The following is a 42,639-nucleotide window of genomic DNA, read 5'->3' on the forward strand; positions in this document are numbered from 1 at the left end:
TGGCGGTGCGCTCGCCGAGCGCCGGGGTGATCCCGGACAGGTGCAGGCAGTCGGCGCCGTCGAGCAGCGCCGGCCAGTCGTAGTCGTCCGCCGCGGCCGTCGCGAACGCCGAACCGGCGCGGTCGTAGAGCACCTCGCTGGGGCGCAGGCCGGCGCCGGTGGACAGGAAGTACAGGCCCATGCGCCCGGGGGCGCGGCGCAACCGGTCGGTCTCGACGCCGTACCGGCGCAGCTCGCCCAGCGCCGCGTCGCCGAGGACGCCGTCGGAGACCGTGCCGGCGAGCGCGGCGGCGTGGCCCAGGCGCGCCAGCGACACCGCCACGTTGGCCTCGGCGCCGCCCACGTGCACCTGCAGGCTCGGCGATTGCAGCAGCCGCTCGCGGCCGGGGGCGCCGAGCCGCAGCAGCAGCTCGCCGAAGCAGAGGATCCGTCGTTGGGTCATGTCGTCTCCGAAGGCGGCGGAGCGGCCGCGGGAAGCGCCCGGAAACCCTTGCCGCAACGCAGCATGCTTCCCCGGCAGAGTTTTGCTACGGTTTTGACCAGCGGTGTCATTCCGGCCGCAGACCACACCATAGCAAGCGGGTTCACCCAGTCAAGAACCGCCACAGAGAGCGGAACGACGCCAGAGGAGGGGATGCAATGCGGTATCGACTCGAGACAAAAAAGACACCGGTTACCTTGCTGGCCGCAGCGATCGGTCTGGCGCTGCAGGTCGCCGCGGCAAGCGCCCTGGCGCAGCAGCCGCCGGAGCAGCCGCCGGCCACCGGTCCGACGACCGACGCCACCGAACTCGACACCATTCAGGTGGTCGGCTACCGCGCCAGCCTGGTCCGTGCCCTCGATCTCAAGCGCGACAGCGTCGGCTCGATCGATGCGATCGTCGCCGAGGACATCGCCGACTTCCCCGACCAGAACCTGGCCGAGTCGCTGCAGCGCATTCCCGGCATCACCATCACCCGCGACTCCGGCGAGGGCCGCAACATCTCCGTGCGCGGCCTGTCCGGCGAGTTCACCCGGGTACGCGTCAACGGCATGGAGGCGATCGCCGCCACCGGCGGCGAGGGCGGCCCCAACCGCGGCCGCGACTTCGACTACAACGTGTTCGCCTCCGAGCTGTTCAACTCGATCGTCGTGCACAAGACCGCCTCGGCCAGCCTCGACGAGGGTTCGCTGGGGGCGGTGGTCGACCTCAACACCGGCAACCCGTTCGGCTACGAGCATGGCCGCACCTTCGTGGTGTCCGGCGAGGGCCAGTACAACGACCTCACCGAGGATGCGGGCCCGCGCGTGGCGGCGCTGTTCGCCTACCGCGATCCGGGAGACGTGTGGGGCGTGTCGTTCTCGGCCGCCTACTCCGACAACACGACGAAGGAGCTGGGCCAGAACACCGTCCGCTGGCAGCAGGCCGGGTTCCGTTCGGTGGGGGGCGTGGTCTGCGCCGACAATCCCGACGACGCCGGCTGCTCCGAGGTCGCCGACGCCTTCCATGCACGCATTCCTCGCTACGGCGAGATCGAGGTCGAGCGCGAGCGGCTGGGTCTGACCGGCAGCTTCGAACTGCGGCCCACCGACTCCACGCGGCTGCGCGTCGATGTGCTGCATTCCAAGCTCGACGCGGCGCGCCGCGAGAAATGGCTCGAGGTGCTGTTCCGCGGCAACGAGGGCGGAATGGACGTCACCGACTACACCATCGATCCGGCGACCAACACGCTGACGCGGATGGAAGTCGACAACGCCTGGGTGCGCAGCGAGAACTTCGAGAAGGCCTGGACCACCGAGTTCACCCAGTGGAGCACGAGCCTGGAGCAGTCCTTCACCGACACGCTCTCGGGAAGTCTGTCGATGGGACGGTCGACCTCGACGCTGGAGTTTCCGCACGAGATCACCTACATGTACGACGACCGCGACTACAACGGATTCGTCTACGACTACACCGACGACCGCCGGCCGGTGATCGCGTACAACGGCGCCGACGTGACCGACCCGGCGAACTTCCAGATGGCGGAGTTCCGCGATCGGCCGAGCAGGACCGAGCACACCTTCGACACGATCTCGGCCGAGGTGGAATGGGCGTTCAGCCCGAACTACTGGCTGCAGGCCGGGGCGACCCACCGCAAATTCACCTTCGAGACCTGGGGCGGCATCCGCGATTCCGGCGTGTGCGCCGCCGGCTTGTACGACTGCGATCCGGACGGCGACGGCATCGCCGACTTCTACGGCATTCCGGCCACCGGCAACCTGTCGGAGATCCACGAGTTCGACGACGCCACCGGTTCCGGCTCGACCACGCGCTGGGTCGTGCCCAACCTGGCTGCCTGGAACGATTTCATCGACCTGTTCGGCCGGCCGATGCGCGAGGACCAGGGCAACGTGCGCCAGGTCCAGGAGGAAGACACGGCGTACTTCGTGCAGCTCAACGGCGCCACCGAACTGGCCGGTCGCGATTTCCGCTTCGATCTCGGCGTGCGCTACGTCGAGACCGACCAGTCCTCGAGCGGGTACAACTCCGGCGTCTACGTCTATGTCGACCGCCCGACCTATTCGGACACGCTGCCGTCGGCCAATTTCGCCTGGTCGCTCACGCCCGACCTGATCTGGCGCATGTCGGCGGCCAAGGTGATGACCCGGCCGAGCCTGGGCAACCTGACGCCGGGCGGCAGCGTGGACAGCTTCAACTACCGCGTGTCGTTCCAGAATCCGTTCCTCGACCCGACCCGTGCCACGGCTTTCGACACCGCCCTGGAATGGTATTTCGCGCCGGAGTCGATCCTGTCGCTGGCCTTGTTCTACAAGGACATCGACTCGCGGCCGATCCGCGCCGAGCGCACCGGCACCTACGCCTCCACCGGCCTGCCGCTGTCGCTGCTGGTGCCGACCTCGCCCGCCGAGCAGGATCCCGAAGGCCGGCCTTGGACCATCTCCACGATCGATAATGGCCCAGGCGGCAAGCTGAAGGGCTTCGAGGTCGGCTTCCAGATGCCGTTGTCGCTGTTCGCCGAGGGCGTGCCGGTGCTGCGCAACATGGGCATGATCGGCAACTACACCTGGGTCGACTCCGAAGTCGACTACACCTTCGGCAGCGAGATCGTCACCGAACGCCTGTTCGGCCTGTCGAAGAACTCGTACAACTTCACCCTGTTCTACGAGAACGACCGCTTCGACGCCCGCGTCTCCGCGGCCTACCGCAGCGACTACCTCGACGGCACCAGCGGCACCGGCAACCGCTTCGAGGGCTACGACGGTACGTTGAACGTCGATGCCTCGTTGGGCTACAAGATCAACGAGCGCTTCGAGGTGACCCTGGAAGGACTGAACCTGACCGATGACTACCAGGACCGCTGGACCGACATCGATGCGCGCCGGCGCTACGAATGGGACCACACCGGCCGGGTGTACAAGCTCGGGTTCCGCTACCGGTTCTGAGCGGCGAACGCCGCCGGGCTCGCGGGCCCCGCGGCGCACGAGGATCGCGACAGCGAGCGCGTTCCTGCTGGCGGTTGCGTCGGTGTCCGCAGCGGCGCCGATCGCGATGGGACGGATACCGGCACCGACGCCTGCGCAGGGGCAGGACGGATCGGAGCCCCGGGTGCTGGTGTTCACCGCCACCCGCGGCTGGCGGCACGACTCCATCCCGCAGGCGGTGGCGACGCTCCGCGCCCTGGCCGGCGAGGCCGGGCTGCGGTTCGCGCATACCGAGGATCCGGCGCTGTTCGCCGCGGCAGAACTGGCCCGCTACCGCGTGGTGGTGTTCGCCAACACCACGCGCGACGTCCTCGACGAAACGCAGCAGACCGCGCTGCAGGCATTCGTGCGCGCCGGGGGCGGCTTCATGGGCGTGCACTCGGCCGCCGACACCGAGCACGACTGGCCATGGTACGGCGAGCTGGTCGGCGCCTGGTTCGACAGCCACCCGCCGGGCCTGCAGACCGCGCGCGTGCGCTTCGTCGATCCGCCCGAAGCGGTGGACGGCGCCTGGCGGGTCACCGACGAGTTCTACAACTTCAAGCGCAACCCGCGCGATCGGGTCCACGTGATCGCCACGCTGGCGAGCGGCGACTACGCGGGCGGCACGATGGGTGCGGACCATCCGATCGCCTGGTGCCGGGAGTTCGACGGCGGCCGCAGCTGGTACACCGGCCTGGGGCACGACCCGGCGTTGTATGCCGACCCGATCTTTCGCGCCCATCTCGCGCGCGGCCTGCGCTACGCGGCCGGCGCCGCCGACGACTGCTGATCCGCCGCGGCGCAGCCCGCAGCCGCGTCGCGCCATGGCCGCCCGCCGATCCCGCGGCTTCGACGGCGAGCCGCGCTGGTGCCGGGTGGCCTAGGCGTTCAGGCGATCCCCGCCGCGCCGGCGCCGGCCGCGCTGCTGCGCCAGGCCTCCTGAAATCCCGCGCCGGCGCGCGAGGCGGGAGGCGACCATGGCGAACGCGCGCGTCGGCTCACATCGTGCCGCGCTGGATGAACGGAGCGCGCTGGTACAGCGCGCGCTCGGCGCCGCGCGGGTCGTGCTCCAGCCGTGGCGCGTCGCCGAAGACCATCGTCTCGCGGCGTTCGAGCGAGTAGGGCGCCCAGCCGATGGTGGCGCCGCTGCGTGGATCGCCGGCGCGCGCGAACGCCAGCAGCGCCCCGCTCATCGCCGCGGCGACCCGCTGCGCATCCGCGCCCGCACCGGTACGCGATCCCGGGCGCGCGACGTTGTCGAACACCAGCGGGATGTCGAGCGTGTGGAACGCGCGCAGGCGCCGGCCCTCGTCGGTGTCGGGATGCCAGTCGAGCTGGTAGGCCCAGGTATTGCGGCCCTGGCGCGCGCGCGCCTCGGTCTCTTCCACCGCGCCGCGCCAGGAGCGGCCGGCGGTCGTCGCGGCGAAGAACACCTCCGAAGGGGTGTAGCGTGGGTAGAGCCGCCGGTATTCCGCCACCACCACGCCCGGATCGAGGTCGACGTACTGCTGGGTGCGCAGCTTCGCCGGCAGCGATGCCCAGGTCAGGGCGAAATTGTCCGGGTCGTTGCCGAGGAAGGCGCGCGTCTCGTCGCGGGTATTGCCGATCACCATCGGCACGTCCGCCGACTGCGGCGGGGCGTCGGGCCAGAACGGGTGGCGCGGCAGCGACACGGTGTCGACCACCGGGCCGAAGTACAGGCTGCTGTCCTCCACCCGCGACGGGTCGCGGACCGACTGTGCGTCGAGCAGCGCCTGCAGCGGCAGGGTGCGCAGGCGGTCGAGATCGGCGGGCCCGACCGCGAGCGCATCGAGGAACAGCTCCGCCCGCTGCGTCGCCGCGCGCGGACCGGCCGCGGTGACCTGCTGGCCGCTCATGGTCCAGGCGCGATGGAACAGGCCGCGCGCGGCCGGCATCGCCATCAGCGTGGCGATCTTGGCGCCGCCGCCGGATTGTCCGAACAGCGTCACGTTGGCGGGGTCGCCGCCGAACTCGGCGGCGTGCTCGCGGACCCAGCGCAGCGCCTGCACCAGGTCGAGCTGGCCGACGTTGCCCGAGTGTGCCAGCGAGGCGTCGCCGAGGTCGCGCAGGTAGAGATAGCCGAAGGCGTTGAGCCGATGGTTCAGCGTCACCACCACGACGTCGCCGCGCCGGCACAGGTTGCCGCCGTCGTACAGCGGGTCGCTGCCCGAGCCGTTGTTGAAGCCGCCGCCGTGGATGTAGACCAGCACCGGCCGGCGCGCGCCGTCGCGCAGGCCCGGCGTCCAAACGTTGAGGAACAGGCAGTCCTCGCTGCCGGGGCCCTCGCCGCTGCGCTGCGGGGGCGGCGCGCCGTAGGCCAGCGCATCGCGCACGCCGCGCCACGGCGGCTCCGGCAGGGCCGGCCGGAAGCGGCGTGGGGCGGTGTCGGCGCCGTAGGGCACCCCGCGGAACACGTGCACGTCGTCCTCGACCGCGCCGCCGATGCGGCCGCCGCGCGTGCGCGCGGTGATGGCCCGGGCCGGCGTGGCGAACGCAGCCGGCATCGGCAGGGCCGCGGCCGTCGCCAGCGACAGTGCCGTACCAAGCAGCCGTCGGCGCTCCGGGTCGTGGAGAAGACGACGGTTGGATGCGGGCATGTCGCTCATGGCGTGGTCTGCTCCTGGATCCAGTCGATCGCCAGCCGCGGCCAGGCCGCGAGTGCGCCATGCGCCTGGCGCGTGCCGAAGCCGTGGCCTCCGCGGGGGAAGACGTGCAGCGACGCCGGCACGCCCGCGCGCAGCGCGGCGGCATGCAGCGCCAGGCTGTTGGCGACCGGGACCGCGGCATCGTCCTGCGCGTGCAGCAGGAACAGCGGTGGCGTCTCCGGCCCGACGTGCCGGTCGGGCGAGTAGCGGCGCTCGCGCGCGGGGACGTCGCCATCCCCGGCGGATGCATCGACGATCTCCTGCCGCGAACCGGCATGCGCGAGGTCCGGCGCCATCGAGATCACCGGGTAGACCAGCAGGGCGAAATCCGGGCGCATGGGTCCGCTGTCGGCGGCGTCGACCGCGGCGTACGCCGCCATCGGCTCGGTCGCCAGCCGGGCGGCGACGTGGCCGCCCGCGGAGAACCCCATCACGCCGATACGACCCGGATCCAGGCCGAATTCGGCGGCGCGGGCGCGGATGATGCGCATCGCCCGCTGGGCGTCGGCCAGCGGGGCGTCGGCGCCCTCGGCATGGCCGCCGCCGGGCAGGCGGTAGCGCAGCACGAACAGGGTGATGCCGGCGGCCTCGACGAAGTCCGGCACCAGCGCGGTGCCCTCCTTGTCGAGCACCACCCGCACGTAGCCGCCACCAGGCACCACCAGGCACCACCAGGAGCGCGGCGCCGCTGGGACACGGGCGGCTGTCGCGACTGCCGTCGCTGCCACAGGCGGGTGCGTACACCGCCAGGTACGGATCCCGGACGTGTTCGATGAAGCGGTCGGGCACCCGGGGATCGGAGCTGCGTTCGACGATGCGCTGCGCCGGATGGCCGGCCGCGGTCGCGGGGGCCCTGGCGGATGCCGGTTGCGCCGGCCACAGGTCGATCCGCGATGCCCGCTCCTGCGCGGTCTCCGCGCCAGGCGTACGCGCCGGCGCGCCGGTGGCCGCCAGCAGCAGGCACAGCGCCAAGGCGAACATGCCGCAGGGGCGCGGCGCGAACCAGGCGCATGCCCTCCGCCGCGATGACCGCGTTCCGCTCGTCATTCCCGGCTCCGTGCGCCTACCGCAGCGGTTCGCCGCGCGGCAGCGGGCGCAGCGGTTCCATCGTTTCCAGGTCCCAGTCGGCCTCGACGAAGGCCTGCCGCGTCTCGGCGTGGTCGGGATAGCCGCCGACCTCCTGCTCGCTGTCGATGATCGCGCCGCGCGCCTCGATGACGTCGGCGACGATGCGCCGGTCGATCTGGTCGCGGTCCCAGGGGCGCGCGCCGGCGTCGGCGATCACCGCGTCCTGCACCTGCGCCGCCGGCAGCGGCTCGACGCCGAACGGCAGTTCCGGCGCGCGCCGCAGCCGGATCAGCTCGGCCGGCGCCGTGGTGTAGCTGCCGGTCTGCGGCAGCGGCTCGCCGATGCGGTCGACCACCAGGTTGTCCTCGGCATAGAGCTCCATGTCGCCGGAACCGCCGAGCATGAAGAATGCCAGTTCGCCGGTGTCCGGGCCGGCGCGCATCACGTTGCCGCGCAGCACCATCTGCCCGGGCTGGTAGGGCTGGCGGTCGATCCACTCCTCGGCGATCAGGTTGTAGTGCACCGCCTTCTGGCCGGGGTTGTAGATCAGGTTGTTGATCACCTGCCCGCGCGCGCCGCCCTTGAACAGCGGATTGCGCTCCATGTTGTGGGCGTACAGGTTGCCGACGATCAGCACGTCGTTGACGTGGTCGTGGATCAGGGTGCCCTTGGAGTGCTCGCCCTTGGGATGCACCGAATCGGCCAGGCCCTCGGCGAGGATGTTGTTGCTGAAGGTGATCCGCCGCGACGCGTTCTGCAGCCATTCCTCCGGCGTCTCGCCGGCGAAGCGGGTGCTCGAGGCCGAGAGGTTTTCGTCGGTGGCCCAGGTCAGCGAACAGTGGTCGACGATCACGTCGCGGGCGCCGCGCATCGTGGTGATGGCGTCGAAGTCGGGGCCTTCGCGCTTGGCCCGCCCGGCCTCGCCGGGACGCACGCGGATGTGGCGCACCACCACGTCGTGGGCGGCGATCACCAGCCCGCCGCGGATCAGGGTGATGCCCGGCTGCGGTGCGGTCTGCCCGGCGATGGTGAGGAAGGGTTCGTCGATGCGCACCGTTTCGACGCCGAGATCGATGACCCCGCCGACCTCGAACACCACGATGCGCGGGCCCTTCGCCTCGACCGCCTCGGTGAACGAACCGGGGCCTTTCGCGTCGAGCGTGGTGACGCGGATGATCCGCCCGCCGCGCCCGCCGGGCGTGTGCGCGGCCCAGCCCTGCGCCCCGGGGAATGCCAGCGCGCCCTCGTTGGCCGCGGCAGCCGGCGCGAGCGCCAGTAGCGCGGCCGCGAACAGCATGGCGAGGATGCGCGGCAGCGGCGCCAGCGCTGGTGTGATCGACTGCATGGTCTCCCTCCGGATCGTGGAACCGTGGCCCGCGACGGCAGCTTATGCCGCACTGCACATTGAAAATGACACCGGTTTACCATATACGAATGTCCGAGGGCGGCGCCATGTGCACCGCAACATCGGCAGGCAGGGAGAACACGGACTTGAGCAACGGCAACGACAGCGCGGCGGACGCTCCGCGCCAGGGAGAGGAGGCGGAGGCGATCGCCGGCGCGTTCGTGCGGGCGCGGCTGGCGGGAGCGGCGCTGCCGGCGTTTCCCGGAAACATTCCCGCCGACCTGGTGGCGGCGTACGCGGTGCAGGACCTGGCGATCGCGCAGTGGCCCGACGAGGTGGTCGGCTGGAAGGTCGGCTACATCCAGCCGCCGCGCCGCGACGGCTCCGGCGACGAGCGCCTGCTCGGGCCGATCTTCCGCCGCAACCTGTGGCCGGCCGCCGGACAGGTGGAGCTTCCGGTGTTCGCCGGCGGTTTCGCCGCGGTCGAGGCGGAGTACGTGCTGCGGCTGCAGCAGGACGCGCCGGCGGGCAAGACCGAGTGGACGCCGCAGGAGGCCGCCGCGCTGCCGGCCACCTTGCACACCGGCATCGAGATCGCCAGCAGCCCGCTGGCCACCATCAACGCGCTCGGCCCGCGCGTGGTGGTGTCCGATTTCGGCAACAACAACGGCCTGGTGATGGGCGCCGAGATCCCGGACTGGCGCGCCATTCCCGAGCCGCAGCTGGTCGCCGCCACCTGGATCGGCGGCGAGTGCGTCGGCCGCGGCGGCGCCACCACCCTGCCCGGCGGGCTGCTCGCCGCCTATGCGTTCGCGCTGGCGCGATCGGCCCGCCGCGGCCGCCCGCTGCGCCGCGGCGAGCTGATCGCGACCGGCAATGCCACCGGTATCCACGACGTCGCGATCGGGCAGGGCGTGCGGGTGGAGTTCGACGGACACGGTGCGATCGAGGGACGCGCAGTGGCGGCGCGGGGCCGGCCGTGATCGCAAGGCGCCGTTTCCTCGCCGCCGGCATCGGCGCGGCCTGCGCGCCGCTGCTGCCGCTGTCGGCGCTGTCGGCGCAGGCGCGCGCCCCGGGCCAGCTGACCGCCACGGACGTGCACGTCGACGGCTATCCCACGGTCGAGGCGGTGAAGTGGATCGGCGAGACGCTCGAGCGCGAGACCGGCGGCCGGCTGCGCATCCGCCTGTACCACTCCGGGCAGCTCGGGCGCGAGTCCGAGGCCATCGACATGGCGCGCTTCGGCGCCATCGACATCACCCGCGTCTACAGCGGCGCGCTCAACAACGCCTTCCCGCTGACCGAGGCGCTGTGCCTGCCGTACGTGTTCGACTCGGTGGCGCACCTGCGCCGCGCCCTCGACGGCGGCGTCGGCCGGGCGGTGCTGGACGGTTTCGCCGCGCGCGATCTGGTAGGGCTGGCGGTCTACGACTCCGGCGCGCGCTGCTTCTACAACACCCGGCGCGCGCTGCGCAGCCCGGACGACATGCGCGGCCTGAAATTCCGGGTGCCGCCGTCGGACATCTTCATCCGCCTGCTGCGCCTGTTCGGCGCCAACCCCACGCCGCTGGCGTTCGGCGCGGTGTTCTCGGCGCTGGAGACGCGGCTGATCGACGGCGCGGAGAACAACATGCGCAGCTTCCATTCCAGCCGCCACTTCGAGGCCGCCGGCTACTGGTCGCAGAGCGAGCACTCCTACGCCCCCGACATCCTGCTGATCTCGCGGCGCAGTCTCGAGGCGCTGGCGCCGGGCGACCACGAGCTGCTGGTCGAGACCGCGCGCGAGTCGGTGCAGGTGATGCGCGAACTCTGGGACGCCTCCGAGAGCGCCGCGCGCGAGGCGGTCGTCGCCCACGGCGTGCGCTTCAACGAAGTCGACCACGACGCATTCCGCGCTGCGGCCGCGCCGCTGCTCGACGAATACCTCGCCAAGCCCGACATCGCGCCGCTGTACCGCCAAATCCGCGCACTCGCCTGAGGAGCACGATGAACCACGCCGACTCCGAGCAAGCCGTCACCCCTTCTCCGCTGCAGCGCATGTTGGACCGCCTGTCGTCCGCTGCCGTGGCCATCGCCGGTGTGGCGATGCTCGGCCTGGTGGCGGTGCAGGGCTGGCAGGTGTTCGCGCGCTACGTGCTCAACGACTCGCCCAGCTGGACCGAGCCGGTGACTCTCCTGCTGCTGAGCACGGCGATGAGCTTCGGCGCCGCCGCCGGGGTGCATGAGCAGCGCCACTTCCGCTTCCACCTGCTGGCCGCGGCGCTGCCCGCACCGCTGCGGCGCGCCAGCGATGCGATCGCCGCGCTGGTGATCCTTGCCATCGGCGCCACCCTGGCGTGGTGGGGCGCGCGGCTGCTGCTGGACGGGTTCGACATCCGCATGGCCGGCGCGCCCCTGCCGCAGAGCATCGGGTTCCTGCCGTTGGCGCTCGGCGGACTGCTGATGGCCGGCTTCGCGCTGCCGCGGCTGGCCGCGGCGTTCGCCCACGACGAAGGCGGGCGCTGACATGGCGATCGCACTGCTGTTCCTCGGCTTCATCGTGCTGCTGCTGATCGGCGTACCGGTGGCCTACGCCCTGGCGGCGGCCTCGCTGCTGGTGCTGCTGGTCCTGGACCTGCCGTCGATCGTGCTGGTCCAGCAGGTCGGGGCCGGCATCGGCACCGCTTCGCTGATCGCGATCCCGCTGTTCATCTTCGCCGGCGAGCTGATGATGCGCGGTGGGATCTCCGAGCGCCTGATCGCGCTGGCGGCGGCGCTGGTGGGGCGCATCCGCGGCGGCCTGGGCCAGGTGAGCATCCTGTCGTCGTTGTTCTTCGGCGGCGTGTCCGGTTCGGCGATCGCCGACGTGTCCGCGGTCGGCGGCACCATGATCCCGCAGATGGTCAAGCGCGGCTACGACCGCGACTTCGCCGTCAACGTCAGCATCACCGGCGCGCTGGTGGCGCTGCTGGTGCCGCCCTCGCACAACCTGATCCTGTACTCGGCCGCGGTGGGTGGCGGTATCTCCATCGCCGACCTGTTCGCCGCCGGCATCTTTCCGGCACTGCTGATGACGGTGACGCTGATGTTCACCGGCTACCTGGTGGCACGCCGGCGCGGGTACGGGGTGGAGACGTTCCCGGGGATGCGCGCGGTGCTGCTGCGGCTGGTCTCGGCGCTGCCGGGGCTGGGGCTGGTGGCGCTGATCTTCATCGGCATCCGCGCGGGCGTGTTCACCGCGGTGGAGAGCGCGGCGGTGGCGGTGGTCTACGCGCTGCTGGTGACCGTTGCGATCTACCGGATGCTCGACTGGTCGGCGTTCCGGCAGGCGGTGGCGCACGCGGCGCGCACCACCGGGGTGATCCTGTTCGTGATCGCCACCGCGGCGCTGTTCGGCTGGCTGCTGGCCTACCTGGAGGTGCCGGCTGCGGCGGTGGAGCTGATCGGCGCGCTCGCCGACAACCGCTACACGGTGCTGCTGGTGATCGCGGCGATCCTGCTGCTGCTGGGCACCTTCATGGACCTGGCGCCGATGATCCTGATCTGCACGCCGATCTTCCTGCCGGTGGCCAAGGCCTTCGGCGTGGACCCGCTGCATTTCGGCGTGGTGCTGGTGCTGGCCGGCGGCATCGGCCTGGTCACCCCGCCGGTCGGCTCGGTGCTGTTCGTCGGCGCCGCGATCGGCAAGATCGGCATCGGCGAGTCGCTGAAGTCGATCTGGCCGTTCTGGCTGGCCGCGCTCGCCGTGCTGCTGGTGGTCACCACGTTCCCTCAGCTGTCGCTGTGGCTGCCGGCGCTGTTCCGGGCCTGAGATCCGCACCTCGCAGGAGCCCCATGCGCTTGCAGGAGCGTCCCGCGCGCTCGTAGGAGCGCCCCATGGACGCGAAGGCCCGCGCGGCCCGATAGCGGCGGAGAAGCCGCAAGGCTTCGCCGCCGGCTTTCGCGGTCATGGTCCGCGCCTACGTCCAGGGTGGCCCGCTCCGGCGAAGGCCGGCTGCCCTTCGGGCTCGTGGTTGCCGATGCTGCAATGCACGATGGCGGCCCCGGCAGGGCTTTGCTAGGGTCGGTTGACTAGCGGTGTCATCGTGTTGAAACCGCGGTATACCGCCACCGTTAGCGCTACCATCGAGGAGAGGAACGCATGCCCCCGAGGATGTCCCGCACCATCGTCCTGCTGGCCTGCCTGGGTCTGCCCGGCCTCGTGGCCGTGCTTGCCCCGGCCGGGGCAGCGGTACCAGGCCCCGCCGCGGGCGCCGCACTGGAGCGGGCGCGCGGCATCGAGGGCCAGCGCCAGGCCGACCTCGGCGACGGCACCTTCCTCAACCCGATCCTCGCCGGCGACCACCCCGATCCCTCGGTGCTGCGCGACGGCGACGACTACTACCTCACCCTGTCCTCGTTCGACGCCTATCCGGGCCTGCCGCTGTGGCATTCGCGCGACCTGGTGAACTGGCAGCCGGTCGGCCACGCCATTACCACCAGCGTCGGCTCGATCTGGGCGCCGGATCTGGTGCGCCACGAGGGCCGCTACTACATCTACTTTCCCGGCCGCACCGACGCGGGCCGCAGCAACTACGTGGTCTGGGCAGACGACATCCGCGGCCCCTGGAGCGAACCGGTCGACCTGCACCTGCCGGATCACATCGACCCCGGCCACGCCGTGGGCGAGGATGGCGAGCGCTACCTGTTCCTGAGCGGCGGCGACTACGTGCAGCTGGCCGACGACGGCCTGGCCACGGCCGGCGAGGTGAAGCACGTCTACGACGGCTGGCGCTACCCGGAGGAATGGGTGGTCGAGAGCTACTCGCAGGAGGGCCCCAAGATCACCCGCCACGACGGCTGGTACTACATGATCACCGCGGTCGGCGGCACCGCCGGGCCGCCGACCGGGCACATGGTGATCGTGGCGCGCTCGCGCTCCATCCACGGCCCGTGGGAGAACGACCCGAACAATCCGGTCGTGCGCACCGAGTCGGTGGACGAACAGTGGTGGTCGCGCGGCCACGCCACTCTGGTCGAGGATGCCGCCGGGCAGTGGTGGATGATGTACCACGGCTACGAGCGCGGCTTCTGGACCCTGGGCCGCCAGGCGCTGCTCGAGCCGGTGGAGTGGACCGACGACGGCTGGTTCGTCGCCCGGGGCGGCGACCTCGGCCACCCCCTGCCGAAGCCCGCCGGCGACGCGATCGGCCGGCACGGCATGGCGCTGTCGGACGACTTCGACGCCGACCGCCTCGGCCACCAGTGGGCGTTCTATTCTCCGGGTGCGGACGAGATGGCCCGGATCTCCTTCGAGGAAGGCGCGCTGGTGCTGCAGGGCAAGGGCGAGACGCCCCGCGACGCCTCGCCGCTGACCGCGATCGCCGGCGACCAGGCCTACCAGGTCGAGGTGGAGATGGAGATCGAACCGGGCGCGGTGGGCGGCGCCCTGCTGTTCTACAGCGACCGGCTGTACGCCGGACTGGGCTCCAACGGCAAGGATTTCATCATGCACCGCTATGGCGAGGAGCGCCCGGCGCGGCTGGCGCCGGGCCCTGGCGGGCGGCTATGGCTGCGCCTGACCCACGACCGTCACGTGCTGACCATCCACCACAGCCGCGACGGTCGCAACTGGGAAAAGTACGGCGTGCAGATGGAAGTTTCCGGCTACCACCACAACACCGTGGGCCGGTTTCTGTCGCTGCGGCCCGGCATCTACGCCGCTGGCGACGGCCGGGTGCGTTTCCACGCGTACCGCTATCGCGCGCTCGACTGAGGCGAAGGGCTAGAATCGAGCGCTTGCACTCCCACCGGCACGGAACCCGCCGAATGCCCGTATCCAAGACATCGAAGCAGGGCGCCACGCCATCCGGGCCGGCACGGGCGGCGACGATCAACGACATCGCGCGCCTGGCCGGAGTGTCGAAGAAGACGGTGTCGCGGATCATCAACCACTCGCCGCTGGTGCGCAAGGACACCCGCGAGAAGGTCGAGGCACTGATGCGCGAGGTCGGCTATTCGCCCGACCCGATGGCGCGCGGGCTGGCCTTCCGGCGCTCGTTCCTGATCGGCATGGTCTACGACAACCCCACCGCGCAGTTCATCGTCAACATGCAGTACGGCGCGCTCGACGCGCTGCGCGGCTCCGGCTTCGAGCTGGTGGTGCACCCCTGCGACAGCCGCAGCCCGGGCTACATCGACGGCGTGCGCCGCTTCGTGCAGCAGCAGAAGCTGCACGGGGTGATGCTGGTGCCGCGCGTGTCCGAGGACCAGGCGCTGGCCGACATGCTCGACGAGATCGGCTGCCGCTACACCCGCATCGCCGCGGTGGCGATGGACGACCATTCGCGCATGGTCATCACCCACGACCGCGACGGCGCCGCCGAGGCGGCTGACTATCTGCAGACGCTCGGCCACCGCGACATCGCCCTGATCACCGGGCCCGCCAGCTACCGTTCGGCGATCGAGCGCACCGGGGGGTTCGTCGAGGCGTTGGCCAAGCGCGGCATCGAGCTGCCGAAGGCGCGCATCGTCGAGGCCGGCTACACGTTCGAATCCGGCGTGGCGGCGGCGGAAAAGCTGCTGTCCGGCAAGCGTCGGCCGACCGCGATCTTCTGCGGCAACGACGAGATGGCCGCTGGCGTGTACCGGGTGGCGCTGCGCGCCGGCATCGGCATCCCGCGGCAGCTGTCGGTGGTCGGCTACGACGACAGCCCGCTGGCCTCGCGGCTGTGGCCGCCGCTGACCTCGGTGCGCCGCGACACCCGCGACACGGGCCGGGTCGCCGCGGCGATGCTGATCCAGGCCGAGGAGGGCGCCGCCGCGCGCCCGGTGGCCAGCGTGCGCCCGCACCTGATCGTCCGCGACTCCTGCCAGCCGCCGGACTGAGCGGTCGCCCCGTCGCGGGATAGCTCCGCAGGGGCGGGCCTTGCCCGCGAAGTCCGGCGCCGTGCCCACCGCCGGGAATCGCCGCATGCCACCCGAGCCTGCGGCGTCGCCAGCGCGACCACGCGATGTAGGCCTTCGCGTCCATGGAACGCTCCTACGGATCGCCGGGCGGCGTCCGTCCCTTAGGAGCGGGCCATGCCCGCGAAATCCGGCGCGGCGACCGGTGCCGGGATCCGCCGCCGTGGCGTCGAGCCTATGCGGCATCACCAGTGCGACCACCCCCCACGCGGGCCTTCGCGTCCATGGGACCCTCCTGCGGATCAACGGCCCCCCGCGCGATGATGCACCGCCATATGACACCGGTTACCAAGGTGCGTAGAATCGGCCCATCCACCCACGGAAGTGGCCCGCGTGGCGGGCCCATCGGCCACGGGAGACTCCCCGATGTACCAGAAGACCTACCACGCCACCCACCCGGGCGTGATGCACGACATCAGCAACGACGAGCTGCGCGACCTGTACCTGCTCGACGGCCTGTTCGCCGCCGACGAGGTGCGCTTGAGCTACACCCACTACGAGCGCTTCGTGATCGGCGGCGCCGCCCCGGTCGGCAGGACCGTCTCGCTGCCCCGGCAGACCGAGCCCGAGTCGGCCAAGGGCCATGCGTTCCTGGAGCGGCGCGAACTGGGCATCGTCAACGTCGGCAGCGGCCCCGGCACCGTCACCGTCGACGGCACCGCCCACGCGCTGGGGCCGAAGGATGGCCTGTACGTGCCGATGGGCAGCGAGCAGGTCGATTTCGCCTCCGACGACGCCGGCAGCCCGGCACGCTTCTACCTGGCCTCTACCCCGGCGCATGCGCGCTACGAGGTCAAGCACATCTCCATCGACCAGGCGGTGCCGCTGGAGCGCGGTGCGCTGAAAACAAGCAACGAGCGCACCATCTACCAGTACATCGTGCCGGCCACCTGCAAGTCCTCGCAGCTGCTGCTGGGCCTGACCGTCCTCAAGCCGGGCAGCGTGTGGAACACCATGCCGCCGCACCTGCACGACCGCCGCTCCGAGGTGTACTTCTACTTCGACCTTGGCGAGAACGACCGCGTCTACCACTTCATGGGCCGGCCCGAGGCGCAGCGCCACATCGTGGTCGCCGACGGCGAGGCGGTGGTATCGCCGCCGTGGTCGATCCACATGGGGTCGGGCACCAGCAACTACTGCTTCATCTGGGCGATGGGCGGCGAGAACCTGGACTACACCGACATGCACGTGCTCGACATCTGCCAGCTGAAATAGCCCGACATCCCTCCCGCCCCGCGGGGCGGCGCGGGACCGGCTGCTCCAGTCCCTCCCTCCAACGGCGCGAGCCGCGACGGACCGGGCGGTCGCTTCGCGACGTCTCCGCGGGGATTTCTCCACCAGCGGCCGCGTGGCCGCCATGCAGGAATCGACGCCATGACCAATCCCTTCGACCTCGGCGGACGTGTGGCGCTCGTCACCGGCGCCAACACCGGGCTGGGCCAGGGCATCGCGGTGGCGCTGGCCGAAGCGGGCGCCGACGTGGCCGCGGTCGGCCGCAGCGCCCCGACCGAAACCGAAGCGCGGGTGACCGCGCTCGGCCGCCGCTTCGCCTGGATCGAGGCTTCGCTCGATACCCACGCGCCGGTGCAGGGCGTGGTGGACGCGGCGCGCGAGCGCCTCGGCGGCATCGACATCCTGGTCAACAACGCCGGCACCATCCGCCGCAACGACGCCCTCGACTTCACCGAGGACGATTGGGATGCGGTGATGGGCGTGAACCTGAAGACGTTGTTCTTCTTGTCGCAGGCGGTGGCGCGCAGTTGGGTAGCGTCCAAGCGCGGCGGCAAGATCGTCAACATCGCTTCGATGCTGTCCTTCCAGGGCGGCATCCGCGTGGCCTCCTACACCGCCAGCAAGTCCGCGGTGCTCGGCGTGACCCGGCTGTTGGCCAACGAATGGGCGGGCAAGGGCATCAACGTCAACGCCATCGCGCCGGGCTATTTCGCCACCAACAACACCGAGGCGCTGCGCAACGACCAGACCCGCAACGCGGCGATCCTGGACCGCATCCCGGCCGGCCGCTGGGGCGATCCCGCGGATCTGGGCGGTGCGGCGGTGTTCCTGTCCTCGGCGGCGTCCGACTACGTCCATGGCGCGGTGCTGCCAGTGGACGGCGGCTGGCTGGCGCGCTGAGCGGTCGTGGTCCGGATGGACGCGCTCCAGATCCCCCTCCGTCTCGTAGAGCGGAGCTTGCTCCGCTTCGCGGGCGCCGGCGCCCGCGAAGCGCTCGAGGCCGGGCCGGCCGGGCCGTGCGGGACAGGAGGAGGCCGGGTGGGTCGCGGGCTCCGGAGCCGGGAGCAGCGGAGCAAGCTCCGCTCTACGGGGGAAGGGCAGCGCCTGGGGGGAGGGCAGCATCCGGCGGGGGGGCAGCACCCAGTCAGCGCGGGCGAGCGGATGCGGCGGTGGCTGCCGGGGCTGCTGCTGGCGGCGTGCGTGGCGGTCGGCGCGCCCGCCGATGCCGCGCCGCGGCGGGTGTTCATCGCCGGCGATTCCACGGCCGCCGAGTACGGCCCCGAGCGGGCGCCGCAGGCCGGCTGGGGCCAGGTCCTGCAGGGGTATCTCGATCCGGACGCGTACGAAGTCCACAACCATGCGCGCGGCGGCCGCAGCGCCCGCAGCTTCATCGAGCAGGGCTGGTTGGATCCCGTCGCCGAGGCGTTGCGCGAAGGTGACGTGCTGCTGGTCCAGTTCGGCCACAACGACGCCAAGTTCGAGGATCCCACCCGCTACAACGAGCCGGAGCGCGCCTACCCGGAATGGCTGATGCGCTACGTGGCGCTGGCCCGCGAGCGCGGGGCCACGCCCATCCTCATTACCCCGGTGGCGCGGCGGCTGTTCGACTTCGGTGCGCTGCTGGACACGCACGTGCGCTACAGCGAATCGGTACGGGCGCTGGCCGGCCGCGAGTCGGTCGCGTTGATCGACCTGGATACCGTCAGCCGCGACTGGCTGCGCGCCCTGGGCGACGAGGCGTCGAAGCCGTACTTCATGCACGTGCCCGCGCAGGGCAAGGCCGATGACACCCATTTCAGCTTCGCCGGCGCCACCCAGGTGGCGTGCCTGGTGGTGCGCGAATGGAAGCGGCTGGAGCCCGGGCTGGAGGCGGATCTGGCCCGCGATGCCGACTGCGGCGCGCCGCCGGATGCGTTGGCACTGCGCGCCTCCCAGCCGCGGCCTTCCCGGGTGCAGCGCGCCGCCGATGTCGCCACCGTGTCCCAGCCGGGCCCCCACGGCGGTCCCGGCCCGACCACCGCGTGGCCGTACTTCGCCGATGCCGAAGGACTGCCGTTCGCATTCCGCAAGCGCGTGCTGCACCCCGGCGCCGGCATCGGCCTGCATCCGCACCACAAGGACGAGGTGTACTACGTGCTGTCCGGGCGTGGCCGGTTCGTGCTCGACGGCGAGGTGCACGAGGTCGGCCCCGGCGACGCCATGCTCACCCGCCCGGGCAGCAGCCACGCCCTGCAGCAGGACGGCGACGCCGACCTCGAGATCCTGATCGTCTATCCCACAAGGCCGTAGCCCGCGCTCCGCACGAGTGGCCGACCCCGCCACGATCGGCAGGCAGCTCCCGGAAGAGCGGCCCATGGCCGCGAAAGCCCCGAGCATCCGCCGGGCCGGACGGTGATTCCAGGCATGGCGGCGTTGCCGGGCATTGCCGGCCGCGCCGGTCTTCGCGTGCATGGCACGCTCCTACAGGGGCGGGCGCTAAGGGGAGTCGGCCTCGCGCCGCCGCTCCGCCTCGGCCTCGCGCACGGTGTCCTCCACCGCGCGGGCGCGGTCCTGCGGGGCCTGGATGGCGTCGCGCAGCTGCGTGGCCTGGGGCTCCGGCCTCTTGTCGGGAAGCGGCTCCTCCGGCGGCGTGCAGGCGCCGCAGGCGAGCGCCAGGCCGGCAATGGCGAGTGCGGTCGGGATGCGACGGACACCGTTCGACTCGGCGAGCGTTTCGGTCATGGCCGTTCCTCACGGGAGCACCGGCGCTATCCTACTCCCAGCCCACACACAGGCCCGGCCATGGATCCGCACCGCTGGCGTCTCGACGGACAACTCGCCCTGGTCACCGGCGGCAGCGCCGGCATCGGCCGCGCCATCGCCCGCGAGCTGCTGGGCTTCGGCGCGCGCGTGGTGATCGTCGCCCGCGACGGCGACGCGCTGGAGGCGGCGCGCGACGAACTGCTGGAAGAGTGCCCGGACGGCGAGGTGCGCGCGCTGGTCGGCGACGTGGCCGACGAGGAGCAGCGTCGCGAAGTGCTCGACTGGGTGGAGGACCAGGGCGAGGGCCTCAACATCCTGGTCAACAACGCCGGCGGCAACCTCACCCGCGCCGCCAACGACTACACCGACGAGGAATGGCGCGAGATCTTCGAGGTGAACCTGTTCAGCGCCTTCGAGCTGTCGCGCTACGCGTTCCCGCTGCTCACCCAGCATCCCGGCTCTTGCATCGTCAACGTCGGCAGCGTGTCGGGCATGACCCATGTGCGCTCCGGCGCGCCCTACGGCATGAGCAAGGCGGCGATGCACCAGATGACCCGCAATCTCGCGGTCGAATGGGCCGAGGACGGCGTGCGGGTGAACTCGGTGGCGCCGTGGTACATCCGCACCCGCCGCACCTCGGCCAAGCTCGCCGACCCCGACTACCTCGACGAGGTGCTGCTGCGCACGCCGATGGGCAGGGTGGGGGAGCCTGAGGAGGTGGCCGCCGCGGTGGCGTTTTTATGCCTGCCTGCCGCCGCCTACATCACCGGCGAATGCATCGCCGTCGACGGCGGTTTCCTGCGCTACGGGTTCTGATCGGGAGGGAACCACGATGAAAAGCCCGCAACGCCGGCCGGCGCCGCGACGGGCGGCCGGGCTGCGGTTTCGCGCGGTGGTCCGGATCCTCGGCATCAATCCGTACGTTCCGGTCTCGGCCGCGCAGGCGGCGGAGCTCAAACAGCATTGGCGCGGGCCGATGCCGGTGCGCTACCGCATCGACGGCCGGCCGCGCACCCCATGGCGGATCAACATGATGCCGGCCGGCGAAGGCTCCTTCTATCTCTACCTGCACGCCGCCGCCCGCGCTGCGGCGGAGACGCAGGTGGGAGACGAGGTCGACGTGGAGCTGGTTTTCGACGACGCCTACCACGCTGGCCCGGTGGACCCGATGCCGCCATGGTTCGCGGAAGCGCTGGCGGTCGACCGGGCGGCGGGCGAGGCCTGGGAGGCGCTGGTGCCGAGCCTGCAGAAGGAGGTCCTGCGGTATTTCGCGCGGCTGAAATCGCCGCAGGCGCAGGCGCGGAACCTGGAGAAGGCATTGCACGTGTTGGGCGGTGGCGAGGGCCGGTTCCTCGCCAGGGGCTGGCGCGCGGGTCGCGTCGTCTAGGCGCGAGACCGGCCACGGCCCGCCTGTCGTTTTCCTCGGGCGTGCGGATGCGTGTCGCGAGGTGGGCCGGCGCTCGCGCGGGTCCGCGCGTGGTCAGCGGCCGGGAAGCGGGCGGATGAATGCGGCTATGGGCGCACCGAGGGACGCCCGCCCGGCGCTGGTCGGGACGAAACGGTCGGCATGCGTGCGTTTCCAACGGTATTCGTACGCCCACTACAACGCCGGCGCCAACGGCCCGCTGCCAGGGTGGGCGGCTCCGGCGTACCCGCCTTTTCCCCCGAGTTCTGCCATGCAATCGACCCATCACTCCCATGCTTCGACCGGTGCGCCTTCCGGCGCCGCCCGGAGCCCCGTTCCCACGGAATTCGACGAGGACCGCCTGCACGCCTTCATCGGCCAGGTCCTCAACGATCTCGGCGGCGCCTACAGCGCCTCGCTGGTCACCCTCGGCGACCGCCTCGGCCTGTACCGCGCGCTGCGCGACCAGGGGCCCGCGACCCCGGCCGAACTGGCGGCCCGCACCGGCTGCGCCGAGCGCTACCTGCGCGAATGGCTGTCGCACCAGGCCGCCTCCAACTATCTGGCCTACGACGCCGCCAGCGGCCGCTTCACCCTGCCGCCCGAGCAGGCGATGGTGTTCGCCAACGAGGACAGCCCGGTCTACTTGATGGGCGGCTTCGAGATGGTCGGCAGCCAGGTCGAGAACCAGCCCAAGGTGGCCGAGGCGTTCCGCAGCGGCAACGGCGTCGCCTGGGGCGACCAGGGCGCCTGCATGTTCTGCGCGGTGGCGCGCTTCTTCCGCCCCGGCTACGAGCACAACCTGGTGCAGAGCTGGCTGCCGGCGCTCGACGGAATCGTCGAGAAGCTGCACAGCGGCGGCAGCGTCGCCGATGTCGGATGCGGCCACGGCCACTCCACCCTGGTGATGGCGCGCGCGTTTCCGGAGTCCAGCTTCGTCGGCTTCGACTTCCACCCCGAATCGATCGCCGCCGCCAACGCCCACCGCGACGCCGAGGGGATATCGCCCGAACGCGTACGCTTCGAGGTGGCCACGGCCAAGGACTTTCCCGGCCGCTACGACCTGGTGACGTGCTTCGACTGCCTGCACGACATGGGCGATCCGGCCGGCGCGGCCGCGCACGTGCGCTCGGCGCTGGCCGACGGCGGCAGCTGGATGATCGTCGAGCCGATCGCCGGCGACAGCCTGGCCGAGAATCTCAACCCGGTCGGCCGCCTGTATTACGCCGCCTCGACGATGATCTGCGTGCCGACCTCGCTGGCGCAGGAAACCGGTGCCGCGCTGGGCGCGCAGGCCGGCGAGAAACGCCTGGCCGAGGTGATCCGCTCCGGCGGCTTCGGCAGCGTGCGCCGCGCCGCCGAGACGCCGTTCAACATGGTGCTCGAAGCGCGCGCCTGACCTCGCCAGGCGCGCGCCGCGCGCATGCGCGGCCAGTGCCCAAACGCTCCGCGCTCAATGCGCGGCCAGGAACCGGTGGATGCACGCGAGCATGTGGGCATGCGCCGGTTCCCGGTCCAGCGGCAAGTGGCTGTCGCAGTCCAGGGTGACCAGCTCCGCCTCGCGGATGCCCGAGGCCAGCGCCGCCCCCTGCTCGATCGGTACGCGCTGGTCGCCGCGGGCGTGGATCACCAGGGTGGGGGCGTGCACGTCCGCCAGGCGGTGGCGCACGTCGATGGTGGAGAACGCCTCCAGGAATCGCACCGCGTTCTCCGCCGAGGCGGTGCGCCGCTGGAACTCGTTGAACCAGTCCAGTTCCTCCGGGGTGCCCTTCGGAAAGAAGCTGTGCGAGAAGATCTGCCGGTAGGCGGGGTTGTCCTTGCCCCAGCCATGCCGCACCAGGGTGATGGTGGCCTCGCGCTCGGCGATGACCCGGGCATCGCCGGCGATGCGCCAACCGTTGGCATAGCCGCCGATCAGGACCAGCGCGCTCACCCGTTCGGGATGCCGCGCCGCGTACTCCACCGACACCGCGCATCCCTGCGAGACGCCCAGCAGCGGGAAGCGCTCCAGCCCCAGCCCGTCCACCACCACCTCCAGATCGCTGACGAAGGCGTCGAAGCCGATCTCGTCCACGTCCCACTGCGACAGGCCGTTGCCGCGCTCGTCGTAGCGCACCAGCTGGTGGTGTTCCGACAGCGCATGGATCATCCGTCCCCAGAGTGGACTGTCCCAGTCCAGTTCGAGGTGGTTGAGCCAGTTGGCGGTCTTGACCAGCGGCGGACCCTCGCCGGTGCAGGCATAGGCGATGCGCGCCCCGTCGGGGGCGATGCGGTAGCGCACGGTCTGCGGCAGCGCCGCCAGCCGTGCGTCGGCGGCGCGGCGCGTCTGCGGCACGGCCGCGGCCGCGGGCGAAGGCGCCAGCGGCTGGGCCAGTGCGGGCGCAGCCTGCGGTAGCAGCGCTCCGGCGCTGCCCGGCAGCGCCAGCTCCGCGGCGCGCTGGAACAGCAACGCCTGCGCCGCATCCACGCCAGGGATCCGCGCCGCGCGCAACAGCAGCGCGGCGCGGATGCGGTCGGCGGCCAGCCGCTCGCTGGCCAGCCACAGGTCGAACTCCGGGCTGCGCGGCAGGTCCAGTCCCAGCAGCGGCGGTTCCAGCGCCTCGGTGGCCAGCGCCAACAGCCGCTCCTCGTCGACCTCGCCCGCGGCGGCGGCGGCCATCCGCTCCAGGTCGCTCTCGGTGTCGGCGGCGATGCAGGCCACGTGCTCGCGGCCCGCATTGATCCAGTGCGCCTGCTCCCCCAGCGCCTGGCGCAGCTTCGACAGCGACCAGCGCAGCGCAGCGCGCGGATCGTTGGGCACGTTCCAGAACATCCCGCACAGCTGCTCGCGCCGCCACGGCCGCGCCGAGCGCAGCAGCAGGAAGAGCAGGGCACGGGTCTTGCGCGAGGCCGGCAGCGGCACGGCAACGCCGTCGCGCAGCAGCGCGGGCTCGCCACAGTAACGGATGCGTACAGGGGGCATGGGCGCCGCTCCGGAGGTCGCGACCGGCCGGCCACCCCCCGTTCCAACGCGGCAGGCGCTCGCGTCCGGTCATTTTCCACGCAGGACCGGGGGCTTTTCAACGGCGGCTACCACGTCCGCGCCAACGCCCGGCGCCCAGCATGCCGGGTTCCCCCCGATCCGCACGAGCACGACCATGCAGGCACGCCCCCTGATCCGCTCCCCCCACACCGACACCGCCGCCGGCATGCGTGCCGGCCCCGCCGCCAACCAGCCGCTAGGCGGTACGCTCGCCGTCCATCATGCCGGGACCCGTCTGCCGCAGCTGGGCGGAGGCATGTACCTGACCGACGGGGGCCTGGAAACCACCGCCGTGTTCCACCACGGCACCGACCTTCCGCACGGCGCCGCCTTCCTGCTGCTGCGCAACGCCGACGGCCGCGAGTGGCTGCGCGGCTACTACCGCCGCTACCTGCGCATCGCCCAGGCCAGCGGCAGCGGCTTCATCCTCGAGACCCCCACCTGGCGCGCCAGCAGCGACTGGGCCTGGCAGCTCAACGTCGCCTACCTCGAGCTGGACGCGCTGAATGCCCGCGCCGTCGCGCTGACGCGCGAACTTGCGGCCGAGTACGACGCGGCGAGCGCCCGCATCGTGGTGAGCGGTTGCGTCGGCCCGCGCCGCGATGGCGACGCGCCGGACCTGGCGATGACCGCGGCGCAGGCCGAGACCTACCACCTGCGCCAGCTCGCCGTATTCGCGCGTGCCGGTGCCGACCTCGCCACCGCCATGACCATGACCAACAGCGCCGAGGCGATCGGCATCGCCCGCGCCGCGCGCGCGCTCGCCCTGCCGGTGGTGGTGTCGTTCACCGTCGAGACCGACGGCCGCCTGCCCACCGGGCAGCCGCTGAGCGAGGCGATCGCCGAGGTCGACGCCGCCACCGCTGCCGCCCCGGTGTACTACATGATCGACTGTGCGCATCCGGACCACTTCGCCGCCACGCTCGAAGCCGGCGGAGGCTGGGTGCGGCGGATCCGCGGGCTGCGCGCCGACGCCTCGTGCAGGCGCCACGCCGAACTGGACGCGGCCCCGGCACTGGACAGCGGCAACCCCGAGCAGCTGGGACGGCAGTACCGCGACCTGCTGCGCCGCCATCCGCACATCAACGTGCTCGGCGGCTGCTGCGGCACCGACCATCGCCACGTCGAGCGGATCGCCAGCGCCTGCATCCCTCCACCCCTGCGCCGGATGGGGGAAACACCCTCGTAGGAGCGGCCCGCGGCCGCGAAGGCCGCGGGTCTGCCCGCCGAACCGGTGTGCGGTCCCGGGCCTAGCGGTTCATCGGCATCACCACCTACGCGGGCCTTCGCGCGCATGGCGCGCCGCTGCGTACGCGACGCAATCCCCAACGACCCACTTCATCCACGGACTCACAACATGATCGCCTATCTCGAAATCATCGCCCTCTCCCTTCTCCCGGCCTTCCTGCTGCTCGACCTGGCGTACGGCCACCGCCGCGCCCCCCGCAGCCGCTGGTGGCGCCTGCGCGGCCTGCTGGTCAGCGTCGTCACCATCGCCCTGTCCATGGCCATCGCCCTGGGCTGGGGCCATCTGCTGGCCGGTCGCGGCCTGTTCGACCTGTCCGGCGTGGGCCTGTGGGGCGGCGCCGCCGTCGGCGTGCTGGCCTACGAGTTCGGCCACTACTGGTATCACCGCACCGCGCACCGCAGCCCGCGGCTATGGCGCGCCAGCCACCAGATGCACCATAGCGCCGAGACCCTGGACGCCTTCGGCGCCTACTACCTGCACCCCATCGACACGCTGATGTTCACCACCCTCCAGAGCGTGGTGTTCTTCCCGCTGCTTGGGGTGGCGCCGGAAGCCGGAGCGGTGGCCGCCGCCTTCCTCGCCTTCAACGCCACCTTCCAGCACGCCGACCTGCGCACCCCGCGCTGGCTCGGCTGGTTCATCCAGCGCCCGGAAAGCCATCTGCTGCACCACCAGCGCGGCGTGCACGCCTACAACTACGCCGACCTGCCGCTGTGGGACATCGTGTTCGGCACCTTCCGCAATCCGCCCGCCGGCTACGACGCCCCCGCCGGTCTCGGCGACAATGCCTCCGCCCGCCTGGCCGAGCTGCTGCTCGGTCGCGACGTAGAGCTCGCCGACGCCGACGCCGACGCCGAAACCGGGGCCCTGGCCGAACCCCGCACCTGACCAACGCCCCGGCGTGGCCGCTCTCCTGCCGGAGCGGCCCGAGGCCGCGAAACCCGCGGCACTCGCCGCCCTGGTCGATGCCGATCCCTGCGAACGACCCGAACGACCCGCCCCGCCGCGCATCGGTCGCCTCCACTCAGCCGACCAGATTTCCCCGCAACGCCCGCACTTCCCCCTGCCAATCCTCCAGCCCCCCGGACTCCTCCCACAACTCGCGCAGCTCCGAATCCGCCCCGAGGATCCGATCGATCGCCTGCACCGCCTGCGCCACCAGTGCGTCGTCCACCACCGGCTCCACGCGTGCCAGCCAGTCCATCAACGCGTCCTCGTCCTGGGCGGCTGCCGTCGGTCGCCCGCGCGCCGCGGCGAGCACCTCGCACGCGGCCAGCGCCTCGGCGGCGTCGGGCGCTTCCAGGTATCCCTCGGCGGTCAACACCCGCGCCACCGTCTCGCGCACCAGGCCCAGGTCGTTGCGGTCGGTCAGCTCGTCCAGCCAGTCGGCGGCATCGTCGTTGCCGAAGGAATCGTTCGCCCACGTCCCCATTGCGGTAGCTCCATCAGCCGGCGCCTGTGGCCGGACTCGGGACAAGAAAACCGATGCCCGCCGCGGCGGCGGGAAAAAGTGCCGGGCAGGGCGAGCTGCTGCCGCGAGTGTAGGGCACACGCGCCGCCACGGGGCAAACTGGCACCCGGGGCCCGGTCGGCGTATTTTGGCCGCAGAGCAAAGTGATCCCAGGGGGGAACATGGCCCGCAAAGGGCGCGGCTTCGACCTGTTCGCGCGGCTGCCGTGGCCGCTCGCCGGGGTGCTCGGCGTGCTGGCCTACGCCGCGATCCGCCACGGCCTGCCCGCACTCGCCACCGGCGACGGCCCGCTGCTGGCCGGCCTGCGCACCGCCGTCGACGGCGGTGTGCTGGTCCCGCTGGCGTGGATCGCGCTGGCGGTCCTGTGGCTTGCGGCGCTGGGGAACTTCCTGGTGGCGCGCAGTCGTCAGCGCGAAGCCCAGGCCGCGGGCGACGCAGGTTCGAGCGCCCCGGCCCCGGCAGGCCAGGCGGATGCCGTACCGCGCGAGATCGCCCCGACGTGCCCGGTCTGCGGCACAGCCATGGTGAAGCACGGCGAACGGGGTACGGAGCCGACCTGGGCGTGCCCGGAGCACCCGGAATGCCGCCGGACGCGGGCCGCGTAGATGCGCATCCGGCTGCCGACGATTCGTTCGATCCGACGCCGCTGTGCGGCGCGGCTCAATGCTGGCGTCGGGCGCCCGTGACGGGGATCGGAATGCGGCCGGCGCTCGTTCTCGGAGCAGCGGTACTCGCGGGAAACGCAGGTCGCGGCGCATGGGTCCATCGAGAATCCTGGGAGTAGGCCATGTCACGAAACTCCGTTCTCGTCCTGCTGGCGCTGCTGGCTGCGTTCGGTGCCTGGCGCCATTTCAGCGGCAACGCGGCAGCGCACGTCGACGGCGCGCCGACGGCGCGCCGACGGCGGCGAGTTTCGAGGTGCCGTCCGGCGACACCGTGGTGGTCTACGGACGCGACAACTGCGGCTATACCCGACGGACCCTGGCGTCCCTGCGCGCCAGCAACGTGCCCGTCACCTACGTCGACATCGACTATCCCGACGCGAGCGGCTTCTTCCACGACAAGTTCGACGGCACGTCGCTGGCGGGCGAGCGGGGCTATGCCTTGCCTGTCGTCGAGGTAGCCGGGCGCGCCAGCATGCGGCCGGATCCGGAGATCGTGGCGCGGCAGTTCCGAAGGCGGCGGTAGCCGTCGGGCGACTTTTGAAGTTCAGGCAGCGAGGGGGGTGTATGCGGAGATTGGTGTTCGGTTTTCTTTGGTTCGCGGCATTCGCTTTTGTTGCGCTCGCAGGATCCGGGATCGTCGTTTCGTTCAACGCCGAGTGTCCGGACAGCGAGACGTTCTCGGCCGGCTACGACTGCGGGAAGGCGGTTGCGGAGCAGTTCGCCGCCAGGTATCGGCCGCTCATCCTCGTCGTGGCCCTGGTGTTGGCGGTGGTGGGCACCGTCACGGGGCGCCTGCCCGGCACCAGGAAGCGATGAACTGAAGCACGAGCCGAAGGCGATGGGGCTGCGCGCGGCCCCTGCGCCCAGCGTGGACCGGTATCCACTGACGACTCCGGTGGCGGTGCCGCCTGGGGGCAGACCCCTTGGGCGGATGCAGTCGCAGGGGTTTGCGCCGGCTACCTCGGCACCATGCGCTCCACCGGCCGCATCGCCACGCTGCCGCGGTCGCCCATCAGCTGCAGTTCGCGGTCCTGGATCAGCGCGTTCAGGCGCATGCCGCGCTCGCCGATTTCCGGCAGCGCCTCGATGGCATCCTCGGGCAGGGCGAGCACGGTGAGGTTCTTCAGGCGGGTGAGGGCGCTGCCGATCTTCTCCCACCAGATGTCCGAGGCGCGGCCGCCGTAGTTGATCACCACGACCTGGCCGGCGCGGGCGCTGGCCTTCTTGATGCGGGTCTCGTCGGGCTGGCCGATGTCGATCCACAGTTCGGTCTCGCCGGTGTAGGCGCGGCGGTACAGGGCGGGCTCGTCCTCGTCGCCGAGGCCGCGGCCGAACTCCAGTCTGTCGTCGGCGTACAGGGCGAAGGCCACCAGTCGCACCATCAGCCGCAGGTCGGTTTCCGACGGGTGCTGGGCCAGGGTGAGGTTGTGGGTGGCGTAGTAGTGCCGGTCCATGTCGCTGACCTGGAGTTCGGCTTTGACGACGGTGGCGTTGGCGGCCATGGCGGCGTGCCCGGGTGGGGTGGCGGGCCATTGTAGGGGTCCGCGGTTCCAGGCCGGGTTGGGGGCGCGTGTCGGCGGTGCCGGGTGCGCTACGGGTGGGGGAATCGCCGTGCCGCTGCCGGGACATCCCGGTCTTGCTGGAGGGGCGTAGCCGGGGGGCGCCCCGGCCGGCGTCAGCGGTCTCCGACGCCGGCGCAGGTGCTGGCGTCGAGAGTCCGCTCGAGCGCCGCGTATTCATCGCGGCGAGCGCGGGTGTCGTAGTGGCCCCGTGCGAATTTCAAGCGGAACTCGGCCTCGTCAAGCCGCGCGCGCCACGCCTCGCACAGCGCCTGTTCCGGCACCGGCGCGCAGGTGTCGACGACGCGGATGCAGGCAGCGCCGGCGCCCAGCCCCTGCAGGCCGCCGATGCCTACGGTCTGCATCGGCTGGCAGCGCGACTGCGGCTCGGCGTCGGCGGTGAAGTAGCGGTTCTGGTCGTAGGTGACGCACTGGTACAGCGGCGGCGGCGGCAGCGAGCGCAGGTCGATGGCCCGGGCGGCCACTGCCGCCGGGTCGTCGGGCGGGCGCTCGCCGGCGGTCAGCGGCGCGAGCGGGACCAGCGTGGAGGCAGCCGGCTCCGGCGGCGGCGCCATCGGCACGTAGGCGGGCAGCGGCGGCGGCGGATCGATCTCGCGAGTGCGCTGGGTGGTACCCGCCGGGCACGGGGCGTCGTTCTGCACCGTGACCGCGCCGCCGGCGTCGGTGCAGTGGTAGATGACGATGGTCTGCTGGGCGGCGGCCGGCACCGCCAGCAGCAGCGCGGCGGCCGTGATCAGGTGGCGCCTCATCGGATCCCGCAGTCCTCGGCCAGGCGTGCGCTGATCATTCGCTCTTCCTCGCGCAGCCGCAGGCGTTCGGTCTGCTGGGCGTTGAAAACCTGACGGCGGATGGTCTGACGGCGGTCGGTCAGCCGGTCGCACACCTCGCGCTGCGGCAGCCGCACGCATTCGTCGCGGATCCAGGTGCCGCCGCCCTGCCCATAGCCGTAGCCGTAGTCGTAGCCGTGGCCGGGGCGCGGCGGCACCGGCCGCCCGGGGCCGGGCCGCGTGTCGGGGGAAGGCCGCGGCCGGTCGTGCGCAGGCGGGATGCTGATGTTGGCCGGCGGCGGCATGCGGGTGCGGTTGTCGACGAAAGTGACGCCGCGCCGCGCGGTGGGCGGCGGCGAACCGGAGGGCGGACGATGGTAGCTGCCTCCTGGGTAGCCCAGGGTCCACAGCGGCACCCAGCGCGGATTGCCCTCGCCGTCGTCGCTGGTGTAGTGGTCGCCCTCGGGGGTGATGCATTCGTACATCGGCCGGGGCTCGCGCACGGTGCTCACGTGGCGCTCGATCACCTGCACCGGCGCGGGCTCGGAAAGGGTGGACGGGGCGGACGGCGGGCGCGGCGGCGCGTCCTGCGGGCGCAGCATGGTGCGCACCTGCTGGGTGGCGTCGTCGTCGTCGCAGGGGGTATTGCCGATGGTCAGGCTGCCGTCGCTGGAGACGCAGCGGTAGATCGTGACGTCGTCGTCCTGCGCCGGCGCGGCGGACGGCAGGGCGAGGACCAGCAGCGAGAGCAGCGGCGGTAGCCAGGGACGCATGCCGCCATCATGCCGCGAGCCACGGCGCGTGCCCAGCGGTGCGACCGGAGCGGGGGCCTGCGTTCAGGCCGCGTCCAGCGCCGAATGGCCGTTGTCGACCGCCAACAGGCGGGCGATCGCCGCGGCGGCGTCGCGGCCTTCCTGGACCGCGGTCACCACGAGGTCGGCGCCGCGCACCACGTCGCCGCCGGCGAACAGCTTCGGATGGCTGGTCTGGTAGGGCAGGCGGCCGGGGCCGCCGACGGCGATGCGGCCGTTGGCCGCCGCCTCCACGCCGTGCCCGGACAGCCATGTCGGCGGTTCCGGCGAGAAACCGAAGGCGATGATCACCACCTCGGCGGCGATCGTCGCTTCGCTGCCCGGCACCGGCTCGGCCCGGCGCCGCCCGCGCGCGTCGGGCTCGCCCAGGCGCGTGGCCACCGCGCGCACGCCGGCGACGTTGCCGTCGCCATCGCTTTCCACCGCCAGCGGCTGACGGTTGAACAGGAACTCCACACCTTCCTCGCGCGCATTGGCCACCTCGCGCGCGGAGCCGGGCATGTTGGCTTCGTCGCGGCGGTACACGCAGCTCACGCCGGCCGCGCCCAGGCGTACCGCCGTGCGCACGCAGTCCATGCCGGTGTCGCCGCCGCCCAGCACGGCGACGCGCTTGCCGTGCAGGTCGGGGATCTGGACCTGGTCCTCCCACCCGGCGATGGGCCGGCCTTCGGGGTCGAGACCGGTGACGATGCGGCCGTTCTGCACCAGGAACGGTAGCGCCGGCAGCACCGCGCGCAGGTCCTGGCCGGGCAGGCCGCCGTCGGTGTACCGGTAGGCGCCGAGGCCGAGGAACACCGCGTCGAACTGTTCCAGCAATTCGTCCAGCGACACGTCGGTGCCGATCTCGGTGCCCAAGCGGAACCGCACGCCCATGCCCTCGAGCACCTCGCGGCGGGTGGCGATCACCGCCTTGTCGAGCTTGAAGCTGGGGATGCCGAACTGCAGCAGGCCGCCGATCTGCTCGTAGCGGTCGAACACCGTGGGTGCGATGCCGCGGCGCGCCAGCCGGTCGGCGCAGGCCAGCCCCGCCGGCCCGGCGCCGATCACCGCGACGCGCTTGCCGCTGGGTACCACCTTGGACAGGTCCGGGCGCCAGCCCTGGGCGAAGGCGGTGTCGACGATGTACTTCTCCACCGCGCCGATGGTGACCGCGCCGAAGCCGTCCTCAAGCGTGCACACGCCCTCGCACAAGCGGTCCTGCGGGCAGACCCGGCCGCACATCTCCGGCAGCGGATTGGTCTCGTGGCACAGCGCGGCGGCCTCGAGGATCCGCCCTTCCTCCACCAGCCGCAGCCAATTGGGAATGTAGTTGTGCACCGGACATCCGGTCTGGCAGTAGGGATTGCCGCAGTCCAGGCAGCGGCCGGCCTGGTGCGCGGCCTCCTCGTGCGCGAACTTGCCGTACAGCTCGCCCCAGTCGCCGCCGGTGCGCAGCGCCAGCGGGATCCGCCGCGGCATCTCGCGCGGCAGGTCGAGGAACTGGAATGCTTGTTTCTTGCTCATGGACGGGAATCGGGAATGGGAAATCGGGAATGGGTGGGCGATCGGGGTCGTGCGGCCCACGCGGGTGGCGGCGATCCGCCTCGCGCGCAGGGGCCTTTGCGATTCCCGATTCCCGATTCCCGTTTTCCGGCTCTCATGCCGCCCTCCGCAGATCTTCCGACAGCGCCTCCAGGCTCGCGGCCTTGGGCTTGACCAGCCAGAACTTGCCGACGTAGTCGCGGAACTCCTCCAGCAGGCAGGCGCTCCAGCGGCTGCCGGTCAGGCGCGCGTGGGTGGCGATCAGGCCGGTGAGGTGCTGGCGATAGTTCTCGAAGCCCTCGGGCGAGACCCGCAGGATGTCGATCAATTCGTGGTTGTAGCGGTCGACGAAGTCGCGGTCCAGGTCCAGCACGTAGGCCAGGCCGCCGGTGAAGCCGGCGCCGAAGTTCAGCCCGGTGCGCCCCAACACCACCGCCACGCCGCCGGTCATGTATTCGCAGCAGTGGTCGCCGGCGCCTTCGATCACCGCCACCGCGCCGGAGTTGCGCACCGCGAAGCGCTCGCCGGCCCGGCCGGCGGCGTACAGCTCCCCGCCCGTGGCGCCGTACAGGCAGGTATTGCCGAGGATCGGCGTGTCCTGCGAGGCGTATCCAGCGGCAGCCGGCGGGCGCAGCACCAGGCAGCCACCGGCCATGCCCTTGCCGACGTAGTCGTTGGCGTCGCCTTCCAGGGTCATGTGCAGGCCGCCGGCGTTGAAGGCGCCGAAGCTTTGCCCGGCGGTTCCGGTCAGGTGCAGGGCGATCGGCGCGGCGGCCATGCCGGTGTTGCCGTGGTGGCGGGCGATGGCGCCGGAGAGGCGCGCGCCGATGGCGCGGTCGGTGTTGCGGATCGGGTAGGCGTGTTCGCCACCGGTGGCCTGCTCGATCGCGTGAGCGAGATCGGCATCCAGGCGCAGCGCCAGGCCGTCGACCGGCGCGCGCAGCGCCACCCCGCAGCCGGCCCCGGCGCCGTAGCTGGCGTAGCCAGGGTAGAGCGCGTCCTGCTCGGCCGCGGCTCTCGCCCTGGCGTTGCGTTCGGCGTCGCCGCTCGCCGGTCGCTCGCCTGGATCTGCCCCGTTCCGGCCAATCGGCGCATCCGGCTCCGGGTCGGGCTCCGGATTGCCGGCCGCCGCGTCCGGCGCGGTGCGCGCCGCGGTTTCTTCAGGGTCGAAGCGCCGCGCGTGGGCGGGATTGCGCTGCAGCAGCCGGGACAGATCGATGCGCACGTGCTCGCGCGGCCTGTCGATGGCCTGCTCCAGCAGTTCGGTGCGGCCGACGATCTCGTCCAGCGAGCGAGCGCCGAGCAGCGCGAGCTGCTCACGCACGTCCTCGGCGACGTTGCGGAAGAAGCACTCCACCCGCTCCGGTAACCCCTTGAAGTGGTTCGCGCGCAGGCGCTCGTCCTGGGTGGCCACGCCGGTGGCGCAGTTGTTGAGGTGGCAGATCCGCAGGTACTTGCAGCCCAGCGCGATCATCGGTGCGGTGCCGAAACCGAAGGTGTCGGCGCCGAGCAGGGCGGCCTTGACCACGTCCAGCCCGGTCTTCAGGCCGCCGTCGGTCTGCAGCAGCACCCGGCCGCGCAGGCCGTTGTACTGCAGCGCCTGGCGCGCCTCCGACAGGCCCAGCTCCCAGGGCACCCCGGCGTAGCGGATCGAGCCGAGCGGGCTGGCGCCGGTGCCGCCGTCGTGGCCGGACACGGTGATCAGGTCGGCACCGGCCTTGACCACCCCGGCGGCGATGGTACCGACGCCGGCGTGCGCGACCAGCTTCACCGAGATCAGCGCGCGCGGATTCACCTGGCGCAGGTCGAAGATCAGCTGCGCCAGATCCTCGATCGAATAGATGTCGTGGTGCGGCGGCGGCGAGATCAGCCCGATGCCGGGCTTGGCGTAGCGCAGCCGCGCGATCAGCGCGTCGACCTTGCTGCCGGGCAACTGCCCGCCCTCGCCGGGTTTCGCGCCCTGCGCGATCTTGATCTGCAGCACCTCGGCGTTGATCAGGTACTCGGGGGTCACGCCGAAGCGGCCGGAAGCGATCTGCTTGATCTTGCTGCGGCGCTCGTCGAAGTAGCGCGCCGGATCCTCGCCGCCTTCGCCGGAGTTGCTGCGCCCGCCCAGCCGGTTCATCGCGATCGCCAGTGCCTCGTGCGCCTCGGGCGACAGCGCGCCCAGGCTCATCGCCGCCGAGTCGAAGCGCTTGACGATCGCCGAGACCGGCTCGACTTGGTCCAGCGGCAGCGGCTGCGCCGCCGCGCGCGGGCGCAGCAGGTCGCGCAGCGAGGCCGGCGCACGGCCGTCGACGAAGCCGGCGTAGGTCTTCCAGTCGTCGCGCTCGCCGGTCAGCACCGCGCGCTGCAGCGACTGCACCACGTCGGGATTGAACTGGTGGTATTCGCCGCCGTGCACGTAGTGCAGCAGGCCGCCGGGCTCGGGCAGGGCGTTGTCGTCCCAGCCGAGCTCGGCCAGATGGCGGGCGTCGGCCTCCAGCCGCGCGAAGCCGGCGCCGCCGATGCGCGAGGGCGTGCCCTCGAAGCACAGTGCCACCACGTCGTCGTCGAGGCCGACGATCTCGAACAGCTGCGCACCGCGGTAGCTGGCGATGCTGGCGATGCCCATCTTCGACAGGATCTTCAGCAGCCCCTTCTTCACCCCGCGGCGGTAGCTGCGGCCGATCTGCGGCGGCTCGTTGCTGGTCTTGCCGCCGAGGATGCCGCGCCGGCCGAGCGCGTGCAGGGTCTGGTAGGCCAGGTACGGGTACACCGCGGTGGCGCCGTAGCCGATCAGGCAGGCGAAGTGGTGCGGGTCGCGCGCGGTGCCGGTCTCGATGATCAGATTGACGTCGCAGCGCAGCCCGGTGCGCACCAGGTGCTGGTGGATCGCGCCGGTGGCCAGCAGCGCGTGCACCGCGGCGGCGCCGCGGCGCGGGCGCCGGTCGCTCAGGATCAGCAGCTCGACGCCCTCGCGCGCGGCGGCCTCGGCCTGCGCGCGCAGCCGCAGCAGCGCGTCCTGCAGGGGCACGCCGGCGTCGAAATACAGATCCAGGTAGCGATAGTGTTCGGCGAAGCGCGGCAGCGCGATCAGCTGGTTGAGCTTGCGCTGCGAGAGTACCGGCGAGTTGAGCAGCACGTGGTCGACGAGCTCCGGGCCGTCCTCGAACAGGTTGCCCTCGCGGCCGATCTGCGTGGCCAGCGTCATCACGCAGTCCTCGCGCAGCGGGTCGATCGGCGGATTGGTGACCTGCGCGAACGCCTGACGAAAATGGTCGTACAGCGGCCGCACGCGCTGGCTCAGCGCCGCCATGGGCACGTCGTCGCCCATCGAGCCGGTGGCCTCCTGCTCGGTCTCGGCCAGTGGCCGCAGCACCGATTCCTGCTCCTCGCGGCTGAGCTGGAACAGCTTCTGGAAGCCGAGCAGGGTGTCCGCGGTGAACGGCGCGTCGGTCAGGGCCGGGTCGATCAGCTCGGTCTGCAGGTAGGTCATGCCCTGCTTGAGCCACTGCTTGTACGGCGCGCGCGCGCGGTTGACCGCGTCGATGGCGTCGTTGTCGAGCAGCGCGCCCTGCTGCAGGTCCACCGCGATCATCTCGCCGGGTCCCAGCTTGCCCTTGGCCAGCACCTGCTCGGCCGGCAGGTCCCAGACGCCGGCCTCCGAGGCGATCAGGAACAGCCCGTCGCGCGAGCGCGTCCAGCGCGCCGGGCGCAGGCCGTTGCGGTCCAGGGTGCAGGCGGCGTAGCGGCCGTCGCACATCACCACGCCGGCGGGGCCGTCCCAGGGCTCGGAGTTGATCGAGTAGTACTCGTAGAACGCGGCCAGGTCGGCGTCCTTGTACTCAAGCGACTGGGTGGCCGGCGGCATCAGGATGCGGATCGCCTGCAGCAGGTCCATGCCGCCGAGCAGCAGCCACTCGAGCATGTTGTCGAGGCTCTGCGAGTCGGAGCCGTGCATGGTCACCGGCGCGGGGAACTCGGAGATGTCCAGCAGCTTCGAGCGCCATACGTTGCGGCGGGTCAGCGCCCAGCGGCGGTTGCCCTCGATGCTGTTGATCTCGCCGTTGTGCGCCAGGCGCCGGAACGGGTGCGCCAGCGCCCAGCGCGGCAGGGTGTTGGTGGAGAAGCGCTGGTGGAACACCACCGCGCTGGCGGCCAGTTCGGCGCGTGCCAGGTCCGGGTACAGCTGCGGCAGATGGTCCGGCAGCACCATGCCCTTGTACCCGAGCAGCTTGGCCGACAGGTTGACGATGTAGAAGTCGGGATGGTCGGGGGCCAGCGCCTGTTCGCAGCGGCGCCGTGCCAGGTACAGCGCGCGCTCGAAGTCGTCGTCGTCCGGGCCATCGCGCTCGATGAAGACCTGCTCGATGCGCGGCATCGCCTCGCGCGCCTGCCGTCCGCAGGCGTCGGGGTCCACCGGCACCTCGCGCCAGCCGACCAGGCGCGCACCGATCCGTACCACTTCCTCTTCCAGCCGCGCGCGGCAGGCTGCGGACTGGTCGCCGTCGTGGGGCAGGAACACCAGGCCCGAGGCGCAGGTCCCGGCGTGCACCGCGATGCCCGCCTCCTCCGCCAGCAGGCGCACGAACGCGCCGGCGCCGCACAGCAGCACGCCGCAGCCGTCGCCGCTCATGCCGTCGGCGTTCACGCCGCCGCGATGGCGCATCCGCGCCAGCGCCTGGAGCGCCGTCTCGACCAGCGCGCGGTCGCCCGCGCCGCCGATCCGGGCGATCATGCCGAAGCCGCAGTTGTCGCGTTCGCTGTCGGGGTCGTACAGGCCCCGATCCGGGAATGCCCGCATCGTGTCTCGCCGTGACGGTGGGTGGAAGCCGCGGGGATCGTGGCGGGGCGCGGCATACCCAGCCCTTCGGCTGTGGCCACCGGCGCCTGCGACGCATCCGCGGACCTTCGAATAGATCACAGTTTGTGCAGTGCGGCAACGGATGACTGCACGGAAAATCCGTTGCAGCGGCAACCGTTCGCCAATGGAAACGCCCGCGCCCCGCGAGGTTGCGCGGGGATCGTCCGCCTGTGCGCAACGGGGAGCCCACTGCCCGCATGCCTGCAGGAGCGGCTTATGGCCGCGAAGGCCGCGGCAGGCTCCGTCTGGGCCGGCGGCGATTCAGGGTGCTGCGTGCCGCGTCGCTCAGCGCAGGATGGCGCCGCTCAGGGCGTCGCGGATGGCGGTGGGGCGTTCCAGGCCGGAGGTCTGGCCTTCCAGCACCATGTCGACGCCATCGCGCAGGCCGGGATCGAGCCCGGACAGCGTGCGCGGCGGCGGCGCGCCGGCGCGGTTGGCGCTGGTGGAGACGATCGCGCCGCCGAACGCCCGGCACAGTGCGGCGACCTGCGGATGCGCGCTCACCCGCAGTGCGATGCCGGCGTGGTTGCCGCGGATCCACCCGGGCGTCCGCACGCGCGCCGGGACGATCCAGGTATGCGGGCCGGGCCAGCTCGCCAGCACCGCGGTGCGGCGCGCTTCGGGCAGCTCCGACCAGTCGGCGTAGGGCGCGAACTGCTCCACCGCGGCCGCGACCAGGATCAGCCCCTTGTCGACCGGGCGCTGCTTGAGCGCGAGCAGGCGCAGGGTGGCGTCCTCGTCCATCGGGTCGCACCCCAGGCCCCAGACCGCCTCGGTGGGGTAGGCGACCACGGCGCCCCTGTGCAGGGCCGCCGCGGTCTCGTCGGTGTCGTTGGTGGCGTGCGCGCTCATCGCTCAAGCTTACGACGGCCGCCCATCGCGGGAGCGACGGCAGTCGCGACGCCCGCACCAGGCGGCGGTGCCGCGACTGCCCTCGCTCCCACGTCGATGAAAGCGAGCGAATCGCGGGCCGCTGCGGTCAGAACGGCGCGTCGTCGGCGCCTGGAGCTTCCGTGGCGCGCGAACGCGGCGCGTCCTTTGCCACGGCCTTCTTCGCGGCGGTCTTCTTCGCAGCCTTGCCGGCGGTCTTCTTCGCCGTCTTCTTCGCGGTTTTCTTCGTGCCCTTTTTCGCGGCCTTCTTCGCCGTCTTTTTCGCGGGCGCAGCCTGGGCGGCGGCCTTCTTCGCCGGCGCGGCCTTCTTCGCCGCCTTCTTGCCGAAGCGCCCGCGCGCAGGCTTGCCGGTCTCTTCCAGCAGCTTCTGCACTTCCTCCAGGGTCAGCGAGGCCGGCTCGCGATCCTTCGGGATCTTGCCGTTGAGCTTGCCGTCGCTGATGTACGGCCCGTAGCGGCCGTTGAGTACCTGGATGTCGCTGCCCTCGAACTCCTTGATGATCCGGTTGCGGGCGATCTCCTCCTTCTCCTCGACCAGGAACACCGCCCGCGCCAGCTCGATGGTGTAGGGATCGTCCTCCTTCTTCAGCGAGGCGTACACGCTGCCGCGCTTGGCGAACGGCCCGAACCGGCCGATGCCGACGCTGACGTCCTCGCCCTTGTCCTGGCCCAGCTGGCGCGGCATCAGGAACAGCTCCAGCGCGTCCTCCAGGGTGATGGTGTGCATGCTCTGGCCGGGGCGCAGCGAGGCGAACTTGGGCTTGTCCTCGGCGTCCTCCGCGGTGCTGCCGATCGCGGCATAGGGCCCGTAGCGTCCGAGGCGCACGCTGACCGGCTTGCCGGTCTTCGGGTCGGTGCCGAGTTCGCGCGCGCCGGTGGCCTCGCTGCGGTCGACCGACTCGGTCTTGTCGTCCACCAGCTCCTTGAACGGCCCCCAGAACTTCTCCATCAGCGGCACCCATTCCTCCTCGCCGCGCGATACCGCGTCCAGCTCGTCCTCGAGCCTGGCGGTGAAGTCGTAGTCGACGTAGCGGGTGAAATGGCTGCTGAGAAAATTGGAGACGGCGCGACCGACGTCGGTGGGCCGGAAGCGGCGACTCTCCAGTTCCACGTACTTGCGAAACTGCAGGGTCTGGATGATCGAGGCGTACGTGGAGGGACGGCCGATGCCGTATTCCTCCAGCGCCTTGACCAGCGAGGCCTCGGAGAAGCGCGGCGGCGGCTCGGTGAAGTGCTGGTTGGCGTTGATGCGCTCGAGCGGCACGCGCTCGCCCGGCTTCATCAGCGGCAGCTTGCGGCCCTCGTCCTCGTCCTCGGCGGCCTTCTGGTCCTTGCCCTCCTCGTACACCGCCAGGAAGCCCGGGAACACCACGGTCGTGCCGCTGGCGCGAAAGCTGTGCTCGCTGCCGGCGGCAAGGTCGACCGAGACGGTGTTGAGGATCGCCGGCACCATCTGGCAGGCGATGGCGCGTTTCCAGATCAGCTCGTAGAGGCGGCGGCCGTCGTCGTCGAGATGACGCGCCACCTGCGAGGGCGTACGCAGTGCCGAGGACGGTCGGATCGCCTCGTGCGCCTCCTGCGCGTTCTTCGACTTGGTCTGGTAGAAGTTCGGCTTGTCCGGCACCGAGCGGGTGCCGAAGTCGCGGGCGATCACGTCGCGGATCTCGGTCAGCGCGTCGGCCGACAGGTTCACCGAGTCGGTACGCATGTAGGTGATCAGACCGACCGTGCCCTCGTCGCCGATCGCCACGCCCTCGTAGAGCTTCTGCGCCACGCGCATGGTGCGGCTGGTGGTGAAGCCGAGCTTGCGTGCGGCTTCCTGCTGCAGGGTGGAGGTGGTGAACGGCGGCGCCGGGCGCCGCTTCCGCTCCTTGCTGACCACGTCGGTGACGTGCAGGACGCCATTGGCGGCGGCGACGATGCGCGCGCGCGCGTCCTCGGCGGTCTCGCCGTCGGTGATGGTGAACTGCTCGAATTTCTTGCCGTCGAACTTGTTGAGCTTGGCGGTGAAGCCCTGCGAGGGATGCGCGCAGTCGGCCTCGATGCTCCAGTACTCGCGGGCGACGAAGGCTTCGATCTCCTCCTCGCGCTCGACGATCATCCGCAGCGCCGGCGACTGCACCCGCCCGGCCGACAGCCCGCGCTGCACCTTGCGCCACAGCACCGGCGAGAGGTTGAAGCCGACCAGGTAGTCGAGGGCGCGGCGCGCCTGCTGCGCGTCGACCAGCGCCCCGGCGATCTGCCGTGGATTGGCCATCGCCTCCTTGATGGCGCGCGGGGTGATCTCGGTGAACACCACCCGGTGCAGGTCCTTGTCCTTGAGCAGGCCGCGTTCCTTGAGGATCTCGACGATATGCCAGCTGATCGCCTCGCCCTCGCGGTCCGGGTCGGTCGCCAGGTAGATGCCTTCCGCCCCCTTGGCGGCCTTGGCGATGGCCTCGACGTGCCGCTGGTTCTTTTCGATCAGGTCGTAGCGCATGCGGAAACCGTGCGCGGGGTCGACGGCGCCCTCTTTCGGCACCAGGTCGCGGACATGGCCATAGGAGGCCAGGACCTGGAAGTCCTTGCCGAGATATTTGTTGATCGTCTTGGCCTTGGCGGGCGACTCGACGATGAGGAGGTTCTTGGCCATCTAGGGGTTTCCGGGCGCCGGTGGCGGCGCCTTGCGAGAGGGGCGTTGCAGACGCGGACGCCCGGGGACCGGCCCCGGGCGTTCAGGTTTTCACCTTATTACAGGAATCATGCCAAGCCGTGCGCTGTCAAGCGAACGGCCGGCGCGAGCGGCGCATTGTCGCCGGTTTGCGGTCAGGTGGCGAAACGCAGCGCGACGGCGGTCACGGCCAGCACGGCGGCAACGATCGCGGCCGCCAGGATCCGGCGCCGCGATACGGGGCCCGGCGCGGCGGCCGGGCCGGGCGTCCGGGCGCCCGAAGCCTGAAGCGGGTCGGACTCCCCGACCAAGGTCGGGTCGGAGCGGGAAGCCGCGGCAGTGGTGGCGGGGCCAGACTCGGGGGCGCACTCCGCGTCGCAGCCGTGCGGTACGTGCGCGCGCGCCAAGGGTGCCGGCTCAGCGGCGCCAACCGATGCCGGGGCATGGCCGGGAGGGGCAGGGGGCGGCGGAACCAGCCGGATACGGCTGCCGGGCCCGATCTGGAAGGTCGCGGTGCAGTCGCGCAGCGGCCTCGCCTCGCCCGGATCCCCGCGCCAGACCGGTGTCTCCGGGCGGATGTGCCCGAACTGGAACAGTCGCACCAGGGCCGCGGCGGGGTACGGACCGAAATGGTTGCCCTGGGGATCGGCGTAGTGCCACGGCGCCGGGTCCCGGTCGCGTCCTTGCGTGTCGTACATGCGGTCCATCGTTGGTGGAAAGGCGGGAAGCGCCCTGTCGCGTCGTCCCCGTAGAGCGGAGCTTGCTCCGCTGCTCCCGGCTCCGGCGCCCGCGTAGCGGAGCAAGCTCCGCTCTACGACGGGGGCGGTGGTCCACGCGTGGGCGGTGGTTCAGTGGACGGGTTCGGGCTCGTCGGCGAACATCTGGGTCTCCATCCAGGCGTAGGCGGCCTCGCTGCCGGGCTGGTTGAACAGCACCATCAGCACCACCCATTTCAGGTCGTCCAGGTCCAGCTCCTCCTGGTCCAGCGCCATGGCGCGGTCCAGCACCAGCTCGCGCTGGGCGGCGTCGAGCACGCCATGCTGCTCGAGGAACATCAGGAAGCCGCGGCCGTCGTTGTCCAGCTTGTCCAGCTCGGGTCCGGCATAGACCCGGATCGGCCCGTCCGTGCGTGTCGCCGCCTGGCCCGGCCGCTGCTCGGCCAAACCGTCGAGCCAGTCGAAGGCCTTGCTGATCTCGGCGGGGCTGAACCCGGCCTGCAGCAGGCCGGTCTGGAGCGAGTCGCGGTCGCGGAGCAAGTCCGCTTCGTCGGTGAAGTAGTGTTCGAACAGGTAGAGCAGGACGTCCAGAATGCTCTCTTTCATTGCCCCCGGCCTGCGCCCTCGGGCGCTTGTTTCAGGATTTGCGGGAATATCGGCCGTGTTCGGCCACGATCCAGCCCTCAAGCTCCATGACCAGCAGCATGGAGGACAGCCGCGCGATCGTCAATCCGGTACGTTCGACCAGCGGATCCATACCGGTTGGGTCATGGCCGAGGGCCTGCCACAAGCGGTAGTAGTCGGGATCGTCGGCGTCCGGAGCGGCGCGGGGCGACCGCGCAGGCGCCCCGGACACGGAACTGGGGGCGTCCAGGCGGCGGCGCAAGGCCTGGCCCAGCTCGGCGGCCAGCGGCGCCAGGGCGGCGATCACTTCGTCGGCGCGCTCGACCAGGGCGGCGCCGTCGCGGATCAGCCGGTGGCAGCCGCGCGCCACCGGGTTGTGGATCGAGCCCGGCACCGCGAACACCTCGCGCCCGGCCTCGGCGGCCTGGCGGGCGGTGATCAGCGCGCCGGAGCGTTGCGCCGCCTCCACCACCAGCGTGCCCAGCGACAGCCCGGCGATGATGCGGTTGCGGCTGGGGAAGTGCTCGCGCAGCGCCCCGGTGCCGGGCGGGTGCTCGCTGACGACGGCGCCGGCCTCGGCGATCCGCGCGTGCAGCGCCGCGTTGGTGCGCGGATAGGGCCGGTCGATGCCGCTGCCGAGCACCGCGACCGTGGGGCCGCCGGCCGCGAGTGCGGCCAGGTGCGCCGCGGTGTCGATGCCCAGCGCCAGCCCGCTGGTCACGCCCAGGCCCGATGCCGCCAGCGCGTGGGCGAACGCGCGCGCGTTGTCGCGGCCGCCGGCGCTGGGCGAACGGCTGCCCACCACGGCCACCGCCGGATGCCACAGCAGCATCGGGTCGCCGGCCACGAACAGGGCAAGGGGCGGGGACGGGGCGGCCCGCAGCAGGGGCGGGTAGTCCGGGTCGTGCCAGCCCAGCAGGTGGTGGCCGGGCCGTGCCAGCCAGTCGCGGCTGCGCGCATCGGCGTCCGTGCCGCCGTCCAGGGCGCGGACCTGCGCC

The 42,639-nt window shown here is 71.6% G+C and carries 34 protein-coding genes and 3 pseudogenes; 19 read left to right on the plus strand and 18 right to left on the minus strand.

The annotated features are described in order from the left end of the window. A partial coding sequence (locus tag H0E84_RS20400; RefSeq protein WP_257644083.1) for a PfkB family carbohydrate kinase occupies positions 1-442 on the minus strand: 442 nt, incomplete at its 3' end. Positions 443-639: 197 nt separating this feature from the next. Between H0E84_RS20400 and H0E84_RS05330 the strand changes: the two genes are divergently transcribed. Next, positions 640-3,423 carry a TonB-dependent receptor gene (locus H0E84_RS05330; RefSeq protein WP_180677602.1) on the plus strand — a complete coding sequence of 928 codons (2,784 nt, stop codon included), beginning with the start codon at positions 640-642 and terminating at the stop codon, positions 3,421-3,423. A gap of 163 nt (positions 3,424-3,586) precedes the next feature. Next, complete coding sequence (locus H0E84_RS05335) at positions 3,587-4,234, plus strand: ThuA domain-containing protein (RefSeq protein WP_345776274.1); 648 nt, start codon at positions 3,587-3,589, stop codon at positions 4,232-4,234. Between the two features lie 208 nt (positions 4,235-4,442). Here H0E84_RS05335 and H0E84_RS05340 read toward each other — a convergent pair whose 3' ends face one another. From H0E84_RS05340 to H0E84_RS05350, 3 genes and pseudogenes are all read right to left on the minus strand, one after another. After that, positions 4,443-6,071, minus strand: coding sequence for a carboxylesterase/lipase family protein (locus H0E84_RS05340; RefSeq protein ID WP_425600463.1), 1,629 nt, complete (start codon positions 6,069-6,071; stop codon positions 4,443-4,445). Then, a pseudogene (locus H0E84_RS05345) lies at positions 6,068-7,157 on the minus strand (alpha/beta hydrolase). Before H0E84_RS05345 ends, H0E84_RS05340 begins: the two are co-directional and overlap by 4 nt. Before the next feature lie 16 nt (positions 7,158-7,173). Next, on the minus strand, positions 7,174-8,523 hold the full coding sequence (locus H0E84_RS05350; protein WP_180677604.1) for a pectate lyase family protein: 1,350 nt from the start codon (positions 8,521-8,523) through the stop codon (positions 7,174-7,176). 107 nt (positions 8,524-8,630) lie between these two features. Between H0E84_RS05350 and H0E84_RS20405 the strand changes: the two genes are divergently transcribed. From H0E84_RS20405 to H0E84_RS05395, 9 genes are all read left to right on the plus strand, one after another. Beyond that, positions 8,631-9,506 carry a 2-keto-4-pentenoate hydratase gene (locus H0E84_RS20405; RefSeq protein WP_425600464.1) on the plus strand — a complete coding sequence of 292 codons (876 nt, stop codon included), beginning with the start codon at positions 8,631-8,633 and terminating at the stop codon, positions 9,504-9,506. Continuing rightward, the gene (locus tag H0E84_RS20410) at positions 9,503-10,501 is read left to right on the plus strand and encodes a TRAP transporter substrate-binding protein DctP (RefSeq protein WP_180677606.1); all 999 of its coding nucleotides are present in this window, start codon (positions 9,503-9,505) and stop codon (positions 10,499-10,501) included. Before H0E84_RS20405 ends, H0E84_RS20410 begins: the two co-directional genes overlap by 4 nt. An 8-nt stretch (positions 10,502-10,509) precedes the next feature. Beyond that, entirely contained in the window at positions 10,510-11,028 is a 519-nt protein-coding gene (locus H0E84_RS05365; protein WP_180677607.1) for a TRAP transporter small permease, read from the plus strand. 1 nt (position 11,029) lies between these two features. After that, positions 11,030-12,313: a TRAP transporter large permease gene (locus H0E84_RS05370; RefSeq protein WP_180677608.1), complete on the plus strand. Its 1,284-nt coding sequence runs from the start codon at positions 11,030-11,032 to the stop codon at positions 12,311-12,313. Positions 12,314-12,643: 330 nt separating this feature from the next. Further along, positions 12,644-14,257: a family 43 glycosylhydrolase gene (locus H0E84_RS05375; RefSeq protein ID WP_257644084.1), complete on the plus strand. Its 1,614-nt coding sequence runs from the start codon at positions 12,644-12,646 to the stop codon at positions 14,255-14,257. 53 nt (positions 14,258-14,310) lie between these two features. Beyond that, positions 14,311-15,369 (plus strand): LacI family DNA-binding transcriptional regulator, encoded by a 1,059-nt coding sequence (locus tag H0E84_RS05380; RefSeq protein ID WP_180677609.1) that lies wholly within the window; start codon positions 14,311-14,313, stop codon positions 15,367-15,369. 444 nt (positions 15,370-15,813) lie between these two features. After that, positions 15,814-16,662 carry a 5-dehydro-4-deoxy-D-glucuronate isomerase gene (kduI, locus tag H0E84_RS05385; protein WP_180677610.1) on the plus strand — a complete coding sequence of 283 codons (849 nt, stop codon included), beginning with the start codon at positions 15,814-15,816 and terminating at the stop codon, positions 16,660-16,662. Between the two features lie 159 nt (positions 16,663-16,821). Next, entirely contained in the window at positions 16,822-17,580 is a 759-nt protein-coding gene (kduD, locus tag H0E84_RS05390; RefSeq protein ID WP_180677611.1) for a 2-dehydro-3-deoxy-D-gluconate 5-dehydrogenase KduD, read from the plus strand. A gap of 261 nt (positions 17,581-17,841) precedes the next feature. Beyond that, positions 17,842-18,969, plus strand: coding sequence for a cupin domain-containing protein (locus H0E84_RS05395; protein ID WP_180677612.1), 1,128 nt, complete (start codon positions 17,842-17,844; stop codon positions 18,967-18,969). 186 nt (positions 18,970-19,155) lie between these two features. On the opposite strand, the gene H0E84_RS05400 is transcribed toward H0E84_RS05395, so the two are convergent. Further along, positions 19,156-19,401 carry a hypothetical protein gene (locus H0E84_RS05400; RefSeq protein ID WP_180677613.1) on the minus strand — a complete coding sequence of 82 codons (246 nt, stop codon included), beginning with the start codon at positions 19,399-19,401 and terminating at the stop codon, positions 19,156-19,158. 60 nt (positions 19,402-19,461) lie between these two features. On the opposite strand from H0E84_RS05400, the gene H0E84_RS05405 reads away from it, so the two are divergent. The 3 genes from H0E84_RS05405 to H0E84_RS05415 all read left to right on the plus strand — a co-directional run bounded on the left by H0E84_RS05405 (position 19,462) and on the right by H0E84_RS05415 (position 22,226). Then, positions 19,462-20,238, plus strand: coding sequence for an SDR family oxidoreductase (locus H0E84_RS05405; RefSeq protein ID WP_180677614.1), 777 nt, complete (start codon positions 19,462-19,464; stop codon positions 20,236-20,238). Between the two features lie 16 nt (positions 20,239-20,254). Beyond that, complete coding sequence (locus tag H0E84_RS05410; RefSeq protein ID WP_180677615.1) at positions 20,255-20,809, plus strand: YdeI/OmpD-associated family protein; 555 nt, start codon at positions 20,255-20,257, stop codon at positions 20,807-20,809. 289 nt (positions 20,810-21,098) lie between these two features. Then, complete coding sequence (locus H0E84_RS05415; RefSeq protein WP_180677616.1) at positions 21,099-22,226, plus strand: class I SAM-dependent methyltransferase; 1,128 nt, start codon at positions 21,099-21,101, stop codon at positions 22,224-22,226. Positions 22,227-22,280: 54 nt separating this feature from the next. Here H0E84_RS05415 and H0E84_RS05420 read toward each other — a convergent pair whose 3' ends face one another. Next, complete coding sequence (locus H0E84_RS05420; RefSeq protein WP_180677617.1) at positions 22,281-23,789, minus strand: bifunctional AfsR/SARP family transcriptional regulator/alpha/beta hydrolase; 1,509 nt, start codon at positions 23,787-23,789, stop codon at positions 22,281-22,283. A gap of 175 nt (positions 23,790-23,964) precedes the next feature. Here H0E84_RS05420 and H0E84_RS05425 point away from each other — a divergent pair, with 175 nt between their 5' ends. After that, complete coding sequence (locus tag H0E84_RS05425; protein ID WP_219339606.1) at positions 23,965-25,038, plus strand: homocysteine S-methyltransferase family protein; 1,074 nt, start codon at positions 23,965-23,967, stop codon at positions 25,036-25,038. Positions 25,039-25,206: 168 nt separating this feature from the next. Further along, the gene (locus H0E84_RS05430) at positions 25,207-25,986 is read left to right on the plus strand and encodes a sterol desaturase family protein (RefSeq protein ID WP_180677618.1); all 780 of its coding nucleotides are present in this window, start codon (positions 25,207-25,209) and stop codon (positions 25,984-25,986) included. A 136-nt stretch (positions 25,987-26,122) separates the two neighbouring features. Here the strand turns inward: H0E84_RS05430 and H0E84_RS05435 are convergent, their stop codons facing one another. Continuing rightward, entirely contained in the window at positions 26,123-26,530 is a 408-nt protein-coding gene (locus H0E84_RS05435; RefSeq protein WP_180677619.1) for a DUF4259 domain-containing protein, read from the minus strand. Positions 26,531-26,730: 200 nt separating this feature from the next. Between H0E84_RS05435 and H0E84_RS05440 the strand changes: the two genes are divergently transcribed. From H0E84_RS05440 to H0E84_RS05450, 3 genes are all read left to right on the plus strand, one after another. Continuing rightward, positions 26,731-27,174 carry a hypothetical protein gene (locus H0E84_RS05440; protein ID WP_180677620.1) on the plus strand — a complete coding sequence of 148 codons (444 nt, stop codon included), beginning with the start codon at positions 26,731-26,733 and terminating at the stop codon, positions 27,172-27,174. Between the two features lie 313 nt (positions 27,175-27,487). Continuing rightward, positions 27,488-27,757 carry a glutaredoxin family protein gene (locus H0E84_RS05445; protein WP_180677621.1) on the plus strand — a complete coding sequence of 90 codons (270 nt, stop codon included), beginning with the start codon at positions 27,488-27,490 and terminating at the stop codon, positions 27,755-27,757. A gap of 41 nt (positions 27,758-27,798) precedes the next feature. Beyond that, entirely contained in the window at positions 27,799-28,050 is a 252-nt protein-coding gene (locus H0E84_RS05450; RefSeq protein WP_180677622.1) for a hypothetical protein, read from the plus strand. A 140-nt stretch (positions 28,051-28,190) separates the two neighbouring features. On the opposite strand, the gene H0E84_RS05455 is transcribed toward H0E84_RS05450, so the two are convergent. From H0E84_RS05455 to dprA, 11 genes and pseudogenes are all read right to left on the minus strand, one after another. Further along, the gene (locus tag H0E84_RS05455) at positions 28,191-28,736 is read right to left on the minus strand and encodes a YaeQ family protein (RefSeq protein WP_180677623.1); all 546 of its coding nucleotides are present in this window, start codon (positions 28,734-28,736) and stop codon (positions 28,191-28,193) included. A 173-nt stretch (positions 28,737-28,909) separates the two neighbouring features. After that, complete coding sequence (locus H0E84_RS05460; protein ID WP_180677624.1) at positions 28,910-29,563, minus strand: DUF4124 domain-containing protein; 654 nt, start codon at positions 29,561-29,563, stop codon at positions 28,910-28,912. Then, positions 29,560-30,354, minus strand: a complete 795-nt coding sequence (locus tag H0E84_RS05465) for a DUF4124 domain-containing protein (protein ID WP_180677625.1) — start codon at positions 30,352-30,354, stop codon at positions 29,560-29,562. The genes H0E84_RS05460 and H0E84_RS05465 overlap by 4 nt, the downstream gene beginning before the upstream one ends. Positions 30,355-30,417: 63 nt before the next feature. Beyond that, complete coding sequence (locus tag H0E84_RS05470) at positions 30,418-31,896, minus strand: FAD-dependent oxidoreductase (protein ID WP_180677626.1); 1,479 nt, start codon at positions 31,894-31,896, stop codon at positions 30,418-30,420. Between the two features lie 133 nt (positions 31,897-32,029). Continuing rightward, a pseudogene (locus tag H0E84_RS20795) lies at positions 32,030-32,896 on the minus strand (GltB/FmdC/FwdC-like GXGXG domain-containing protein); the annotation flags it as partial. A 162-nt stretch (positions 32,897-33,058) separates the two neighbouring features. Next, a pseudogene (gene gltB / locus H0E84_RS05475) lies at positions 33,059-36,700 on the minus strand (glutamate synthase large subunit); the annotation flags it as partial. A gap of 345 nt (positions 36,701-37,045) precedes the next feature. After that, entirely contained in the window at positions 37,046-37,612 is a 567-nt protein-coding gene (gene tsaC, locus H0E84_RS05480; protein WP_180677628.1) for an L-threonylcarbamoyladenylate synthase type 1 TsaC, read from the minus strand. Positions 37,613-37,739: 127 nt separating this feature from the next. Next, the gene (locus H0E84_RS05485) at positions 37,740-40,283 is read right to left on the minus strand and encodes a DNA topoisomerase I (protein WP_180677629.1); all 2,544 of its coding nucleotides are present in this window, start codon (positions 40,281-40,283) and stop codon (positions 37,740-37,742) included. A 173-nt stretch (positions 40,284-40,456) separates the two neighbouring features. Then, positions 40,457-41,008, minus strand: a complete 552-nt coding sequence (locus H0E84_RS05490) for a DUF4339 domain-containing protein (protein ID WP_180677630.1) — start codon at positions 41,006-41,008, stop codon at positions 40,457-40,459. A 141-nt stretch (positions 41,009-41,149) separates the two neighbouring features. Then, positions 41,150-41,623, minus strand: a complete 474-nt coding sequence (locus tag H0E84_RS05495; RefSeq protein WP_180677631.1) for a DUF494 family protein — start codon at positions 41,621-41,623, stop codon at positions 41,150-41,152. Positions 41,624-41,654: 31 nt separating this feature from the next. Next, positions 41,655-42,639, minus strand: a 985-nt coding sequence (gene dprA / locus H0E84_RS05500) for a DNA-processing protein DprA (protein ID WP_180677632.1), incomplete at its 5' end; no start/stop codon positions are given.

Source organism: Luteimonas salinisoli (assembly GCF_013425525.1).
Taxonomy (GTDB): Bacteria; Pseudomonadota; Gammaproteobacteria; order Xanthomonadales; family Xanthomonadaceae; genus Luteimonas; species Luteimonas salinisoli.

Coding starts and splice junctions, on each gene's coding strand:
- H0E84_RS05415 (WP_180677616.1), top strand. CDS start 21,099: ATGCAATCGACCCATCACTCCCATGCTTCGACCGGTGCGCCTTCCGGC.
- kduI (WP_180677610.1), top strand. CDS start 15,814: ATGTACCAGAAGACCTACCACGCCACCCACCCGGGCGTGATGCACGAC.
- H0E84_RS05470 (WP_180677626.1), bottom strand. CDS start 31,896: ATGAGCAAGAAACAAGCATTCCAGTTCCTCGACCTGCCGCGCGAGATG.
- H0E84_RS05380 (WP_180677609.1), top strand. CDS start 14,311: ATGCCCGTATCCAAGACATCGAAGCAGGGCGCCACGCCATCCGGGCCG.
- tsaC (WP_180677628.1), bottom strand. CDS start 37,612: ATGAGCGCGCACGCCACCAACGACACCGACGAGACCGCGGCGGCCCTG.
- H0E84_RS05375 (WP_257644084.1), top strand. CDS start 12,644: ATGCCCCCGAGGATGTCCCGCACCATCGTCCTGCTGGCCTGCCTGGGT.
- H0E84_RS05410 (WP_180677615.1), top strand. CDS start 20,255: ATGAAAAGCCCGCAACGCCGGCCGGCGCCGCGACGGGCGGCCGGGCTG.
- H0E84_RS05400 (WP_180677613.1), bottom strand. CDS start 19,401: ATGACCGAAACGCTCGCCGAGTCGAACGGTGTCCGTCGCATCCCGACC.
- H0E84_RS05405 (WP_180677614.1), top strand. CDS start 19,462: ATGGATCCGCACCGCTGGCGTCTCGACGGACAACTCGCCCTGGTCACC.
- H0E84_RS20405 (WP_425600464.1), top strand. CDS start 8,631: ATGTGCACCGCAACATCGGCAGGCAGGGAGAACACGGACTTGAGCAAC.
- H0E84_RS05460 (WP_180677624.1), bottom strand. CDS start 29,563: ATGAGGCGCCACCTGATCACGGCCGCCGCGCTGCTGCTGGCGGTGCCG.
- H0E84_RS05330 (WP_180677602.1), top strand. CDS start 640: ATGCGGTATCGACTCGAGACAAAAAAGACACCGGTTACCTTGCTGGCC.
- H0E84_RS05490 (WP_180677630.1), bottom strand. CDS start 41,008: ATGGACCGCATGTACGACACGCAAGGACGCGACCGGGACCCGGCGCCG.
- H0E84_RS05370 (WP_180677608.1), top strand. CDS start 11,030: ATGGCGATCGCACTGCTGTTCCTCGGCTTCATCGTGCTGCTGCTGATC.
- H0E84_RS05435 (WP_180677619.1), bottom strand. CDS start 26,530: ATGGGGACGTGGGCGAACGATTCCTTCGGCAACGACGATGCCGCCGAC.
- H0E84_RS05340 (WP_425600463.1), bottom strand. CDS start 6,071: ATGAGCGACATGCCCGCATCCAACCGTCGTCTTCTCCACGACCCGGAG.
- H0E84_RS05450 (WP_180677622.1), top strand. CDS start 27,799: ATGCGGAGATTGGTGTTCGGTTTTCTTTGGTTCGCGGCATTCGCTTTT.
- H0E84_RS05495 (WP_180677631.1), bottom strand. CDS start 41,623: ATGAAAGAGAGCATTCTGGACGTCCTGCTCTACCTGTTCGAACACTAC.
- H0E84_RS05430 (WP_180677618.1), top strand. CDS start 25,207: ATGATCGCCTATCTCGAAATCATCGCCCTCTCCCTTCTCCCGGCCTTC.
- H0E84_RS05425 (WP_219339606.1), top strand. CDS start 23,965: ATGCAGGCACGCCCCCTGATCCGCTCCCCCCACACCGACACCGCCGCC.
- H0E84_RS05440 (WP_180677620.1), top strand. CDS start 26,731: ATGGCCCGCAAAGGGCGCGGCTTCGACCTGTTCGCGCGGCTGCCGTGG.
- H0E84_RS05455 (WP_180677623.1), bottom strand. CDS start 28,736: ATGGCCGCCAACGCCACCGTCGTCAAAGCCGAACTCCAGGTCAGCGAC.
- kduD (WP_180677611.1), top strand. CDS start 16,822: ATGACCAATCCCTTCGACCTCGGCGGACGTGTGGCGCTCGTCACCGGC.
- H0E84_RS05350 (WP_180677604.1), bottom strand. CDS start 8,523: ATGCAGTCGATCACACCAGCGCTGGCGCCGCTGCCGCGCATCCTCGCC.
- H0E84_RS05485 (WP_180677629.1), bottom strand. CDS start 40,283: ATGGCCAAGAACCTCCTCATCGTCGAGTCGCCCGCCAAGGCCAAGACG.
- H0E84_RS05365 (WP_180677607.1), top strand. CDS start 10,510: ATGAACCACGCCGACTCCGAGCAAGCCGTCACCCCTTCTCCGCTGCAG.
- H0E84_RS05395 (WP_180677612.1), top strand. CDS start 17,842: ATGCGGCGGTGGCTGCCGGGGCTGCTGCTGGCGGCGTGCGTGGCGGTC.
- H0E84_RS05420 (WP_180677617.1), bottom strand. CDS start 23,789: ATGCCCCCTGTACGCATCCGTTACTGTGGCGAGCCCGCGCTGCTGCGC.
- H0E84_RS05465 (WP_180677625.1), bottom strand. CDS start 30,354: ATGCGTCCCTGGCTACCGCCGCTGCTCTCGCTGCTGGTCCTCGCCCTG.